Raw genomic sequence first — 47,086 nt, 5'->3', positions numbered from 1 at the left:
TGCCGGATCCCGAAACGACGTGTTGGTTGCGCTCTCCGAACGCCTCGTTCATCTATAGCTAAATGAGACATGATGAGCGATGCGTCAAAGGGTGCCGTCGTCGCACAATTTCGGGCGTTGAGAACGTCTCGAAAAGTTGCCTCATCGCGCTCTGCCTCACGGGGTCGCGCGACAGGAGTTTGTGAGGCATGCTGATCGGGTGAGGCTTCTCGGGTACACGCGCGTGAGCACCGTCAGTCAGGACGCGCGCCTGCAACTCGACGCCCTGGGCGCGACGGGTGTTGAGGCGAGGGACGTCTTCTCAGACGTGACCTCGGGCAGCCGTGCCGCGGTGCAGCGGCCAGGGATGAAGAGACTTCTGGAGTACGCTGAGCCCGGCGACACGGTGGTCGTCTGGCGCATCGACCGACTCGGGCGCTCCCTCATCGACGTGCTGAACACGGTGAACCTGCTGCGCGAGAAGGACGTGAAGGTTCGATCGATTTCGGATGGCATCGACCCCGAGACCTCGTCCGGGCGGATGATGCTGGGCATGCTCGCGACGCTGGCGGAGTACGAGCGTGAACTGATCACCGAGCGAGTCAACGCCGGCATCGCCGCGGCGAAGCAGGCTGGCACGCGCTTCGGCCGGCCACCCGTGGATCCGGGCGTCGTGAAGGAGAAGCTTGCGATCGTGCGAGACGCGCGCGCGAAGGGACGCACCGCCGAAGACGCAGCCCGACTGGTCGGATGGTCCAGAGCGACGCTCTACCGTCATCAGCACGCCACCGGCACCCCGGCAGCGGTCGGCGACTAGATGTGCCATGGACGCGCTGGCCCGGTGGCGGATCCTGCGTCTCCATGTCGAGGATGACATTCCCCTGGCCACGCTGGTCAGGGAGACCGGAATCGGTCTGCGCACCCTTCAACGCTGGAACCATGACTACGCGGTGGCGGGGATCGACGGGCTGAAACCGAGCGCGCGAGCGGACGCGGGGACCCGGCGCACCGACCCAGACCTGGTCGCGTTCGTTGAGCAGCTCGGACTCACCAAACCGCGTCCCGGGATGGCGGCCTTGCACCGGCTCGCCATGGCCGAGGCCGACCGCATCGGGTGCGCCCGTCCAAGCTATTCGACGGTCCGGTCGATCCTGCACCGCCTTGACCCGGCACTCGTGACCCTCGCGCTGGACGGCCCAGCCGCGTACCGGGACCGACACGAGCTAGTGTTCCGCCGCCGAGCCGAGCGACCGAATGCGATCTGGCAGGCCGATCACACCGAACTCGACATCCTCATCGTCGGCGCCGATGGGAAGCCGGAACGCCCCTGGCTAACGGTCGTGATCGACGACTACTCGCGCGCGATCTGCGGGTACACCGTGTTCACAGGGGCGCCCTCGGCGATCAACACGGCGCTCGCATTGCGGCAGGCGATCTGGCGCAAGACCAACCCGGCTTGGGCGATGTGCGGTCTCCCCGACGTGCTCCACGTCGACCACGGCAGCGACTTCACCAGCAGGCATCTGGAGTACACGGCGGTGGCGTTGAAGATCCGGCTGATCTACTCGACAGTCGGCCGGCCGCAAGGTCGCGGGAAGATCGAGCGATTCTTCGGCACCGTGAACACCGAACTTCTCACGACCCTCCCCGGCCACCTCACCCCTCGGGCACGAGCCCCGAAGCCGCAGCTCAGCCTCGCGGACCTCGATCAGGCCATCGGCCGGTTCGTCACCGAGTACAACGAGCGCCCCCACAGCGAGATCGGCGCCAGCCCGAAGGAGGCCTGGATCGGTGACGGCTGGTTGCCGCGGATGCCCGACAGCCTCGACCAGCTCGACGGGCTGCTGCTGACCCTGCCGAAGAACCGCGTCGTCCAACGCGATGGCATCCACTTCCAAGGCCAGCGGTACCTCTCACCCACACTCGCGCCGTTCGTCGGACGCAGCGTGACAATCAGGTACGACCCGCGCGACGTGTCCGAGATCCGCGTCTACGACCACGACACGCACATCTGCATCGCGATCGACGAAGCACACCCCAACCAGCGACTCTCCCTGCGCGACATCGAGACCGCCCGACGCGCCCGCCGTCGGCGGCTGCGTCAACAGATCAACGAACGCATCCCCCAGACAGCCGTCCGTGACGAGCCGCGAACCGAGCCGCGGACACCACGCCAGGTGAGACTACGCACCTACGAAGAGGACGAGCCATGAGCCGCGACTTCATCGTCACGAAAGAACACCGCCGCTTCATCGAATTCGCCAACGCCGTCCGCAAGGAACGCACGATCGGCATCTGCCACGGCGATGCCGGCGTCGGCAAGACGCAATCCGGCCGCCGATACGCCCACTGGGACACCCTGGAACCCTTCATCACCGAGTGGGGACCGCGGAGCGAGACCGACACAGAGCATTACGCCACCGCGAACCGATCCCGGACCCTGTTCTACACGCCACCGGTCCTCCCTAAGCCGGCGCAGCTCGTCCATGAGATCGACCACCTGCAGACCAGGCTGGGCATCTGCATCGATGAGCACCTGCGCGCCACCGGCAAAGTTACGGGGACTCACGGCCGCTACAACATGGGCAAGCGGGTCGAGCTGCTCATCATCGACGAGGCCGAACGCCTCACGCCCACGGCCCTGGAAGTCCTCCGAGACCGGCACGACCGTGAGCACACCGCGATCATCCTGATCGGCATGCCCGGCATCGACCAACGATTCCGGCACTACCCCCAGCTCTACAGCCGCCTCGGGTTCTCCCACCGCTACCGCAACCTCGGCCGCGACGAACTCCTCTTCGTCCTCGAACGTCGCTGGAAGCGACTGGGCCGCACCCTCGACCCCGACGACTTCACCGACGCGCAAGCCATCGCCGCGATCGAACGCATCACTCGCGGCAACTTCCGCCTCCTCGAACGCCTCTTCCCCCAAATCGCACGAGTGCTCAAGATCAACGAACTCGAGACCATCACCGACGACGTCGTCGAAGCCGCCGCCAGCGTCCTCGTCATCGGATAGCCACCGCCAAACAACAACGCAAGAACACCGCCAAAGAGCGTCAACATTCACAAGTTCGGGAAGGGCTGCCATATGTGACCGCAAGGGGATCGCTTTGTGGGACGCCATCGAGCGTGCGCGCTTGCTGACGACTCAGGCAGAATCACGTGCCTCACCGACGATGTCGACCGTCCCATATAGCGTGTTCGTAAGAAATCCCGCTGACGGTTCCCTATATGGGACGACGAGGAGGGTCAGATGATCGTTGGCTACGCACGGGTGTCCACTATCGCCCAGGACGTCGAGACGCAGCGCCTCGCCCTGCTCGAGCTGGGTGTCGCCCCCGACCGGATCTACACCGACGAGGGGTTCACGGGTAAGAACCTCGAACGTTCAGGGCTGCGTGAAGCGATGGCCGCGGTGCGGGAGGGGGATACTCTCGTCGTCCCACGGCTGGACCGGTTCGCGCGGAATGCGGAAGAGACGCTCCGGCAGGTTCGTGAGCTCACCGAACGCGGCGTGATCTTTCAGATGGGGCGCACCACGTACGACCCTCGCGACCCGTGGTCGAAGCTGTTTCTCACTTTCCTCGCTGGCATGGCTGAGGCGGAGGGCGGATGGATCAGTCTCCGGACCCAGGAGGCGATGGCGCGCCCCGCGGTCCGGGCGAAGTTGAAAGGCCGGCAGCCGAGCTTGTCGCCCGAGAAGGATGCGGCGATCGCCAGGCACTTCGCGGACAACGAGATGACTCCGGCAGAGATCGCCACGCTATTCAACACGTCGCGCAGCAGCGTCTACCGCGCGGCCGGCAGGCATCAGAAGCGGATGGAGGCGCGTCGTGGCTGAGGGGGGTTCGACTAGTTGCCCTTGACCTCATCACCAACCGGGCCGCGGCGCTGCACGCCACGGACTACGGCACACCCACCGGCATCGCGAGGTACCCGCCGTCGACGGCGAACTGCGAGCCGCTCGTGAAGGCGGCCGCGTCGGAACCGAGCCACGCGACCATCTCGGCGATGTCGTGCGGCGTGCCGAGTCGGCCGATCGGGTGCTTCGTCAGCAGCGCGTCCTTGAAGCCGGGGTAGGTCTCCTCCGACATGCGCACACCCGCCGAGGTCGAACAGGCGTATTACGCTGATCAGGAATCAGCCAATCCGACACCTGTCGGACAAGGCTCCCGATAGGAACGAAAGTCAGGCCGATTCAGACCGCCCGCCCACCGGGCAGGCATCGACCGCGACAGCAACCGCCTCGTCTGGTGGATCGACCTCGACGACGGCACCCGCACCATCCTGCTCAAGGGAGCGAGCCGCTGATCGGCTGACCGGGGGACCCCTTGGGTGCGAGGAGTTCCCCGGTCGCAACCGACCGCTCGCAACCGTTCAGGAGCAGGATGCAACCCTCGACAGTGTTCACCATCGGTCACTCCACACACCCGATCGAGGAGTTCATAGCGCTGCTCGAAAACAACGGCGTGCAACAACTCATCGATGTGCGGACGGTTCCCGGCTCCCGACATAACCCGCAATTCGGCGCGCAGGCGCTTGAGGAAAACCTGACGGACGCAGGCCTGCACTATGCGCGGATGAAAGAACTCGGCGGTCTCCGCCACACCCCAGTGAATGTGGAGAGCATCAACGGTGCCTGGCGCAACAAAAGCTTCCGAAGCTACGCCGACTACATGCAAACCGAGCCCTTCGCGCGTGGAATAGACCGTCTAATCGATCGAGCAAAAGAGAAGACTGTGGCGATCATGTGCGCGGAAGCGGTCCCGTGGCGCTGCCACCGGTCTCTCATCGCGGATGCGCTGCTCGTTCGCCACATTTCTGTGAAGGACATCATGAGCGCCACCTCCACCAAACCCCACACACTCACGTCGTTCGCGTCGGTGGAGGGGCAGCGGGTCTGGTACCCGCCCACTAACCTGGAAGGGCAACCGTAGGCATAGCGAGCCTCTCGCCGATGTGACCGAGTTGTCATTCCGAGAATGGATGTCGTCCACCATGGGCACACTGCACTACGGCGGGTCGGAAGCGCCGATCGTCAGCACCCCGGCGACGGACAAGGCGGTGGACGCGGAGGGCAAGGCCTGGCAGGTCGGCAACGCGCTCATTCAACGCCCCGGCACGGGCGAGGACATCGCGTACACGGCGCTCTACCTGGCCTCCGACGAGTCCTCTTGGGTGACCGGACAGAACTACAGCGTCGACGGCGGCGCGACCGCCGGGTGGCGGAACGACAGCGAGACGGACCGACTGGCCGCGAAGAACGGTTGACACGCGGGTCGCGGCGCGACCGGTGACGGACGGGAGGCACGGTGCCAGCTGACACCGTGCCTCCCGTCCGTCGTGGCCACCTCGTCTAAATCGCGAGGTACCCGCCGTCGACGGCGAACTGCGAGCCGGTCGCGAAGGCGGCCGCGTCCGAACCGAGCCACGCGACCATCTCGGCGATGTCGTGCGGCGTGCCGAGTCGGCCGATCGGGTGCTTCGTCAGCAGCGCGTCCTTGAAGCCGGGGTAGGTCTCCTCCAGCGCGTCTATCATTGGCGTCTGGATCACCCCGGGCAGCACTGCGTTCACGCGGATGCCTTTGTCGGAGTACTCCACCGCGGCGGCTCGGGTGAGGCCGATGACGCCGTGCTTCGACGCGACGTAGGCGGACTGGTGGGCGATGGCGGCCTGCCCGAGGGACGAGGCGGTGTTGATGATGGATCCGCCGCCCTGCGCTAGCATCTGCGGGATCTCGGCCTTCATGCTGATGAACACTCCGGTGAGGTTGACGGCGATCACCTTGTCGAACTGCTCCACCGTAACGTCGGCGAGGTCGGGGCCGGTGACCTCGATGCCGGCGTTGTTGTGCGCGATGTCGAGTCGGCCGTAGCGGTCCACCGTGGCCTGGACCAGGTGCTGCATCGACGCGAGGTCGGTCACGTCCGCCCGGACGAACGTCACGGCGTCTCCGCCGTCGATGTACTCGAGCGTCCCGTTGCCGGCATTCTCGGACAGGTCGGCGACGACGACCCGTGCGCCGTGGTCGACGAGGACCTTCGCGGTCTCGCGCCCGATCCCTCCGCCACCACCGGTGACGAGTGCGACCTTGCCATCGAGCGAGTTTGACATTGTGTGCTTCTTTCTCTCGGGGAGCGGCGTCGGTCGGCGTCGCTCGTTCAGTGCGGGAGCTGCGACGCGGTGTCGGCTGTGAGCCGGCGGACGTCGCTATCCAAGGTGGGGCGGTCGATGCCGAAGAAGGCGAATGAGATCGTTCCCATGAACGCGAGCCTAGTGTCCGGTAGGCGACGAGAGGGCGGTTCACTACGGCCCGTTCCTGCCCCACGTGGGCAGCGCGACGACCTCTTTCATGAACAGGATCGAGCGCGAGCTCGAGGGATCGGGCCGGTACAGGCACTGGGACGTGACGGTTGAAAGTGTGTTCATTGCAGAGGACGAATCGGACTGCGAGGTTCGCGCGACACGATAACTGGCGCGACACTGACGGTGCCCCCGAGCCGACGGGACTGCTGCACGGATAGGTGACACCTGATCTGTGGTGCTGGTTGGTGCCGCTGGGAGGATGTCATCATGCCCAAGCCCTATCCTCGTGAGTTCCGCGACGATGTCGTGCGCGTGGCTCGCGGTCGTGAAGATGGTGTGACGATCAAGCAGATCGCGACCGACTTCGGGGTCAGAAGGGCCTTTCCGAACAGCAACAATAGGAGCGCGCCGACCTGTGAGGACGATCGAGGGCAGTTGGGTCCGCGACCCTGCTTGGTCCATTGCCGCCGTGCGGGACGTGGACGAGCCGACCGAGAAACTGCCCTGCGCGCCGGCGTCCCCGGTACGCCTGTCATAGATGGGGGACGCGAGCGTGTGGTGTGCGTTGTACCCTCCGGGGGTGGGTAGACGCGGCGACCCGAGAACATCTGAAGGAGTGACGGCATATGAGGCATGTGACTTTGCCGGGCGGAGAAGTCGTTCCTTCGATGGGTCAAGGCACCTGGAAGATGGGCGAGCGTGCTGAGCGACGATCCGACGAGATCGCCGCGTTGATCGCCGGTGTCGAGCTGGGCATGACGCTCGTTGATACTGCCGAGATGTACGGCGACGGCGCGGCGGAAACGCTGATCTGCGAAGCGCTAGGCGACCGGCGCGACCAGTTGTTCCTCGTCAGCAAGGCGTATCCGCAGAACGCCTCGCGCGCACGCCTTTCACGCGCATGCGAGGCGAGCTTGGGACGTCTCGGCACCGACCGGCTCGACCTCTACCTGCTCCACTGGCGGGGATCGGTGCCGCTCGCTGAGACGATAGAAGCGATGGAGGCGCTGAAATCGGCCGGGAAGATTCGGTATTGGGGTGTCAGCAACCTCGATACTGACGACATGGACGAGCTTGTTTCTGCCGGCGGGGATGGCTGCGTGACCGATCAGGTTCTCTACAATCTCGTCCGTCGAGGCCCTGAGTTGGAATTGTTGCCGTGGCTCGTCGCTCATGAAATGCCTGTCATGGCGTATAGTCCCGTCGAGCAGGGACGACTCTCAAACCATCCCTCCCTTGTGAAGATCGCAGCCAAGGTCGGTGCTACCCCTGCGCAGGTCGCACTTTCCTGGACGTTGCGGCACGATGGCCTCATCGCCATCCCGAAGGCGAGTTCGATCGCACATGTGCGGGAGAACCGGGCAGCCGCAGATATCGTCCTCTCCGACGCCGACCTTGCGACACTCGACGCGGCATTTCCTCGGCCACGCGACCGTCGCCCGCTCGAGATGCTCTAGCTCAAATGGCGGTTTTCTCTCAAGGGAACCGAACGTGAGACGGATCGGCTCGAGGCGTTCAACGACGCGGTGCTTGCGATCGCGATCACACTTCCTGTGGTGGAACTGCACGCACCGAGGCCTGAGGATGGCGACCTCGCCGCGGCCTACCTGAAGCTGGCACCGGACTACGCCGCCTACGTCCTCAGCGTGATCCTCATCGGCCTCTATTGGGCCCACAGCCATTTCAGCGGCAAGCTGCTAGAGAAGACCGACCACGGCTACAACCTGCTGACCATCGGCTTCTTGGCTGCGGTCAGTATCACTCCATTTCCCGCGCGCCCGTTGGTCGAACATTTCGGTGGAGATGCGGACAGCACAACCGCCGCCCTCTGGTACCTGGGCATAGCAGCGGCACCGGCGACCTGGTGGTTTCTTCGGTGAGTGCACGCCACCGCCAAAGGTCTACCCGATCAAAGGCTGACCGAGGCTTATCCTCGCCGCCTCACCATCAAATATGGTCTTACCGCCGCTGCCTACTGGGCGGCGTCCGGAGTGGCGTTCTGGAATTGGCGTGGCGGATTGATCGCGGCGGGGATTGTAACGTTGGGCTACGTCATTCCCCCCGCAAAGCCCGTGTACAGACCCGGTATGGAACCGGGACACGATCAGATGGCTCGTTGACTGAAGGAGCGGATGGTACCTCGGAGCTGCTCGTTCCTTGCGAGTGAATAGCGACCTACCGTCGTCCGACGTTTTCGGGCTTGCTTTGCTCGCCGATCGCCAGATCGGCTAGAACACGCGCACCAGGCCGCAATTCGGGCACCGCCAGACCGGGGGAGTCGGCGGGTTCCACGACGGTTGCAGCTGCACCAGGCAGCGCTCACAGGTAGGGGAGAAGCCTGGCCATTCGTCGTCATCCATGACGCCAGGCAACCGGGATGCCGGCGGCGCCGCAGAAACCGTCCACAGGGACGTTCAGCGCCTTCCAGGAGAGGCCGGCGTGACCGCCGAGGCCCATACCCATGCCTTCATCTCCGTCTCGCCCACGCGGAACCTGATCGCGCAGGCATCCGCTGTCCACCGGCAGACCTCCGCGTCGACGAGCGCCGGCGTCGCGCCGAAGCGCACCCACGCCTTCGCCGGCTTCGGCCGCGGGTCGATAGTCACCGGTTCTACGTCTAACCGCAGCTCAGCGCTCGAGAGCGACTGCAGGGGGCCGGCCTCCGCAGCGATCCGCTCCAGTATCCGGGTATCCATCCTGCGATCGACCGCCGACGCGTATCGCTTCGATGTACCCACTGCCGATCCTCCTTGCGGACCGCCAGGTTATCGATTTTAGAACAGATGTTCTATTCCGTGTGCTCGTCCGCCAGGTCGTCCGAGGCGTCAGCCTCGGCTTGAATCTGCTCAACCTCGGCCCGCAGCCGGCTCAGCATCTCCTTGCTGTGATCCGCGAGTGCGGCATCCCAGGCATCGACGGCGCTGGTCGGGTGTCGACTGTGGCTCTTTTGATCCGAGAAACCCCATGCCCTGAGACTGGGGGAGAGGGTTCCGCGCAGCGGGACCCGGGCACTATCCCGGCTCGATCGCTACACGTCAACTCAAGGGCGAGCCCCTTGACATGTCGTTCGGCGGGGGCGTTTGCTGTCTCGCGGAGGGCCGGCGTTGTCGAGGCCCCGTCAAAGAAGCATCGAGCAATACATCTGATGGGAGTGGACATGAAGGCAGTGGTGTACGAGGGGCCCCGTCAGGTCAGCACGAAGGACGTCCCGGACGCGAAGATCGAGCGCCCTACCGATGTCCTGGTCAGGGTGACGACGACGAACATCTGCGGCTCGGATCTGCACATGTACGAGGGGCGGACGTCCTTCGAGGTAGGCCGGACGTTCGGTCACGAGAACATGGGGGAGGTCATCGAAGTCGGCAGCGGCGTGGAGAAGGTCAGGGTCGGAGACCGGGTTGTGCTCCCGTTCAACATCTCGTGCGGCTTCTGTAAGAACTGCGAACGCGGCCTGACCAACTACTGTCTCACCACCCAGCCCGAACCATCCTTGGCCGGAGCGGCCTATGGGTTCGCCGACATGGGTCCCTATGGCGGTGGCCAGGCGGAGCTGCTCCGCGTGCCTTTCGGTGACCACAACGCGCTGCGCCTGGGCGAGGATGCGGAGGAGAAGGAGAACGATTACGTCATGCTCTCTGACATCTTCCCCACCGGCTACCACGCCACCGAGATGGCCGGCGTGATACCCGGCGACAGCGTTGTGATCGCCGGGGCGGGCCCGGTCGGGCTGATGGCTGCCCTGTCCGCGATGATCAAGGGTGCCGCGAAGGTGATGGTGGTCGATCGTCACCCTGACCGGCTCGCGTTGGCCGAGCAGATCGGTGCGATTGCCATCGACGACTCCAAGGTCGACCCCGTGCAGGCTGTGCTGGACGAGACGATGGGGCTCGGAGCTGACCGTGGTTGCGAATGCGTGGGCTACCAGGCCCACGATCCCCAGGGCAACGAGGACACCGCCGCCACGCTGAACATGCTCATCAACGCGGTCCGCTTCACCGGAGGAATCGGCACCGTTGGCGTGTTCATCCCCCAGGACCCGGGGGCCAAGGGCGAATTGGCCAAACAGGGCAAGGCAGCCATCGACTACGGCACACATTGGTTCAAGGGTCAGACCATGGGAAGCGGTCAGGCCCCGGTCAAGCGGTACAACCGCCGACTGCGAGACTTGATCGCGGCCGGCAAGGCGACCCCTTCGTGGATCGTCTCCCACGAAATCTCGCTGGACCAAGCCGCCGATGCCTATAAGAACTTCGACGCCCGGTCCAAGGGTTGGACCAAGGTCCTCATCAAGCCCGGCATGTCAAACGGAAAGAAGGAAAACTGAGATGGCAGCAGATCTCCAGGGCAAGAGGGTCGCGATCCTCGCCGCCGACGGAGTCGAACGCGTTGAGCTCGAGCAACCCCGCGAAGCACTGGAACGGGCCGGCGCTCAGACCGAGGTCCTCTCGATCCACGACGGCGAGATCAAGGCCCGTGAGAACGACCTGGATGAAGCGGGCACGTTCACCGTCGACGGGTTGGTCGCCAATGCCTCGGTGGGCGACTACGACGCCCTGCTGCTTCCCGGCGGCACGGTGAACCCCGACCAGCTCCGGGTCGACAAGGACGCCGTCTCCTTCGTCCGCGACTTCGTGGAGAGTGGCAAGCCCGTGGCGGCGATCTGTCACGGGCCGTGGACGATGATCGAGGCTGGCGTGGTCGGAGGTCGCACCTTGACGTCCTTCCCGAGCATCCGCACAGACCTGCGCAACGCCGGTGCTGACGTCGTCGACCAGGACGTCGTGGTCGACGGGAATCTGATCACCAGCCGCTCACCCGAGGACCTGCCTGCGTTCTGCGACACGATCGTGGCGAAATTTGCGAGCAACTCGACCCAGGAGGAGGTGACGTCATGAGCGTGACAAAGGGACTGCTTGTCAGGCTGGAGGCCCTGCCCGGCAAGGAAGACGAGGTCCAAGAATTTCTCGGCATCGGGCGAGGACTCGTCGAGGAGGAACCGGCCACCATAGCGTGGTTCGCGATTCGTCTCGGCCCCTCTTCCTTCGGCATCTTCGACGTGTTCCCCGATGACGCCGGCCGCGACGCGCACCTGTCCGGCGCAGTAGCGACCGCTCTCGGCGAGCAGACCGGCACACTGTTCAGCGAACCGACGATCGAGAAGCTCGACGTCCTGGGCTCCAAACTCCCCGCCTGACACGACAGCCCGGGAGTATTGGCACAGAAAGGAGGGGTCGCTGCGCGCGGTGACTTCGGGCTTACACAGCCCGCTGACGTCGTGGCAGCGGCCCCTTCTTTTGCGGCCTATCGCTAATCAGCAACAGATCGGGGAACCGCGATGACAGGAACTGACGACGGCGTTGCCACGACGCGTGCACCCGAGGTAGCAGTGATCGGGGGCGGGATCGTCGGTCTGTCGACGGCGTACGCGCTGCGGGAGCAGGGCGTGCCGGTGCGCTTGTACGAGGCTGGTCTGCCCGGGACGGGTCAGTCCGCAGGCGAGTCGCGGATCTTCCGGCATGCCCACGACGACCCGCGACTCGTCGCTTTCGCGCGCGAAAGCCGCGGCGTATGGGATGAGTGGGCCGAACACTTCGATGTCGAGCTGGTCTCATCAGACGGTGTCCTGGCGATCGGAGACAGCGCCCTGGCGCGGCTGCGGGTGCTCGACGAGGTCGGCGGCGTGGAAGCTCACGAGATCGACGCGGCCGAGGTCGCCCGGCGGATGCCGCTGCTCGCTGGGTACTCGGGGCCAGCGGTGCTCGACGAGTCAGGCGGCGCGATCCGCACCCGCGCCGCAATCACGGCACTCACGGGTGCCCTTGCAGATGCGGTCACCACCGGTGAGGTCATCTCCATCGATCCCCGCGCCGATGGAACGGTCGAGGTGCGCAGCGTCACCGACCGGTCTATCTACTCCAAGGTGGTCGTGTGCGCCGGCCGCGAAACCGCCCGCCTGGCACGCAGCGTCGGCCTGTCGCTGCCGGTTCGCCTCGCCGCACACGTCAGGCTGACCTTCGACGTGAAAGCCGCCGCCCCGGCACGAGTCGCGTGCCTGCAGGACAGTAGCGGCGTCTTCGGCGAGGTCGGCGTCTACGCGACGCCGCTACCGGGTAATAGCAGCTATTCGGTTGGACTCAGCGACACCGTCGGCGTCCGCGACGACGGAACTTTCATCGACCCGGCGGCGATTCGATCGCTGGACGAACGCGCACGCGAGTACGTGACACGGGCGCTGCCCGGTCTTCACCCTGAGCCGCGCGACTTCCTTCACTGCTGGGTGACCGACCTCCCGTGGAGTGAGGACGGCGTGGCCGTGTGGGAGGCGGGCTCTGTCTTTTTTGTGGCCGGTCACAATTTGTTCAAGCAGGCACCTGCGCTGGGTCGCGCTCTTGCCCGGGCTGCGACCGGCGGCGGTCTCCGCGCCGAGCTCACGCCCGAAGCGCGCCTCGGCGAGGCCCAGAGCTAGGGCGTGTCTCTCTATCGCGGGGGGATCCGCGCTTCTGGCCGGCAAACTGTTTAGCGAACCCACGATCGAGGAGTTGGACGTCCTGGCCTCTAAGCTCCCCGCCCGAGACTACGATCTCGTCACTCGTCAGGATGGGGTTACGTTGATGGCTGCGTGCGGTGCGGCGGTGAGGTAGCCGGCGGAAGCACCGACGCCTTTGTTCGCGACGTGCTCGGGCGTGTTAGCTGCAACCACGGTCCCGCCAGCGTCGCCCGCACCGGGCCCTAGATCGATCACGTGGTCGGCCACTGCGATGACACGCATATCGAGCTCTGCCGCGACGACGCCAGTATTACCCGCCTTGACGAGCGTCTGCAGATGCGCGACCAGACGATCCGTGTCGGCGCAGTGGAGCCCGGAGGTCGGCTCGTCCAAGACGTACAGCGTGTCTCGGCGCTGCGCCCGCTGCAACTCGGTCGCGAGCTTGACACGCTGCGCTTCACCCCCGGAAAGCGGCTCATCCCAATCGGGGGTGTAGGGGTTGGGGTCTGAAGCCGCCGGTCTCGAGCAGGCTTCGGGCGATGTAGTTGGTCAGGTTGCGGAACCCGAGTGCGGAGCCGCGTAGGTGTTCGAGCCGTCCGTTGAGCCCCTCGGTCGGCCCGTTGCTAGTGCCGGGTCGTTCGAAGTAGGCGAGCACGTCAGCGGCTCGCTTCTCCAGGGTCCGGCCCAGGGTGGTGAGCTCGGTGAGCACCTTAGGGACGCCGGCGCTGAGGTCGGTGATCAGCTTCTCCATGAGCTCGCGGCCACGTTGCCGGTCCTCGTGGCGATAGGCGGCGGTCATGCGCTGGTAAACACCCCAGGTCGCCTCGGCCTCGACGTGAGCGTCACCAACGAACAGCGCGCGTAGCCTGTCGCTCTGCTTGTTGGTGAGCAGGTCCGCGCCGGTGTGTAGCGTGCGCCGCGACTTGTAGAGCGGGTCGTCCCTGAACCCACGGTGCCCGTGGAGCGCGAGTTGGACCCGGCGCCGACACCTGTCGAGGGCGTCACCGGCCAGGCGCACGACGTGGAAGGGATCCATCACCGTGACCGCGTCCGGGATCTCCTCTGCAGCGGCGGTCTTGAACCCGATGGAGCCGTCCATCGTGACCACCTCGACCGCTCACGGAAGGCGTCGTCGCGGTCGGCGAGCCAGGTCTTGAACGCCGCCTTCGACCGGCCCTCGACCATGTCGAGCAGCCTTGCTGGGCCGGCGCCATCGCGGACTGGGGTGAGGTCGATGATCACGGTAACGTACTTGTCGCCAAGCCTGGTATGGCGCCAGACGTGCTCATCGACGCCGATGACGTTCACGCCCTCAAACCGCGTGGGTCGTTGATCAGCAGTCGCTTGCCTTCAGCCAAGACCGCGCCGTTGGGGCGGTGTCCCACGCGACCCCGAGTCCCTCGGCGACACGGGCGACGGTGAGGTGTGCGACCACGATCCCCTCCAGCGCACACCGCAGCCCGGTGCGCGAGAGCTTCGCGCGTGGTTCCGCCGCGGCGCTGGTGTCTTGGCGCCACACGTGTCCGCAGTCGGCACAGCGGTAGCGGCGCACTACAACTTCCAGCACGGTCGGTCGCCAGCCCTGCGGCTCGTGGGCCAACCGCCGGATCACGGTGTCACGAGCAGCGCCTTCGCTGCCGCACCGTCGGCACCACTGATCTGGTTCCATCACGCGGCACGCGGACCGCACGATCCGGTTCAAGTCGTTGTCCGGTCACGCTCAGACCGAGGCCGTCGAGTCGAGCGAAGGCGGTCAGGTCAGGTCAGGGCGGCCGAAGCCGGCCGGCGGGGTAGCGTCGGTCACGTCGAGGTCTTTCGGATGGATGGCGTAGGAACCTCCGTCGTCGGGAGACCTCCACGTCTATCTGCGGACCAACGCGTCCCGGCCGACCTACACCGTCGTCTCAGAAGACCCCCGAAACGTCTTCGACGACGACGGGACCGGCGAGGAGGAGGGCGCGGTGAGCTAAAGGAATGGAGCTTGCTCGGCTTCGGCGCCGCCGCAAGCTCCGGTGAAACGGTCGGTACTGGTCGGTCGTCGTCGGTCACCACCGGATGGCGGTGTCCCCCACGCTCGGCGTTTGCGCAGGTCAGCGGCTCGTTTGCCCAGTGGGCGCATCAAGCGATAGACGCAAAGCCGACGTGATGAGGTCGTCGGTTCGATTCCCACGGGGGGCTCCGGCGAACAGCCCCTGACCTGCGGAAACGCAGGTCAGGGGCTGTTCGGTTCTGGTGGTCGCGCGATGCGCTGGACTCACGGCTCTGCCCGACACCGACGTCGCTCTCCTCTGCGACGGACCCCTCGCGGCCGGCATCCTGTCCGTGTGTCGATAGGCCTCGCACCGCTCGGCAACGCAGCGTGGCGTTGCGTCGCGACCTGGCTACGGCTCGGAGGGGCGCGATCGTCTCGTGCGTTGGCGGACTACGGGAGCTTGGACGCGTGGACGTCGGCCGCCATGATCTCGGTGCTGCGCCGAGGAGGTGCTGGTTGGCCGTCAGGTCCGAGCCGTGACCGTCTACGTCGACGACGCACGCATCCAGCCCCGTGCCGGCCGGGGGCCGGGTTCGGTGCGGGTCGGTCTCAGAAGGCGCTGGCGGCGGCTTCGGCGACGGCCTGGTCTTGGACGCCGGTTCCTCCGCTGACGCCGACGGCGCCGACGACCTGGCCGTCGCGCTCGAGCGGGATGCCACCGGCGAAGATCATCACCCGACCGTCGTTGGAGGCGTTGATGCCGTAAAACTGCTCACCGGGTTGGGCGAGGTCGCCGAGGTCTTTGGTGGCTGTGTCGAACGCTCGGGCCGTGAAAGCTTTGTTGATCGAGATGTCGATGCTGCCCAGCCACGCTCCGTCCATCCGTACGTGAGCGACGAGATTGCCGCCGGCATCGACGACGGCGATGTTACTGGGCTGACCCTGCGTGCTGGATTCAGCTTCTGCTGCCGCGATGACACGTTTGGCGTCGTCCAACGACAATGTAGGAATAGATGGCATCAATTGCTCCTTCGAGTGTGGCGTGCGCTTTGTGGCTCGAGCCGCTCCAGAGCCGCCCGTTGGTTTGCCTGTTGAGTTTGTGACCGACAGCGCTCGTGTTGTGTTCGCGTTGCGGACGTGCGTTGGCGGACTACGGGAGCTTGGACGCGAGGACGTCGGCCGCCATGATCTCGGGTGCTGCGCTGAGGAGGTGCTGATTGTCCGTCAGGGCTGCGACGATGGCGCCGTTGGCGTGGGCGTCGCGAGCGGCCTCGTCGGGGAATGCATCGAAGATCCAGAAGGTGTCGGCGTGGGTCCTGACCGCGAACCAGACAATCGTTCCTACTTCTTCGTTGGCGAGTGCGACAGCGCTGGCGAGCAGATCGGCGAGCGCGTCGTGCTGTCCATCGGCCGCGACGATCTTGGCGACGAAGGCATACGGAAGTGATGCGGGTGTGGACATGAGGGACTCTCCTTGAAATCGGGGTTCTTCGTAGGACGAGTTCAGCGTATGACGAGCGAGGGCCGGTAGGGAATGGCGTATACGGCAGTATTGCTATTGTTTACGTCATGCGTATCGGACTGATCGCGATCGACGGCTGCTTCGGTTCGGCTATCGCGTCGATCATCGACATCGTGCGGGTGGCCGACGGAGCTCGCGGCGATGTCGACCCGCGGATCGACCCGATCGAACTCGCCATCCTCGGACCGAAACGGCGAGTGACCACGACGGCATCGATGACCCTGTCGGTGGACCACCCGCTGTCGGAGTCCGGAGAGTTCGACGTGGTCGTCGTCCCTGCGCTTGGAACCCTCACGGCCGCCGCTACCAACGACGCCCTCCAGAGCCGAGATGCTCGTTCGGTCATCGCCTCGCTCGGGCGCCTCGACGAGGCGACCACCCGGATCGCCGCGGCGTGCACCGGCGTGTTCGCTGTCGCCGAGACCGGACGGATGCATCATCGGCGGGCGACGACCAGCTGGTTCCTGGGGCCGGAGTTCCTGAAGCGCTATCCGACCGTCGCCCTCGATCTCGACACCATGGTCGTGGCCGACGGGAACCTCGTCACCGCCGGCGCCGCCTTCGCCCACATCGACCTCGCGCTCTCACTCGTGCGATCGATCAGCCCCGACCTGGCCCAACATGTCGCCAAGCTTCTCCTCATCGACGAGCGCCCGTCGCAGGCGGCCTTCGTCGCCTACGAACATCTCCGGCACGAGGACCCGATCGTCGTCGAGTTCGAACGCTTCGTGCGCGCCCGCCTGGACGAACCGTTCAACGTCGCCGTCGTCGCGCAGTCGCTCGGCACCAGCCGGCGCACCCTCGAACGACGAGTCCGTGCGGCGCTCAACCTCACTCCGCTCGGCTTCGTCCAACGGCTTCGCATCGAACGAGCTCGGCACCTTTCAGCAACCACGGACCTCACCTCCGCCGAGATCGCGCTACGGGTCGGCTACGCGAACGTCGAGACTCTGCGCTCCCTCCTGCGTAGGGAGCGACGCCGTTCCTGACCTATCGCAATGCCTGTAGCCGGTGTGCTAGTGCTCGACTGGAACCACCTCTCAGCACGTCGCGTCGACGCTCCCGCGTCGCCCGTGGACGACCCACCTCGACACGCCCGCAGCACAGGCCATGTGACGTGTCCCGGCTTCGCGGACGGTCGGGGTTGGGTGGCTGTGATGTCGCTGCGTTCTCGTCGAAAGGATCGGCAGACCCGATCAGAGCCGATTGGGATAAGACGCGAAGGCGGTCAGGTCAGGGCGGCCGAAGCCGATCCTCGGGAAACCTCTGCTTGACCACACTACGAATTTCGGTCCCGCGTCTCAGGACAGCGTGTCGACGGATTCACAGGTACCCGGAGTGAACGCCCGTCACGAGACCAGAGGAGTCCGCTTGGGCCCTTCGCGCGGTGGAGCGAAGCGAACGACGACGCGCCCACAAGCCGGTCCCTCGCCGTGTACGCCTACCGCGATTGACCGCGAGCGATCCGGCTGGCTTCGGGATGCACGTATACCTCGCACGATGAAGATGTACGCATAGGTGCGCTATCTTCAACATCCTCGGACAGCTCGGAACAGAACTGTTGGAATCCTCTAATCCACGACGAGGCACCGGAAACGAACGATTCCGCTACAACTGTCCGAACCGGCGCTCCGCCAGAGCGCGAAGCGGCGTGTCTTGTGCCGGAACCCAGTCCCGGATTCTACGTGCCGCCACTACTCCAGCTGGTCGAGTTTCGCCACGTTCTCCTCATGGGTCACCTCCCGGCGGGACTGTTCGGGCCGTGGCAGACCGTGTGGAACTGGCATCACCGCATGGCCACGGAAGGCACGTGGGTCGCGGTGCTCGCGGCGCTGACCGCCGTCGCGGACGAGGCGGGGCTGGTGGATTGGTCGCTGTCGGTGGATTCCACCGATCGCTCTTGCGCATCAGCACGCGACGAACACGAAGCGCCTGACAGGGGGCCGGATCGAATCACACGAATCGGGACGTCGAGCCGCCTGGCCAGGCGGTCGGCCGCTCCCGCGGCGGCCTGTCGACGACGATCCACTAGCTCGTCGATGGCAACGGCCTCCCGCTGGTCGCGTTGCTGACAGCGGGGCAGGCCGGCGACTCGCCGATGTTCCTGCCGCTGATGGGGCACCGACCTGTCGCTCGTCTCGTCGGCCACCCCCGCACCCGACCCGACGCGGTCCGGGGCGATAAGGCGTACGTATCCCGCGCGATGCCGCGGGCACCTGCGCGCCCGCGGCATCAAGGCCGCGATCCCCGAACCGTCCGACCAGCAAGGCCACCGCAAGCGCTGCCGGTCGCGCGGCGGACGATCCGTCAGGTTCGATGTCGCCGACTACAAGGGCCGTAACGTCATCGAACGCTGCTACCGCCACCTCAAGTAATGGCGTGGACTCGCCACCCGCTACGACAAGCATGCGATCGTCTATCGCGCTGCAGTGATCTCAACGCCGTCATCGCCTGGACCCGGCGTCTGTCAGACACGCCCTAGGTCGTCAGACGATGGCTGCGCGGAGTTCCGCGGCGGCAGCACCGACATCGGGAGCGCCGTAGATCGCGCCTCCCGCCACAGCCACCTGCGCACCAGATTCCTGCACCGAAGCGATCGTCGAGCTATTGATGCCGCCTGCGACTGAGAACGGCACGCCCGAAGCTTTGCCGTCCTCGAGCAGGGTGGCAAAGGTGAAGCCCTCTTCGGCCTGCTCGTCGAGGCCTGCGTGCATTTCGACGAACTCTGCTCCAAGTGCAACGACCTCTTTCGCACGCTGCGCCTTGTCGCTGACGCCGATGAGATCGACGACAACGCCCTTACCGTGCTTCTTCGCCGCCTTCACGGCACCGGCGATCGTGCTGTCACCGGCACTACCGAGGACCGTCACGAGATCGGCACCCGCAGTGAAGGCAATGTCAGCCTCGAGCTCGCCGGCATCCATCGTCTTGAGGTCGGCGAAGACGACCTTGTCGGGGTGGGCCTTCTTGATCGCGGTGATCGCCGAAAGGCCAGCACTCTTGATAAGCGGGGTACCGAGCTCGAGGATGTCGACGTGCGGCGCGGCGGCAGCAGCGAGTTCGAGGGCGGCCTCGGTGGAGAGGGTGTCCATGGCAAACTGCAGTTTCATTTGGATTCCTTTCGTGCAGTGGTTTGAGTCATTCGAGATTTGCGTGGCGAGGCCAGAGCTCATCAGCGGTCAAGCCGGAGCGGCGCCAGAGTGTGTGGAAAAGCGCGTCGCCGAGGACAACGACCAATTGCTCGAAGAGACTGCCCGCATACTGCTCAGATGCCGCTCCAGAGCGATCAAGCTTGTCTGCTGCCGGCACGACTACCGTGACGGCTGCCAGCGTTGCGAGCGGAGAGTCGGGGACTGTTGTAATAGCCGCCACCCGGGCGCCAGCATCGACGGCAGTCTGTGCCGCGCGCACGATGCCGCCCGTCGTTCCGGAACCGCTGGCAGCGAGGAGCAAGTCACCTGGTTCGATCGCAGGAGCGGTGACCTCCCCGACGACGTGGACGGCTAGACCAAGATGCATGAGTCGCATCGCGGTCATTCGCAGCGCGAGCCCCGATCGGCCTGCACCCAGCACGAAGACTCGCGGAGCAGCGCCGACGATATCCGCGAGCTCCGCCAATCCCGCCCGGTCGCGAGCGATCAGTCTGTCTGTGGCGAGTTCGAGTTCGCGGGCGATGCGGCTGAGCGAGTTACCCACACCGGTTTCGAGGACATCCATCGCCCTATCATCACGGCCGTCAGCCACGTTGGCTCCCCCGCAAAGGAGCAGGTCCACCTACCCGTAGGCATGGGCCTACCTGAGTGGATAGGTTGTCACCGTGGACTTTACCGAACTGTCGTCGCCCGCGTCACGTCAGCATGTCGCCGACCACGCCCGAATCGTCGCCGAGCATGCTGACCGGCAGGCGATCACGCTTGAATCTATGCTCGCGCTTCTGCGATCGCCCCGCCTCGATGACCGCGCAGCACGCAACATGGCGATCGAGGCGGCAACGAGCGCCTTAATCGGGCTGCGCGCTGTTACCGATCAGGAACGCAGCAGCATCCTCGAACCCGTCGTCGGTGCGTTCGCCCGACTGCAGAGCGACCTCCTCCCACTCGTCCGGTTCGGCGATCTCGACGTGCAGTTCGTTGAGCCGCCCGCGACCGGTCGGGCACTCCCAGGAGAGGTCGCGCACGCGGCGCGCGCCATCGTCCGCAGCTCGGTGCTCGCACTCGCGGATCGCAGCCAGGCTCGGCGGGTGCGCATCCAGTGGGACTGCGACGGCCTAAATCTCCTGATCAGCATCCGAGATGACGGGGCCGGCGAACTTTCCGCACACGACGACTCGATCCGCCCAATCGTCGAACGCGTCACAGCCCTCGACGGCGCGATTGCGGTCTCCTCAACACCCGGCTGGGGGTCCTCAGTCGACATCCGGCTTCCCCTCGATCCGCCGGCGGAACCCGGGCCACTTCCGGAATTCTCACAACTCTCCATACGCGAACGAGATGTGTTACGGCTTCTCGTATCGGGAGCGCGCAATGCCGAAATCGCGGAAGAGCTCCTCATCTCCGTCAACACGGTGAAGTTCCATGTGTCGAACCTTCTCCGGAAGATCGGCGCGCGCAATCGGGCGCAGCTTATTGCAACGTCGAGATGATTCCCACCAGCGGTCACCCGTGGTCTAACCCGACACCGATCGGAGCGAAAACGACGACACACAGCAAAGCTGCTCACAGGTCAGTACGATCCGGTCATGACTTCGTCTGATTCTTCACCCGCCGCCGACGCGCTGGTTCGGGTCTCGGGTGCTCGGGAGCACAACCTGCGGAATGTGGACCTCTCCGTTCCGCGGGATTCGCTAGTGGTGTTCACGGGTGTGTCGGGTTCCGGGAAGTCATCGTTGGCGTTTGGGACGCTGTACGCGGAGTCGCAGCGACGGTATCTGGAGTCGGTGGCGCCGTACGCTCGCCGTCTGATCGATCAGGCGGGCGTTCCCGATGTGGACTCCATCACCGGGATGCCGCCGGCCGTGGCGTTGCAGCAGCAGCGTGGAGGACGCAGTGCCCGGTCCACGGTGGGAAGCATCACCACGGTGTCCAGTCTCGTGCGGATGCTGTACTCCCGCGCCGGGGACTATCCGGATGGGCAGCCGATGCTCTACGCGGAGGATTTTTCTGCGAACACGGTGCAGGGGGCCTGCCCGGAGTGTCACGGCATTGGTCGTGTCTACGCGGTGCCCGAGGAGCGGATGGTGCCGGATCCGTCGCTCACGATCCGGGAGCGCGCGATCGCGTCCTGGCCGACGGCATGGCACGGACACCAGCTCCGCGACGTGTTAGTGGCCCTCGGCTATGACGTTGACGTGCCATGGAAAGATCTGCCACGAAAAGACCGGGACTGGATCCTTTACACGGATGAGACCCCGTTCGTTCCGGTCCACTCCCGGTTGACGCTTGCTGAGGCTCGCGCCGCGACCAAGGCCGGGGTCGAGCCGAGCTATTCGGGCACCTTCGTCGGAGCCCGCCGGTATGTGTTGGACACATTCGCGAACTCGAAGAGCGCGTCGATGAAGCGCCGCGTCGCGCAGTACCTCGACGCTGCCCTATGCCCGGTTTGTCACGGGAAGCGGCTGAAGCCTGAAGCGCTCTCGGTCACGTTCGAGGGCCTGGACATCGCGGAGTTCTCGCAGTTGCCGCTTCGAGAGCTTGCTGACATGCTCTCCGACGTTGTTGCGGGAGCGCAACAGGCCGAGACCGTTCCGAATGGTGCTGTGCTTCATGCCAATTCCCGTCGCGCAGCCACGGAGCAGCGCATCGCCGCCGGAGGGTCCGCGCACGCCGCCGCATCCGATGTGCGCCGCACCGCAAACCGTTCGCCGGAGAAGCGCGCCGCTGCGTCCAGGCTCGCTTCCGGGCTGATCGAGCGACTCCGCCCACTGACCGATCTTGGCCTCGGGTATCTGTCGTTAAGTCGAACCACCCCGACCCTGTCGGGTGGCGAGTTGCAACGAATCAGGCTCGCCACACAGCTCAGCTCCGACCTGTTCGGCGTCGTCTATGTCCTCGATGAACCATCCGCAGGCCTTCACCCACAAGACGTGACAGCGCTCTTGAAGATCCTCGACGGGCTCAAGAGAAGCGGAAACAGCCTGTTCGTCGTCGAACACTCCGTCGATGTCATGCGGCACGCGGACTGGCTCGTGGACATCGGCCCCGGCGCGGGCGAGCATGGCGGCCGCGTTCTCTACAGCGGTCCTACCGATGGGCTTGCCGACGTCAAGGACTCAGTGACACGCGGCTACCTATTCGGTGGCAGTGGACTGCCCCCGCACACCCCTCGCGACCCGCGCGGGTGGCTCCACTTGAAAGACGTGACTCGTAACAACCTGCACGGCGTCTCCATCGACATTCCCATGGGTGTTTTCACCGCGGTTACCGGAGTCTCGGGTTCCGGCAAGTCGAGCTTGGTTAGCCAGGCCCTCCCGGCTCTCGTCGGTGATCGCCTCGGTCAGAGCATTCCGGTGGAGGACGAACCGACCGGCGACGAGCTGCTCCTTGCCGATACCCCAGAGCGGCTCGACGGTGTCCTCGACGGCTCTCTCGAGGGGGTCCGGCGGGTTGTCAACATCGATCAACGACCCATCGGCCGAACCCCCCGATCGAACGTTGCAACATATACGGGCTTGTTCGACCACGTCCGTAGACGCTTCGCTGAGACGCCCGAGGCTCGCTCGCGTGGGTACAAGCCCGGCCGTTTCTCCTTCAATGTCTCCGGCGGCCGCTGCCCCACCTGTGAGGGCGAAGGGTCCGTGATGGTCGAGCTACTCTTCCTCCCATCCGTGTACACCGAATGCCCCGATTGTCACGGGACCCGGTACAAAGCCTCGACCCTTGAGATCACTTGGCGGGAGCGCACCATCGCTGACGTGCTTGCGATGAGCGTTGAGGAAGCCCACCCGTTCTTTGACGGGGAAGACGACATCACCCGCTCACTAGCTGCACTGTCAGACGTGGGTCTCGGATACTTGCGACTCGGACAACCGGCAACCGAGCTCTCTGGAGGTGAGGCACAACGCGTGAAGCTCGCAAGCGAGCTACAGCGCGCACAACGAGGGGACACCTTGTATGTTCTCGACGAACCAACTTCGGGCCTGCACTGCGCTGACGCTGACCGGCTCGTGACGCATCTGCAAACTCTCGTCGACGCAGGAAACACCGTCGTCGCGGTGGAACTCGACATGCGGGTGGTGGCAGCAGCCGACTACGTCATCGACCTCGGACCCGGCGCCGGCGATGATGGCGGCGCAGTCGTCGCCGCTGGAACTCCTGCACAAGTTGCCGAGAACGGCGTCGGCGCGTCCGCGGAATACCTTGCTGCGGCGATCAAACTGGTCGTTGCGGCTACCTGAGCAGAAGAGCCGACGCTTGACAACCGCACCGCGCCCACCCCGCGGAGGAAAGCTTCAGCCGCTCCGCGGGGTTAGCTGCGCCGGAGGTGCCGCCGTTTAGGCCGACCGCTCCCATGAGTGTTCCTCCAAGCCACGCGGCGAGTCCCAGGTCGTGGATGCTTCGGCCGAGGTGTTGCGAGTCGACATGTCAGCGCCTTCCGGTTAGGAGTTCTGACCACACACCTATTCGTTGGATGGGCACACGAATTGCCAAGCACCCGAATCGGTGCTCGCCCCACCCCCATGTGCTGGATGCCCTCCTCTGGCCATTTACCACAACGGCGTGCGATGCGCATCCGTTCGGGAGACCCTCAACCTCACTGCCAGTCTTACGTCGTAAGCGCCCTATGAGGGCGATACTCATCCCCCTGGGCGTCTTCGCCTCTTCACGAAAGGGTTCTCTCATGGATTTCCCCGCTGTTCTGCAGAACGGATTGGCCGCGGTCATCTCGTTCGTGCCCCTGGCCTTGCTGTTCCTCGTCATCCTCATCGTGGGGCTCATCGTCGCCAAACTCATCTCCAAGGCTCTGGAGAAGCTGCTCGAGAAGGTCGGCTTCGATCGTCTCGTCGAGCGTGGTGGCGTGAAGAAGGCCCTCGCAAAGTCGAAACTCGACGCATCCGACATCGTCGCCAAGATCGTCTACTACGCGCTGGTGCTGTTCGTTTTGCAGTTCGCCTTCGGTGTGTTCGGACCGAACCCCGTCAGTGACCTGCTCGCCGGAATTATCTCGTTCCTGCCGAAGATCATCGTCGCCATCATCATCGTCGTCATCGCCTCGGCGATCGCCGCCGGCGCCAAGGGCCTCATCCAGAACACCCTGAGCGGACTGTCCTACGGCAAAATCCTCGGCAACATCGTCGCCGTGTTCATCCTGTTCCTGGGTGTGACGGCGGCGCTGAACCAGATTGAGGTAGCAACGACCGTCACCACGCCCATCCTCGTCACTGTTCTCGCGATCATCGCCGGTGTCATCATCGTCGGCGCCGGCGGTGGCCTCATCAGGCCGATGCAGCAGCGCTGGGAGGCCCTGCTGACCAAGGCGGAGGAGGAAGCCCCGAAGATTCAGCAGGAGGCTCGCAACGCCCCCTCCGTCGCGGACCAGGCCAAGCAGGCCGGGCAGCAGGTACAAGATGCCGTTAGCTCGCAGCGGCGTTCCGCCCAGCCGCCGCAGCGCCCCGCGCAGCCGCCGCAGATCTGACATTTCCCTCCTGCTGGGCGGGTCGGTCCGGCGTGCCGGGCTGGCCCGCTCAGCATTTTGCGCCTCGGTAACGCGCCCCAATGGACGCTCCACGCGGGGCCGGTCACTGGGAGTAAGCGCGATCCAGGCGCTCCAAAAGCGACTCGAGCGAAACTTCGAATTCTTTGTCTACGCGATCCTCGCTGAGGAGTCCGCACAGTCGGGCCACCTCGGGCGCGTGCTCGAGGTGGCCCGACTGCACATCGCCTTCGGGCGCAGGGGGGTCGTCCTCGTCGAGCGGCTCCTCGGCGGGGCCTATTTCTGCACCGCGGACGGCGGGCTCAAGACGCAATTGGCCGAGCAGGAAGCTGCTGAATGCGCGATACGTGTCGACTGCCTGCCGGGGGTCTCGACCCCCGTCGGCGTTGATCGTCGCGTTCATCGACGAGCAGCGAACCAAGAACCGCGCGGTCGAGTCAGTCTGCCAGGTCCTGCGGGAGCGGGGCGTGCAGGTCGCCGCGCGGACCCATCGGGCCTGGAAACGGGCCGAACCCAGTGCGCGGGCGCGCGCGGACGCGGTGGTCATCGACGCGCTCCTGTCCACAGCGGGCACACGGAAGGGTTATATGGGCGGCGGAAGATGACCGCTCACCTGCGGCGCAGCGGCCTGGTGGTATCCAAGCGGCAGGTGGACCGGCTGATGCGCGATCTCGGGCTGACCAGTCTGGTCCGGGGGCGGCGGGTGCGGACCACGATCCCGGATCGTCATGCCGATCGTGCCCCGGATCTGCTCGATCGGGACTTCACCGCCGAGGCGCCGAACCGCCGCTGGTCCACGGATTTCACTTATGTCACGACGTGGGCGGGGTTCGCTTACGTGTCGTTCATGATCGACTGCTACTCGCGCGATCGTGGGCTGGCACGCCGCAACCGTGAAGACGACCCCGCCGGTAACACTGCGCTGCGAATGGGCTTGTGGCGACGCGACCTTGCCGGTCACCCGGCCGTGGACGGTCTAATACATCACAGCGACGCGGGCTCGCAATCTACGAGAGTGTCGTTCGCGAGACGCTCGCGCCGGAAGGCTTCGCCGCGTCCATCGGATCGATCTGCGACGCGTATGACAACGCCCTAGCCGAGACTGCGAACGGCTACTAAAAGACCGAACTTGTCCGCGGCCCCGCCCGTCTCGTACGGTCGAGGACCTCGAGCTCGCGACCCTCAGATGGGTGCACTGGCACAACACCCAGCGCCTCCACGGCTACCTCGGCGACGTCCCGCCCGCCGAGTTCGAGAACGCGTTCTATGCTGCCCCCAACGACCGCAATCTGCTGGTCGGAATCAAATGGCGCGAGTCTCCAGCAGACCCAGGGCGCTTCAAGTCGCGGCTCTGACTCGGATTGTCAGTTCGCAGCGGGAAGCAAACCCGCGCCGCTGTCCGTGTGGCGGCGACCCTCGCGACGGTGACACAGCGGGGCTCCGAGCGGGCGATGTGAGTTTCGAGGGGGGACCGCCGATTTCGGGATGCTGTTGTCGAAGGGTCGCCACTTTGCCGGCGTCAGCGGTTGCGTGTCGGGGTGGCTGCGGCAGAGGCGAGCCTGCGCAGATTTTCCAGCAGTACGGCCAGAGCGGCGCAGACGGCGATGCTGACGAGGTCGGTGAGGACCGGAGAGCGTGGGGTGAGGATGAACCAGACGGTGTCGAAGCCGGCGTGGAGGATGATCGCTGGCCAGATGCTTCCTGTGGTGTCGATGAACAGCGCCGCGACGATCCCGAACAGGAACGCGAAGGCAACCACGAAACGCCATCCCGCCCGGTGCTGGCGCCCGCATAGGAGCGGCAGAGAACCGGGATCGGTTCACGTCTCGTGTCCATGTACGACCCGGGCTTGGACCCGGTGGATTTTCACGCCGTCGCCGAGGTATGGGTCGAGGGGGGACAACACGTTGTCGACGCGACCACCCTCGCACCCCGATCGACGCTCTTGTGGATCGCTACCGACTGAGACGCCGCGGATTCCGCCTTCCTCACCGTCATCTCGGGCCGCATCGATCTGACAGACATGCAAGTCACAGCCGTTGCCGACAACCTGCCCTCTGACGACCTGACGCAACTCGTCGTCCTGCACTGACGCGCTCCACGACCGGGTTACTCTCGCACCACCGGCCGGCGGCCAAGGGAGTGCATATCGGCGCGCTCTGCCGACAGGCAAGGCCCCTCACCCGTGGCACCCGGTGTTGAACACTGAAGTGTCCGCGCCAAGACAGGTTGCGGTCACTCACAGGATTCACGGGATCACATGCTGAAGCGAAAAGCAGCCACCAACACCAACACGGGTGCTCCGCACCCGGACGCCGCAAAGAAGCCGGACTCCCCCACCCAGCTGACGAAGCGGTCGTGGAAGTATGTGCTGCGAAAAACAGTGCGGGAATTCTCTGCTGACCAATGCACGGACGCCGCCGCCGGTCTGGTCTACTACGCCGTCCTCGCCCTGTTCCCAGCGCTGATCGCGATCTTCTCCGTGCTCGGTGTTGTCGGCCAGGGCGACGCCGCGGCCGCCGCCATTCTCGGCATTATTCAAGACGTCGCCCCCGACGCCGCCTCCACCCTCCGCGAACCGATCGAACAGATCGCCTCCTCCCGAGGCGCGGGTATCGCATTGATCACCGGTATCGCGCTTGCGTTGTGGTCAGCGTCCGGGTACGTAGGCGCGTTCAGCCGTGCCATGAACCGCATCTACGAAATCGACGAGGGCCGACCGTTCTGGAAGCTGCGTCCAATGCAGCTGCTTGTCACCGTCATCGCGGTGGTCGCGCTCGCCCTCGTGGCCCTTGGCCTCGTTCTTTCCGGCGATGTCACCACGGCGATCGGTAACGCTCTCGGTCTCGGTCGGGGCGTGCAGATCGCATGGGACGTCGCCAAGTGGCCAATCATGCTTTTCATCATCGTGTTCCTCGTCGCGGTGCTGTATTACGCCACCCCCAACGCCAAACAGCCGAGGTTCCGGTGGATCAGCCTCGGCGCGGCCATCGCCATCGTGGTCCTTGGCATCGCCACCGCCGGCTTCGGGTTTTACGTGGTCAATTTCTCCAACTACGACCGCACCTACGGCTCGCTCGCCGGGGTCATCATCTTCCTGCTTTGGCTGTGGATCGCTAACCTCGCGCTCCTGTTCGGCGCAGAGTTCGACGCCGAACTGGAACGCGGCCGCCAGCTGCAAGGTGGCATCGTCGCCGAAGAGGACATTCAACTTCCCGCCCGTGACACCCGAAAAAGCAAGAAGCAGGATGAGAAAGAGTCCAGCGACGTGGAGGAGGGCCGCCAAATCCGCCTCGCTGAAGCACCCGATAGCTCCGACGCCCCTTCTCCACGAAAGCCGTCGACACCTGAACCGCAGCCCCGGAGAAAGTGGTGGCAGCGGCGCCGCCGATGATTCCCCGCCGGCTGCAGCTGACACGCTTGGGTACCGGCCAAACGATCTCGCCCTGTGACGCACCTAATCGAGCTCGGACACCGAAAAATTGCGCTCGTATCTGAAGCTCGCGCCTCGTTTCTCATGGAGCTGCTGGACGACGCTCGCTCATGGCCCTCCATCAATACCAGTCTGCTTCGCCAAAACGGCGCCAGAATCGTTGGGTACCTGCGTGCCCTACGCAAAGCGGGCATCCCGGTAGACCCGCTCAACCTCTCTCTAGCGACGGGCACTCAGCCGATCGCGCCTTCTCGGCCGTCCTGTCCCAGTTCTCAAACGACCGGCCGACGGCATTGTTCTCCCCAGACAGCGTCATGACAGTTGCCACTTTCAGGGCTCTGAAGACACTTGGCATCTCCATTCCAGACGAGGTTTCCCTGATGTGGTTCGACAACCTCGAATGGACCAGGCTCGTGAGCCCTGAACTGTCGGTCGTCTCTCAACCGGTATTGGGGATGAAACAAAGTGCGGCAACCGAACTACTGCGCCGCATCGACGGTGATGAAGACGAGTTCCGCACAACCTTCTGTGACACAGAATTCGTGTATCGGGCCTCGACCGCACCGCCTCCTTCGGGGTAACGGCCAGGTCAACCGACGGTACATCCTGTTGGTGCAAAACCGATGGGTTTCGTACCGCCTTCCAGCCCGGTGGGTCTTCACGTCGTGGCGGAGGCTGCCGCGCCGGCGGCGGACGTTAGCGGCTTACTCCGCCTGACAAGGCCATCGCCGAGGGTGTGGGTGCTTGCCTGCTCGGACGGTTCCACCAGCGGTTTATGCGAGATGTGCATTGCTTGTGGTGGGTTGGTTGGTGTGTAGTCCAAAGGGCAGTTTTCGCGGCGTCGAGAGGGGTGAAGTGTCCGATGGGGCGGGAGTCGCTGTCGAAGGCGGTCCACTCGTCGCTGGGGCTTCGGGTGATGTATCCGAACAGTTGGTGGGCACAGGCGCCCATCACGAAGTCATTCTCGATGTGTTTCCACGTCGTGGGTGCGTTGGATCCTCTTGCGCCGAACATAAGCCGCTCCTTTGCGTGCCGGACGGCGAGATCGTGGCATCCCGCAGGGGAAGCGGAACGGGGATTGCGCCGCATCTCTCTGACCACTAGGTGCAGGCGCGGGTGCGCATCAGGCCCCGAGCTCAACATCCCAGCCTGATCAGCGAGCTAACGCAGGTAGCCGGACAGATGCTGCGGCTCGGCGCTGGCGCAGATCAATCGAATCGAGTGGCCGGCTGCATCCACAGCGTTGTGCGGGAGTGAGCGCCTACTCGGTGGCAGCCGTCTCCGGTTCTGCCTTCGGCTCCATATCGGGCTCGAAGTGGCCCAGCGACTTCTCTTGCAAGAACGCGCACAGCTCGGCCGCAACCTGAAGCTCGTGAGTGAGGGCGTTGAGTTCGAAGCTGGTCAGATCCAGAGCCTCGGTGGAAGGTTCAATCAGTACGTGCCACGCGAGGTCTTCATCGTTTTCGCGCGGTTCGATCCAGACGGTGTTGGGGGCGTTCTCCAGGGGCATGACGACAAGCCCGGTGTCCTGGCCCCCGTGGCCTTCTTGGATTGCAACGCGGACATCCTCGCCGGCGCCGCGGGCGGCGATGAATTCTGCCACCCAATGCTCGAGGGTGTTCTTGCTGTGGAATGGCATGGCGAGTCCTTGAGGTCGGCGAGGGAAGGAAAACGGCCCACCCCAGAGGGGCGGGCCGTTATGAGTATGCGGTGTCGTTACGCCGCGGCGGCGAGCTGCACGCGGTGAGCATCTTCCTGCTGCTGCCAGGTGGCGGCATTCAGCATCAGCCCGGACGACATCGCAGCCTGGTCAGCGAGCTGGCGGAGGTAGCCGCCGGACAGGCGTTGCGGCTCGGCGCTGGCATACTCAAAGCGCATGGAGATTGCAGGCTGCACCCACAGCGTCGTCCGCGTGTGCGCGGCCTCTGTGTCCGTCCACGTGATGGTGAAGGACTCGTTGCGGCGGAGTTTGGTGGACAGAACGACCTGCAGGTACTGCAGCAGGCGATCGTCGATCTCGATGGCCTGGGGGTCCGAGCTGTAGAAGAGCTTTCCCATGATGACTCCTTGCGGTGAGGGGTGCGGGGGTGAATCAGAAAAAGAGGGGGGCGACGACGCCCACGGCGGTCGCAGAAACCACAACGGCCGCAGCGGTCACGCCGATGTACCACCGTTGGGCCGCGACAGCGGTGCGAGAGGGAACGAACGTCTGCCGACGCAGACGTGAAGGTTGTCCCCAAGCGAACGCGTTGCTAGTCATGGCGGCCTTCCTTCCATTAGGTCTTGGGCTGTCAACCCCGGTGATGATCAACGTAGCAGATTGTAAACACAGTTAGGTAATCCAGTTGAGTGTCACTGCTGCTGACGACTACCAGGCGTAATCATCACCGGCGGAAGGTTAGATGGTTAGGTATAGTGCTTCGAGACATACGCAACGTAGGGAACGGGTCCATGACGGTAGAAACAGGCGACACATCGCCGCTCTCGGCGGCGCTGACGTTCTACTCCCAGGAACGTGATGCCGCGGCGGCGCGTGCTCGAAAGCAGCTCGGCGTCAACGAGCTCGAGGCCAACGCCATGTCTTACCTCGCAAAGAACCCCGGAGCGCGACCCTCAGAGCTGGCCAGCTATCTGCGTGTCACGTCTGCCGGCATCACCACGATGGTCGAACGGCTCGTGCGCCGCGAAATTCTGCGCCGCGAAGCTGACCAGGTGGACCGCCGCGTCAACCACATCCACCTGGCGGTCGACATCGAGAAGGAGCCGTGGTCACAACTGGCGCTGTTCGATGCCACGTGCCGCCAGCTCATCGCGCACCTGGACCCCAAGGTCGAGGCCGATTTCGCCGACTTCCTTCGCCACGCCACGCTGGCCGCGCGTGAAGAGGCTGCACGTGTCGACCGGGCCGTCGCCTAGTTAGCTCTGCGCCTCGGCCGCAAGTTGAGCCATATGCTCAACGGACTTGCGCTGGAGAAACGCGCACAAGTCTGCGGCGTGGGAGATCTCACGGCACAGATCGTAAACGGAGTCTGGGGATAGCTCCGTCACCTCAGGCTGTGCCTCGAAAGTGACGCGCCAGTCAGGTACGCCCACAGCAATCGGTGCCAGGTACACGGACGTTGTTGCGTTTGCCAAAGGAAAGATGACCAGGCCGCTGTCGACGCCATCGACGGGATCCTGATCGGCAACGAACGCGACAGCGCCTCCGCCAGTCCCGCTTGCGGCAAACTCATCGAGCCACGCGCTCAGCGTGTCTTTACTGCGAAACGGCACCCTGCTGCCTCTTCAATCTCCCTGGCGGATCGTTCTTCCGCCAGCCGATCGTACGACATCGTGGACGCCGCCCATCAATGTACAATCGCAACAGCTGCTAGCTCGAAGATTCCTCCACGAGCTGACATGCGCGCTGTTGCAGGTAGTCACAGAGGTGCGCCGCCAACAACAACTCTTCAGCGAGATCACGAAGGCCGTGACCGTCCAGCTCGGTGAGTACTGGCTGCGCACGCTACCCATAGGCCGCCAGCGCAGCGGACGCTAACCGTGCCAGCAGTGCAAAACCGATCGGTTTCGCTCCAATACGGTTGTCGAAGGACATGTAGTCGCGCCTGCCGGGGCTGGCCTTCACCGAGCTGCGGCGTGTGCTTGCTGAGCGGGGGCGGGTTCGGTCCAGTGGTCGAGGTCGATTATGAGGCCGCTGGTGCTGTTTGCTTGGGCGGCGAGTTGCTGGAGGTATGCGCCTACGAGGGGTGTTGCTTCGGGTGTGGTGTAGGTGAAGCGGAGGGGGATGTTGGGGTTCATCCAGATTGTGATGCGAGGTTCGGGGTTGGCACGTTGGGTCAGGGTGAGGGTGAAGTTCTCGCCGCGGCGGAGCTTGGTCGCGGCGATGACTTGGATGTAGTGCAGGAGGCGATCGTCGATGATGGCGTCGCTGTTGCTGTAGTAAAGGTTTCCCATGGGCCCTATCAGTCGGATGGTGGGCGCGCGCAGGGAGTGACGGGCCTGTCGCACGAGACGGCGGTGCCGCTCACATATGAAGAGCACGACAGGGCCTGCTCCGTCACAAAAATGTTCGGACCCCGGGCGGAGGGTGTTCCTCAGATGGTGATGCTCGCGATTTGCACCGTGATGCGTGCGGATTTGTCGGGGTGTGCGGATCGCAGATGATCAGCGATGTCGCGGGCAATAGTGGGGGCGGGGCTGCTTTGGGTGGCGACTCGGGCCGATATGGTCGTGCGCTCGTTCGTGGTGCGTAGATTCACGATGGGCTCTGGGGCTGGTGAGGTGCCGAGGGTGGCAGCGATCGCTCGTGCGATTCGTGTTGGTGTGGGCGCTGAGGGGTACACGGCGGTAACTCCCGGAACGCTGAGGACGAGGGTGGTCAGGTCCTCCGGCTGCGGAGAGGGGGTGGGTTGTTCGCTACTCATCTGGCGTCGTCTCCTGCAGCCGCGTCGTGGATGTTTTCGACAGTGATGTTGAGGGCGTCGATGTGCAGCTCGGTGTGTTCGTGAAGGACCTTCATTACCTGTTCGCGGAGCTGGGTGAGCAGTGGTGGCATCGGCGTGTGTGTGGCGATGCTGACGGTGATGTTGACATGTACGGGGGCGTGTGGTGTGTCGGCTTCACCGGTGATTCGACATGCTCCGACCAGGATGCCGGGGATGGTGTCGCTGACGTCACGGATGAGGGCACGTACGGCTCCTTCGGTGATGCTGAGGCTCACCAAGGGGTCGGGGTGGTGCAGGGGGAGGTCGCGTCCGGCCCGAAGCTCGGCGCCGATGTTGTTGATGATGTCGTTCAGCCAGGACGGGGGAGGAGCAGGCACGGTATCGGCGTCGTGTGCGATCAGATCGCGGGAGAGGTGGGAGACACGCTCGAGAGCGCGCAGCGCGTTGACGCACTCCGGGCACTCCTCGATGGCGGGGTCGTAGGGGGTGCGGTCGTGGGCGAGGTAGGTGCTGAGCTCGTCGAGGGTTTTGCCGCAGTCCAGGACGGTGCGGTCGGAGTTGGTGTCGGTCATCGCCATCCCTCCATTCGGACTGTGATGTTCACTCGTGCTCGTGCGAGTTTGCCGCGTGCTTGGCCGGTGGTGACCCCCATTGCATCGGCAATGTCTTGGTAGCTCAGTCCCGCCACTTCGCGAAGGAGCCAGCATTGCCGCTGATCCTCGGGCAAGGCGTCCAACGCTTTGGAGAGTTCGCGCAGTTGCGCGTTGCGTATTGTCGTCTCCTCCGGGTCGTGTCCGGTGGCTGCATGGTCGGCCGGGAAGACTGTTTCCGGGGGGCGTTTTTTGAGGTGGGCGAATGCGCGTCTCGTGGCGATACGCATCATCCATGGCTTGGCTTGGCTCGGGTCACGCAGGGTGGGCAGTTTCTTCCAGGCGACGACGTAGGTGTCTTGGAGGATGTCGTCGGCGTCGGTGTAGCTGCTGACGATGCGAGCGATGTAGGCGCGCATGATGGGTGCGTGTCGGGTGATGAGGGTGCGAAAAGCGGCCACGTCCCCGTCGACTGCTCGCTGGACAAGCAAGTCGTCGGCTGCGGCGGCCAATCCTTGATTGGACGGAGAACCGCTGGTCGTGGTTGGGGGCATGGACTCCGCTTACCTTTTTTGTGACGATCGCACCGTGTCCGCGCTCATGTGTGTGACGGTGCCGCTGCACATGCAGCGAGTGAATTTATACCGTAAGTCGACCGGCTAAGTGCTGCTTGCCCGTCCAAGCCCTCGATCCACTCGTGGAAGGACCACCAGCTGTGACCACCTCCGACAACGACGCTGCTGCGGCGGCGAAAGACCGCTTCGAAGACGCCACCGACGCGCTGCAACACGCCTCCACGAACGGCAGCGACGGCACCGCTCGTTCCGGCAGTCACGTCGCTGACCATGTCTCCGTCGAGATCGACGAGGCGAAACAGCAGGCCGAATCCGCCATCGACACGACCCTGCAGTCTGCAGTGAACGCCGTGGAGGGAGCGCGCGCCACCTACCAGCGGGACCCGAAGAAGGCACTCATCACGGCCGGCGCCGTCGCGATCGGACTCGTGGCCCTCGTCACACTGCTACGCCGCCTCTAACAACTCCAGACCACCTATCGACCTCAGTCACACCCATAACGAAGGAGCAACCCATGTCCACTCCCACCAACGACGACGCGCAGCTGTCCGCCGACGAAGACTCCTACGAAGGCGCAGACGTCGAAGTCTCAACCGAGACCGACACCACCTCCAAGCCCGGCGGGCTCGGTGAAGACGGAACCATTCCGAGCGACCCTAACGGTGTCGCCGCCGGGCACACCGGCACCGCCTCCAACTTCAACCCGGAAGAGGATGAGGACGCGCACTGACTGTACGCTGCGCTGACAGCTCGACGAGCACGGAGAAGTTCGATGTCCCCGGTGTGGGGCCCGTGCTCGTCGAGCTGTGCGCGCATCACTTCACCCTTACGAACGAACGGATGATGCTGCTCGGCACCGTGACCCGCCTCACGGGCCGAGCCGTCGACGTCGTCGACTACGAACGTGTCGCGCAACACCTGCACGACATGGGGGTCATTTGAGGCTGCGCCAACGGGAGCGTCTGAGGGTGTGTTATCGGCGTAGCTGCCACCACTTTCGCCGGGGGTGTGGGCGTGGCGTTGACGGCTTTGGTGGGGAGGGCGCGTCAGGACCGTCGGCTGCTTCTTCGAGCCGGATTTGGCGGCCTTCTTTGACGTCGCTGCGCTCTTTCTCGGCCTGTTTTTTGCTCTTTCGGGTGTCGCGGGCGGGCAGCTGAATGTCTTCTTCGGCGGCGATGCCGCCTTGCAACTGGCGGCCGCGTTCGAGTTCGGCGTCGAACTCGGCGCCGAACAGGAGGGCGAGGTTCGCGATCCACAGCCAGAGCAGGAAGATGATGACCCCGGCGAGCGAGCCGTAGGTGCGGTCGTAGTTGGAGAAGTTGGCGACGTAGATCCCGAAGCCGGCGGTCGCTATAGCGAGGGCAGCGATGGCGATGATGGCGCCGAGGCTGATCCAGCGGAACTTCGGCTGTTTGGCGTTGGGGGTGGCGTAGTACAGCACCGCGACGAGGAACACGATGACGAAGAGCATGACCGGCCATTTCGCGATGTCCCATGCGATTTGCACGCCCTGACCGAGGCCAAGGGCGTTGCCGATAGCGGTAGTGACATCACCCGAGATGACGAGACCGAGCGCGACGAGGACAAGCGCTACCACGGCAATGACGGTGACCAGCAGCTGCATCGGGCGCAGCTTCCAGAAGGGGCGTCCTTCGTCGATTTCGTAGATGCGGTTCATTGCACGGCTGAAAGCGCCCACGTATCCGGATGCTGACCAGAGGGCGAGGGCGATACCGGTGACGAGTGCGATACCGGCGCCTCGAGATGACGCGATCTGCTCGATCGGTTCGCGGAGCGTGTCAGCGGCGTTGGGGGCGACGTCTTGGATGATGCCGATGATGGCGTTGGCGGCGGCGTCGCCTTGGCCAACGACACCCAGTACGGAGAAGATCGCAATCAGCGCCGGAAATTGTGCGAGGACGGCGTAGTACACCAGGCCCGCGGCGGCGTCTGTGCACTGGTCAGCGGAGAATTCCCGCACTGTCTTTCGCAGCACGTACTTCCATGACCGCTTCGTCAGCTCGGTGGGAGAGTCTGGCTTCTCGTCAGCGTCCGGGTGCGGCGCATCCGCGCTGGTCTTATTGCCTGGTTTTTGCTTCAGCATGTCCGTCCCGAGGGTTCAGAGCACACCGCGCGTGTGCGGGCGCATTTCAGTGTCCGACATCAGGTGCCCCCACTGCAGGGGCTTGCCTGCCCACAGGCACCGCGTCCCGTGGGCTCAAGAGTCCTCGAGGTCGGTTCGCGAACGCGCAGCGTCTACGAGCTGATTTGCCTCGCGTCGCGAGTAGCCAGTACGGAGAATCTGGCGGAAATGACGCCGTTGATGCCGGGGTGTAGGGGTCGGCCATAAGCGATAGGGAGGTGTTCCGCCGTGCGGGCGGCCCGAGTTTGGCGGGCTCCCTTTGCCCGAGCATCGGCCTAGCCTCCCTTATTTCCTTGGCGCTTCCATCACGTAGCCGGCGCCGCGAACGGTGCGAATGAGCGGCTCCTGGCCGGCGTTGGTCTTCCTGCGCAGGTGATGGATGTAGAGCTCGACGACGTTGGAGCTTCCGCCGAATTCGTAGTTCCAGACGCGGTCGAGGATCTGCGCCTTCGACACCACGCGGCGTTGGTTGCGCATGAGGAAGCGCAGCAGCTCGAACTCCGTCGCCGTCAGCTGGATCTCGCGGTCGCCGCGCACGACTTCGTGGCTGTCCTCGTTCAGCGAGAGGTCGCCGACGCGCAGGATGGGCTCGGAGTCGCGGGTGAGGGCGGTGCCCGCGCGTCGCATGAGCCCGCGGAGGCGTGCGACGACCTCCTCGAGGCTGAAGGGCTTGGTGACGTAGTCGTCGCCGCCGGCGGTGAGGCCGGCGACACGGTCGGCCACGGAGTCCTTCGCGGTGAGGAAGAGCACGGGGACGTCGTTGCCCGAGTGCCGCAGTCGCTGCAGGACCGCCATGCCGTCGAGGTCGGGCATCATGACGTCGAGCACGAGGGCGTCAGGTTCGAAGTCGCGGGCGGCCTGCAGGGCGTTGAAGCCGGAGCCGGCGGTGCGCACTTCCCAGCCCTCCATGCGCAGTGCCATCGACAGCAGGTCGGTGAGCATCTGCTCGTCGTCGGTGACGAGCACGCGCGTCATTTCGCAACCACGACGGTGCCGGGGCTTTCTGCCAGATACGTCACAGACGAAGCATATGAGTGTCGGGCGGTCGTAATGCTGGCTTCAAGCGGCGCGAGGTCTGCACTGCTACCGCTTTGCGCCCCGGATTATTCGAAGCGGAACCGATCGGTTACGTGCCGTCGTGACGGTCAGATGATGTCGTAAGGCGACTCCTCATCGTCGAACACCTGCCCAGAATGGTTGCGCCACCCGTCGCCGCCGCCGTCGGCGAGGCCGCTATCAAGGCGCACTGTGGAGGAAGCGATGGTGATCGAACTTGCCGCCGCCGACACGAAGATGCTGAGACGTTCGCCCCCGTCCAGCGTGACCGTGATGAAGCCACCGCCGGCGCGCGTGGCGCCGAGAACCTGAGCCTCGATATCCCCGACGCTCTCCAACGGCGCGAGAGCATGGGTGGCACCATTCACGGTCAGCTGAACCCGTTCGATGCTCTGAGTCATGCGGTACAACGTAGATGTCGCTAGGTCTCACCGGCATCGGGGTTGCACCATCGGAAAGCGCGTTGCACACTGCGACTGTTGTCACGCCTCTACCGGGTGATTCCGTCGGTCGGCGTCGCGCGCGAGTTGGTCCGGAGTGCGCCCGGCCGGCTCATCAAGCACGTGAAGTCCCTGTGGCGAGTTGGCGGCGTCGGTCAGCATCCGCAGCCAGGACGGGTTGAGCTGCGGTGTGTGGCCACCCTCGTATCTAAACGCCAGCTTGACTCCGGGGTACAGGTAGACGCTTGTCCGGCCACCGCCGAGGCTGATGTCGATCTTCCATGTGAAGGTGAACCGCTCCCCGCGGCGGATCTTCGCCACGATGACCGCCTGCAGGTGAGCGAGCTCCCGGTCATCGAAGTCGGCACTGACACTCGAGTCGTACGTGAATCTCCCCATCGGAAACCTCCAACATCGGGACCCCCGGCGCGACCATCATGGCGAGAGGTCCCACACGCCGGAGGAACGACGTCCGTGTCAGCGTCTCAGACGACACGTTCACCCCTGGACCCTTGCGAAAACCTTCCCGGGCTGTTGTGCAAATGTGAGCAACATCGCGGGTGCGATAATTCGGAGCGGCCGGGCGATTTCGCGATGGCCCAGCCTCGAACGAGATGAAGGACACGCTCGCCCCGTGGGACGACTGATCTACACGCAAGACTCCAGCTACGACATCGACGACCGTATCCTCGCGCACCTCCGCGTCGTCATGATGAACAAGCTCCGCCGCCGTGAAGGCTTCATGCTCCAGATGCCCACCACCGGCGGCGGCCGCTCCTCCATCTGGATCAGCCCCACACGGGCCCTGCTCATGCAGTTCTACGGCGGCCGCGCACCGCAGCTCGACCGTGAGTTGATCGACAAGATGATGCACGACGCGAGTAGCGCCGACGGGCTCACCCTCTCGAACCGTCTGTAACGGCATCGCCACAGGTGATGTGGCGGGTGAATCTCGGACCGATCCGTTCTGTCTCCCCGGCGTCCGCGTTAGCGTGACGCCGTGACGAAGCCCCACCGCATCAGCCATCCTGCGGCAGCCCGCCTCGCCGGCGTCCCCCTCGAAAGCCTCGACGCATGGGCAGCCGTCGACCGGCAAGGACGCTACGACACCGCCGAGTTCAAACTCTGGACCGAAATACACGTGGCCGTCCGCTCAATCGATGGGCGCTAAGCCGGCGCCATCCCCGCGTCGAAATAGGAGACGGGTCCGAATGCACCCTCTCGATGATCTGTTGCGCCTTGTAGGTTTCCTCATTGGTGCGATTCCGATCGGTTTCGCACCACGTGCGAGCCCATCGACGAGGCGCCGTGTGAACTGCGGCGATAAATGTCGCCCTTATCGCGCCGCAGGTGGGCCAGCCACACGAAGGGAAGGGCGGTACCTCAATCGCCGAGGCATTGGGATTATGAGCGTCATCGTGGTTCCCTCGTTGGTCGATGACGACACTCGCGCCAACCCGCCGTAGCGGCTCACCGTGTCCTGTACGAGCGACAATCCAATTCCAAACCCGGTTCTTGATGAGCCACCGCCATCAACGGCATCCGCGGACCGAGCGAATCTGTCGAAGACACGACTCGGTTCGATGCCTCGGATACCGGGACCCTGATCGGTCACACTGATATGAACCCGACGGCCCACCTGGCTCGCCCTTACGGTGACGACTGTTCCCACCGGGGAGTGTTTGATCGCATTGTCGAGAAGGGCGATGAGGCTTCGCCGCAGGCTTGTGTGAGGGATCGAGGCAGACAAGTCGGGTGCGATGTGGGCGCCCATCAAGCGCACGCGTCGTTCGCGCGCGAGGATGGACATGGCCGATATCGCTGATGCGACGCATGTTGCCACGGGGGTTGGTTCTGCCTCTGATTCTGTGGGGACTTCGGCCGCGTGCAGGAGGTCAGAGACGACTCCGATGACGGATAGGGTGTCGTGGCGGAGTTGTGTCACGAGTTCCTGGTGGGGATCTGATGCGCGCGAGCTGCGTTGCAGCAATTGGATACGTGCATCCAATACAGCCAGCGGCGTTCGAAGTTCATGTGAAGCGTCGGCAACGAATTGCCTCTGTCGTCTGAGGGCATCCACCAAAGGCCGGACTGCCCGGCGCGTGACGAGCCATCCCAAGAGGCCGGCGAGGGCGATCGCGATGAGACCGATGCTGACTCCACCCACGATGATGTCGAGACCCTGAATATCCACGACTGTTTCTTTCTGCTGCGGGTTGAGCAGGTCGGGCAGGGGGATCTGGGTGAAGACAACGGCGAATGCTGCGATTAGGACGGCAACGACGAGTGCGGAAACTGCCAGAGAGATGGTGAGGGCGACCCGTCGCGCGGCGGAGCGGATGAGCTGCGCGTCTGGGTCTTGCGCGGGGCGTCGTCTGATCATCACACCAGGCCCAGCCGGTAGCCGCGGCCGTGGATTGTTTGGACGATGCTTGGCTCGGTCTTCTTCCGCAGATAATGCACGTACGTGTCGACGGTCCCCGGAGTGTCGTCGGAAGAGAACACGGCTCGAAGGATTGCAGCGCGAGTGAAGGTTTGCTGCGGGTTTGTTGCTAATATTCGCAGGAGCGCACTTTCCCGTTCCGTAAGGATGGTGCGGCCGTCGTACGGCGAGTAGACCGCGCGTGAGTCCGGATAGAACTCCCATTCGCCGATGCGAACGAACGGGCCTTCTCCGTTGGTGACGCGCCTGATGGCGCGGAGCCGGGCGAACAATTCGTCGAACTCGAACGGCTTAACCAGGTAGTCAGCGGCTCCGGCGTCCAGTCCTCTGACTTTGTCCTGTACGGTTCCCATGGCCGTGAGGATGAGCATCGGCACCTGTGACCCTGCTCTGCGGAGGGACTCAACGAGGGTGAGCCCGTCGACAGTGGGCAGCCGGCGATCGACCACCATCGCATCGAATGACTGTTCCATGGCGATATCGAATGCTTCGCCGCCATCTGCACAGAGCGTCACGTCGTACACCTCGTCAAGGACCTGCGCCATCAAAGGGCCGAGTTGGGGATCATCTTCGATCAGCAGAAGGCGGGGTCGTGTCGGCGCTGCCGCTACCGTGTCGGCCATTCTGTCTCTCCCTCGTCAGCGCACTCAATCGCGTCGCACTCTGGCTCTCCGCGAGCGTGGGACGTCAACCCAAGTACGGTCATCGGCTCGGTCGAGCCTGCCTCGTGCGCTCTAAGAAATCACACAGAAGCGCCGCGTGTGGGGCAGTTCTGAGCCTTTGCGGTTTCTTAGAGGCCGCCAGGGACCATCTCTTCAGGACTCACCGAGAGTCGCAGAAAGGAACGACATGAGCACTGTCAAACGCAAGGGGCTGGGCGCCGGACTCGGCGTCGCAACGCTCGTCCTGTTCAGCGCAGGAGGGGTCGCCGCCATGGCCCTGCCCGCATCGGCCGCCACCACATCGGTGGTCTCGCCCGCACCCGCATCCTCCAATCCCGCCGTCGAGGACGGTACGAACGACGGCGAGACCGCCGACGATCAGGGTGTCGAGGACGGCACGAACGACGGCGAGACCGCCGACGATCAGGGTGTCGAGGACGGCACGAACGACGGCGAGACCGCCGACGACGTCGCCGCCACCCCGGCGAACTGATCACCTGATCACGTGTGGGTGGCCACCAGCCGCCCACACGTGATCTGTGTCCGCTCGCCTCTTCCTGCTCGCACGAGCGAGCGCAACTTCTGAGTCGATTCTTAGAACGCGGTCCCTAGCGTCCCGCGTATGACGACCTCATCCGCGACTGAAGCCGCACCCGTCCGGGTCATGCTGAGCAAGGTGCCCGAGATCACTTTGTGGTTCTGGATCATCAAGATCCTCTGCACCACGGTCGGAGAAAGCTTCGCCGACTGGATCAACACCACCCTCGGGGTGGGACTAGAAGCAACTTCCGTGATCTTCACGGTGGTTCTCGCCGCAGTCCTCTCCTGGCAGCTGGCGTTGCGGCGCTACGTGCCCTTTGTCTACTGGCTGACCGTAGTGGTCGTGAGCGTCACCGGCACCCTCTACACGGATATCCTTACCGACGACCTGGCGGTCCCTCTCGGTGTCAGCACCTTGGTTTTTGCCATCGTCCTGGCTGCGGTGTTCGGCGCATGGTGGGCCAGTCAGCGCACCCTATCCATCCACAGCATCACCACCACCCGCCGCGAACTCTTCTACTGGCTCGCCATTCTCGTGACGTTTGCTCTCGGAACCGCCGCGGGAGACGGGATCCTCGAGCTAACCGGTTGGAGCCCAGGAGTATCCGTCCTTCTCCCCGCCGGCCTTCTCGTCGCAGTCATCGCTGGCTGGCGCATGGGAGGCAACCCGGTCCTCGCCTTCTGGCTGGCATACATCCTCACCCGCCCGCTTGGCGCGAATCTGGGCGACTGGATGAGCTTCCCTGTCAGCGACGGAGGCCTGGGAATCGGTGTCGGGCCCACGAGCATCTTCTTCCTCGGCGCCATCCTCGCCACCGTGGTGTACCTCACCATCACCCGAACGGATGCCACGGAGAACGCCCAGACCCGCCGGCCACAGACAACACCTCGCCGCCGTCGCGGCACGCTCATCTACTTCTCCGCGGTCGCTGCCATCGCCGCCGCCGTCCTCGTCTGGGCGCACGCACAGCCTCACAGTACGGCTGCGGCCAGCGAGGAGGGCCCCAACACAGCCGTCACCCTCGCGCCCGGAGAGTCAGCCACCCTCAACTTCCCCAACGGTAACGTCGCAAACTACCGCTCCATCGTCGAAGACACCCTGGGTCTCGTCCTGGCCGGCGATACCGCAGGTGCGCGAACCCGCATCACCGACCTAGAGACGGCATGGGATGAGGATCAGCCCACCCTTCAACCGCTGGACGGTACCGGGTGGACCATCCTCGACGGCCAAATTGACGCCGTTCTCAAATCCGTGCGCGCCTCCACCCCGGACCCCACAGCCGAGACAAGCGCCCTCAGCACCCTTCTCAACACCCTTTCCTCATGATGATCTCTCCTGTGAATGCCGCCCTCCACATCCCGACAGCGAGCTTCCTCCCCGACGCGACAGCCATCCTCCACGCCTTCGGACCCTGGGTTCTCGTCGGCATAGCGCTCATCATCTTCATCGAATCGGGCGTCGTGTTCCCCTTCCTGCCCGGTGACTCTCTTCTGGTCACCGCAGCAGTCCTCGCCGGCCCCCTCGGCATCCAACCCTGGCAAGTTCTCCTCGTCGGAATACCTGCAGCGATCCTGGGGGATCAGACGGGCTACTGGCTCGGCAGACGCTTCGGGCGACGCATGTTCAAAGACGGCGCCCGCGTTCTGCGTCCGGAACGCCTCCACGACGCAGAAAACTTCTTCCACAAATACGGCGGCGCATCCCTCGTCCTCGGACGCTTCGTCCCCATTGTGCGCACCTACATCCCCGTCGCCGCCGGAACCGCTCACATGCCCTACCGGCGATTCCTCCTCTGGAACACCACCGGGGCAACCCTCTGGGTGGTCGGCATGACAGCCATCGGTCTCGCTCTCGGCGGCATCCCGTTCGTCGTCAACAACATCGACGTACTCATGATCGTCGTCGTCCTCGTATCCGTCCTACCCGTCATCATCGCCGTCATCCGCAGATGGAACGCCAACCGCCGCAATCGGCCCACACCAGACGGTGCCGGAACAAATGAGGCCAACACATGAGGGTTCAAACGCACCCCGCTGGGAGCGCCCTTCTCACGCCCACGCGACGCGGTCGCCGCGTCATATGGCTCGCTGGTGGCGCGGGGGTGCTACTCACCGCTCTGGGCTTCATCCTTCGGGGGGCGCCCATCGACGCACCCGCCGTCGAAGCCCTAAACCGCGCTCACACCGGCGCATGGGGGCAAACGGCCGACGCCATCTACTTCACGCTCGAGCCCGTCCCCGCCGCATTCCTCACACTCCTCATCCTCATCACGATCGCGGTCGTTCTTCGATCCGTGCGCACAGCGATCGTCTTCGGCGGGATCGTTGCGTTGACGTGGCTCCCCACCGCCGCCATCAAGGTTGTCGTGGATAGACCTCGACCGGACGTCCCCACCGTTGTTCACCCATTCACGCCCGCGCAGGTGGACGGATCTTTCCCCAGCGGACACACCGCTTTCATCGCAGCCCTCACCATCGCCTTCTGGTTTCTTCTGCGCGGTACCCGTGGGGCGTCGATCGCTCTCATCATCGGCACGCTGTCCACCGTCATCGTTGGTCTCGCCGTCGTCAGCGACGGGCTCCACTACCCAACTGATGTCTTGGCCTCCATCATGTGGGCAATCGCGATGGCACCCACCGCCCGATGGGTCATGGTCGACGTCATCGCTCCTCGCTTGGAGCGATATCGAAAGCGCAGCTGATCGACGGATCTTCTGTCTTGCTGACCTCGCGGTTGATCGCGCGGCGCGGTCTTACTGACGACCGTTCATGAGACGGTCCTCCCGCAGCCGAGCGATGTGGAGTTCAGGTCTTGGTGGCGGCGGATTTTGATTGCTCGGTGTCGTCTAGTCGCCGATGACGAGGATGCTTGCGGCGGCTTCGACGACGTCGTCGGTGATGGCTTCGAGTTGATTGATCTTGAGTATCCGGGCGATCTGGGGGAAGAGGCGCTCGAGAAGCCGGAAGTTGCCACGCGTGATTCGTTCGATGGCGGCGATGGCCTGGGCGTCGGTGAAGTCTTCAGGGTCGAGGGTGCGTCCGATTCGTTTCCAGTGTCTGTCGAGGACGAAGAGCAGTTCGTCGCGTCCCAGCGCTCGATAGTGGTGGGAGAACCCGAGCCGGCTGTACAGCTGCGGGTAGTGCCTGAAGCGTTGGTCGATGCCGGGCATGCCGACCAGGATGATGGCGAGGTGGGTGCGGTCGTGCTGGTCCCGGAGCAGTTCAAGGGCCATCGGGGTGAGCCGTTCGGCTTCGTCGATGATGAGCAGCTCGACGAAGGAATTCTTGTGTGAGCGCTGGCCGGTGACGTTACCGATCGTGCGTTGGTGTTCCTCCACGCAGATGTCCACCTTGATCTGCCAATGACCGATCTCGCGGACGAGTTCCTTTGGTCGAGGCAGAACTTCTGGCGTGTAGAAGACAGTGCGGGACCGGTTGGCCAGAGCGTAAAACGCATCGTCCGCATCGCTGCGCGGTCCCCACTCATCGATGTACGGCTCGAGAGTGTCCCAGTTGGCGTATCTACGGGCGGATTGGGTCTTTCCCACGCCAGCGTCGCCGTGGCAGATGCCGATGGTTCGCTCTTTCCGGACGGCATTCGCGAACTCGATGAAGCGTCGGTGCTCCTTGGTCACGATGAATGCCTGGCCCATCACTCGTCCTCTTCATAGGTGCGCAGCCTGTTCCGCCGCGCCGGCTGAGGTGCGCGGCGGAGTTCAGGTCGGGCGGCGGTAGTCGGGATGCGCTCGTTGATGATCTTGCGCAGTTCGCGTCGGCGTGCTCGTCGGGCGGTTTCGACGTCGCGGAGACTCAGTCTGAGGTTCGGGTGGGCTTCGTCGATGGCGACGCAGATGAAGGTGTCGTGGTCGTAGACGCGGATCTCGGAGATGTCGCGCGGGTCGTACCGGATCGTGATCGGGTGTCCCACGAACGGGGCGAGGGTGGGAGCGAGGTAGCGCTGGCCTTGGAAGTGGATCCCGTCTCTTTGCACGATCCGGTTCTTCGGCACAGTAAGGAGGAGTGTGTCGAGGTACTCGAGACTGTCGGGCATCCGCGGAAGCCAGCCGTCGGCGACCCATGCGTCCCTCGGCGAAACTCCAAGCTCGGAGTGCGGTCGGTCGTTGTAGACGGTGATGAACGCCCCAATCGCTTGATCCAACGCGGGTAGATCCATCGACGGTGTAGGGGTGCGGCTGCCTGGTCCGAGGTGGCCGGGGAGTGTGGCGAGGAGTTCGGTGTTGATCGTGCCGAAGAATCGTTCGATCTTGCCTCGACCCTGAGGGCGGCCAACGATCGAGTGAATGATGCGGATGTGCAACGCGATCGCGGTGCGCTCAAGATGGTGGCTGGTGAAGTCAGAGCCGTGGTCGACGTGCAGGATGTCGGGGAGACCGCACATGGCCCATGCCGGGTCGGTCTTTCGCCAGATCGCTTGACGGAGCGCGAGTGCCGTGTTCAGCGCCGAGGGTGCCCCGGTGAAGACGGTGTATCCGCAGATCGCACGAGAGTAGTCGTCCATTACCGTCGTCAGCCATGGTCGATCCGGCTTCCCGTCGGAGCCGACGATGAGGATGTCTAGCTCGGTGTGATCGGACTGCCAGGTTTGGTTCGGCCGGTCAGCACGACGGCGAAGGACAAGTTCGTGCCGGTCGCGGTACGACGCCGGCCCCTCCAGCGCCAGCGTCACAAGCGCAGGATCAAGCCCGCGCACGACTTCTCGCACCGTCGCGTAACTGGGGACCGGCCTACCTTCCCGGGTCGCTTCCGCAACGGTCAGCCGATGAAGCGTCGCGAGGCTCGGCCGTGGTCTGGTCAGCGCGAGCCGTTCGATGAACGCGACGGTCTCGGGAGCTGTGCGCCGGGTTCCTGCGTCGATGCGGGGCTGCAGGTCCAGTCCGGAGATCCCGCCGTCCAGGTAGCGGCGGTGCCAGCGTTGCAGTGTGCGGGCGCTGATTCCGGTGTCGCGGGCGAGGGCCGCGAGTGGAACCTGGTCTTCGACATGAAGTCGAAGCACCCGCCACCGCTCCTCGGCGTCCACGCCTCACCTACATCGCGGCGCTTCCGCGCGCAGCGTCCGCTTGCTGGTGACGGTAGAGAGTGGCGCGGCTCCACCCGACCAGGCGGGCAGCGTCCTCAGCGGTGCGTCCCTTCGCCCGCGCCTCCCTTGCCAGCTGAAGTTTGTCCGCAATCACCGCGGGGTCGGACACGGGGCGGCCGAACCGTGTCCCGTTTTGTCGGGCGGCCGCTATCCCGGCGGTGACTCGCTCGACGATCAGTTCGCGCTCGTACTCCGCGAGGGTGGCCAGCATGTTCAACATCAACCGCCCGGTCGATGTCGCAGGGTCGATCCCGTCCGAGATGGATCGGACGTGCACGCCCCGCCCGCGCAACAGGTTCACCGTGTTCAGCACGTCGATCAGAGAACGGCCGAGACGGTCAACCCGCCAGACGACCACCGTGTCGCCCTCGGCAGCATGCTCGAGAAGCTTCTTCATCCCGGGGCGTTCGATCGCCGCCCGACTTCCCGACGTGACGTCCGCGAACACGTCGCGCTTTTGCACGCCGGCTAAGACGAGCGCGTCGAGCTGCAGCTGCGCATCCTGACTGGACGTGCTCACTCGCGTGTATCCCAAAAGCCTCATACCGCCAGTGTGCCTCAATAAACCCAGCAACGCAGCGGGGTAAGACAGATCACGGCAAGACAACTTTCCGAGACGACTCGCGCCGCGGAATCACGCTGACGCCGACCGGGGCGAAAGGTGGGGGCCGATGTCTTGAAAAGCTGTAGATGAACGAGGCGTTCGGAGAGCGCAACCAACACGTCGTTTCGGGATCCGGCA

At 64.5% G+C, this 47,086-nt stretch carries 51 protein-coding genes and 6 pseudogenes; 31 read left to right on the top strand and 26 right to left on the bottom strand.

Features of this window, described 5'->3' with window-relative positions; genetic code table 11:
- Nucleotides 1-199 precede the first annotated feature (199 nt).
- From QM517_RS18050 to QM517_RS18035, 4 genes are all read left to right on the top strand, one after another.
- Nucleotides 200-796: a recombinase family protein gene (locus QM517_RS18050; RefSeq protein WP_070434801.1), complete on the top strand. Its 597-nt coding sequence runs from the start codon at nucleotides 200-202 to the stop codon at nucleotides 794-796.
- Between the two features lie 7 nt (nucleotides 797-803).
- On the top strand, nucleotides 804-2,192 hold the full coding sequence (locus tag QM517_RS18045) for a Mu transposase C-terminal domain-containing protein (protein WP_070434715.1): 1,389 nt from the start codon (nucleotides 804-806) through the stop codon (nucleotides 2,190-2,192).
- Entirely contained in the window at nucleotides 2,189-2,998 is an 810-nt protein-coding gene (locus tag QM517_RS18040) for an AAA family ATPase (RefSeq protein WP_070434716.1), read from the top strand. The genes QM517_RS18045 and QM517_RS18040 overlap by 4 nt, the downstream gene beginning before the upstream one ends.
- 237 nt (nucleotides 2,999-3,235) lie before the next feature.
- On the top strand, nucleotides 3,236-3,823 hold the full coding sequence (locus tag QM517_RS18035; protein ID WP_128219093.1) for a recombinase family protein: 588 nt from the start codon (nucleotides 3,236-3,238) through the stop codon (nucleotides 3,821-3,823).
- Between the two features lie 64 nt (nucleotides 3,824-3,887).
- Here the strand turns inward: QM517_RS18035 and QM517_RS18030 are convergent, their stop codons facing one another.
- Nucleotides 3,888-4,076 carry an SDR family oxidoreductase gene (locus QM517_RS18030; RefSeq protein ID WP_258222898.1) on the bottom strand — a complete coding sequence of 63 codons (189 nt, stop codon included), beginning with the start codon at nucleotides 4,074-4,076 and terminating at the stop codon, nucleotides 3,888-3,890.
- 309 nt (nucleotides 4,077-4,385) lie between these two features.
- Between QM517_RS18030 and QM517_RS18025 the strand changes: the two genes are divergently transcribed.
- Together QM517_RS18025 and QM517_RS18020 are read left to right on the top strand one after the other, a co-directional pair.
- A complete protein-coding gene (locus QM517_RS18025) occupies nucleotides 4,386-4,919 on the top strand; it encodes a DUF488 domain-containing protein (protein WP_308208924.1) in 534 nt (177 codons plus the stop codon).
- A gap of 61 nt (nucleotides 4,920-4,980) precedes the next feature.
- The gene (locus tag QM517_RS18020; RefSeq protein WP_264632333.1) at nucleotides 4,981-5,253 is read left to right on the top strand and encodes an SDR family oxidoreductase; all 273 of its coding nucleotides are present in this window, start codon (nucleotides 4,981-4,983) and stop codon (nucleotides 5,251-5,253) included.
- Between the two features lie 85 nt (nucleotides 5,254-5,338).
- Here the strand turns inward: QM517_RS18020 and QM517_RS18015 are convergent, their stop codons facing one another.
- Nucleotides 5,339-6,097 (bottom strand): glucose 1-dehydrogenase, encoded by a 759-nt coding sequence (locus QM517_RS18015; RefSeq protein ID WP_108320583.1) that lies wholly within the window; start codon nucleotides 6,095-6,097, stop codon nucleotides 5,339-5,341.
- 860 nt (nucleotides 6,098-6,957) lie between these two features.
- Between QM517_RS18015 and QM517_RS18010 the strand changes: the two genes are divergently transcribed.
- Nucleotides 6,958-7,746 carry an aldo/keto reductase gene (locus tag QM517_RS18010; RefSeq protein WP_240663921.1) on the top strand — a complete coding sequence of 263 codons (789 nt, stop codon included), beginning with the start codon at nucleotides 6,958-6,960 and terminating at the stop codon, nucleotides 7,744-7,746.
- Between the two features lie 57 nt (nucleotides 7,747-7,803).
- Nucleotides 7,804-8,169 (top strand): annotated as a pseudogene (locus tag QM517_RS18005) (TMEM175 family protein); the annotation flags it as partial.
- Nucleotides 8,170-8,703: 534 nt separating this feature from the next.
- On the opposite strand, the gene QM517_RS18000 reads toward QM517_RS18005, so the two are convergent.
- Complete coding sequence (locus QM517_RS18000; RefSeq protein WP_108320579.1) at nucleotides 8,704-9,027, bottom strand: hypothetical protein; 324 nt, start codon at nucleotides 9,025-9,027, stop codon at nucleotides 8,704-8,706.
- Nucleotides 9,028-9,446: 419 nt separating this feature from the next.
- Between QM517_RS18000 and QM517_RS17995 the strand changes: the two genes are divergently transcribed.
- The 4 genes from QM517_RS17995 (at nucleotide 9,447) to QM517_RS17980 (ending at nucleotide 12,755) form a co-directional block, all read left to right on the top strand.
- Nucleotides 9,447-10,613, top strand: coding sequence for a glutathione-independent formaldehyde dehydrogenase (locus tag QM517_RS17995; protein WP_108320588.1), 1,167 nt, complete (start codon nucleotides 9,447-9,449; stop codon nucleotides 10,611-10,613).
- 1 nt (nucleotide 10,614) lies between these two features.
- The gene (locus tag QM517_RS17990; protein ID WP_108320578.1) at nucleotides 10,615-11,184 is read left to right on the top strand and encodes a type 1 glutamine amidotransferase domain-containing protein; all 570 of its coding nucleotides are present in this window, start codon (nucleotides 10,615-10,617) and stop codon (nucleotides 11,182-11,184) included.
- Nucleotides 11,181-11,483 (top strand): putative quinol monooxygenase, encoded by a 303-nt coding sequence (locus tag QM517_RS17985; RefSeq protein ID WP_108320577.1) that lies wholly within the window; start codon nucleotides 11,181-11,183, stop codon nucleotides 11,481-11,483. The genes QM517_RS17990 and QM517_RS17985 overlap by 4 nt, the downstream gene beginning before the upstream one ends.
- 141 nt (nucleotides 11,484-11,624) lie before the next feature.
- Nucleotides 11,625-12,755, top strand: a complete 1,131-nt coding sequence (locus QM517_RS17980) for an NAD(P)/FAD-dependent oxidoreductase (RefSeq protein WP_205797265.1) — start codon at nucleotides 11,625-11,627, stop codon at nucleotides 12,753-12,755.
- Nucleotides 12,756-12,881: 126 nt separating this feature from the next.
- On the opposite strand, the pseudogene QM517_RS17975 reads toward QM517_RS17980, so the two are convergent.
- From QM517_RS17975 to QM517_RS17960, 4 genes and pseudogenes are all read right to left on the bottom strand, one after another.
- Nucleotides 12,882-13,247 (bottom strand): annotated as a pseudogene (locus tag QM517_RS17975) (excinuclease ABC subunit A); the annotation flags it as partial.
- Between the two features lie 4 nt (nucleotides 13,248-13,251).
- Nucleotides 13,252-14,580: pseudogene (locus QM517_RS17970) on the bottom strand (ISL3 family transposase).
- Between the two features lie 777 nt (nucleotides 14,581-15,357).
- A complete protein-coding gene (locus QM517_RS17965; RefSeq protein ID WP_063250650.1) occupies nucleotides 15,358-15,768 on the bottom strand; it encodes a GlcG/HbpS family heme-binding protein in 411 nt (136 codons plus the stop codon).
- 130 nt (nucleotides 15,769-15,898) lie between these two features.
- Nucleotides 15,899-16,210: a putative quinol monooxygenase gene (locus QM517_RS17960; RefSeq protein WP_108320575.1), complete on the bottom strand. Its 312-nt coding sequence runs from the start codon at nucleotides 16,208-16,210 to the stop codon at nucleotides 15,899-15,901.
- Nucleotides 16,211-16,317: 107 nt separating this feature from the next.
- On the opposite strand from QM517_RS17960, the gene QM517_RS17955 reads away from it, so the two are divergent.
- Together QM517_RS17955 and QM517_RS18520 are read left to right on the top strand one after the other, a co-directional pair.
- Nucleotides 16,318-17,259: a GlxA family transcriptional regulator gene (locus QM517_RS17955; RefSeq protein WP_108320574.1), complete on the top strand. Its 942-nt coding sequence runs from the start codon at nucleotides 16,318-16,320 to the stop codon at nucleotides 17,257-17,259.
- Nucleotides 17,260-18,021: 762 nt separating this feature from the next.
- Nucleotides 18,022-18,752 (top strand): annotated as a pseudogene (locus QM517_RS18520) (IS5 family transposase); the annotation flags it as partial.
- 4 nt (nucleotides 18,753-18,756) lie between these two features.
- Here QM517_RS18520 and hxlA read toward each other — a convergent pair.
- Both hxlA and hxlB read right to left on the bottom strand, forming a co-directional pair.
- A complete protein-coding gene (gene hxlA, locus QM517_RS17950; protein ID WP_108320573.1) occupies nucleotides 18,757-19,380 on the bottom strand; it encodes a 3-hexulose-6-phosphate synthase in 624 nt (207 codons plus the stop codon).
- 28 nt (nucleotides 19,381-19,408) lie between these two features.
- Nucleotides 19,409-19,987 (bottom strand): 6-phospho-3-hexuloisomerase, encoded by a 579-nt coding sequence (gene hxlB / locus QM517_RS17945; protein ID WP_108320572.1) that lies wholly within the window; start codon nucleotides 19,985-19,987, stop codon nucleotides 19,409-19,411.
- 100 nt (nucleotides 19,988-20,087) lie between these two features.
- Here hxlB and QM517_RS17940 point away from each other — a divergent pair, with 100 nt between their 5' ends.
- From QM517_RS17940 to QM517_RS17930, 3 genes are all read left to right on the top strand, one after another.
- Nucleotides 20,088-20,912 carry a helix-turn-helix transcriptional regulator gene (locus QM517_RS17940; protein WP_270354012.1) on the top strand — a complete coding sequence of 275 codons (825 nt, stop codon included), beginning with the start codon at nucleotides 20,088-20,090 and terminating at the stop codon, nucleotides 20,910-20,912.
- A 96-nt stretch (nucleotides 20,913-21,008) separates the two neighbouring features.
- Nucleotides 21,009-23,663, top strand: coding sequence for an excinuclease ABC subunit UvrA (locus QM517_RS17935; RefSeq protein ID WP_108320571.1), 2,655 nt, complete (start codon nucleotides 21,009-21,011; stop codon nucleotides 23,661-23,663).
- Between the two features lie 443 nt (nucleotides 23,664-24,106).
- Entirely contained in the window at nucleotides 24,107-24,901 is a 795-nt protein-coding gene (locus QM517_RS17930) for a mechanosensitive ion channel family protein (protein WP_108320570.1), read from the top strand.
- Nucleotides 24,902-25,004: 103 nt separating this feature from the next.
- On the opposite strand, the gene QM517_RS17925 is transcribed toward QM517_RS17930, so the two are convergent.
- A complete protein-coding gene (locus QM517_RS17925; RefSeq protein ID WP_270354060.1) occupies nucleotides 25,005-25,466 on the bottom strand; it encodes a hypothetical protein in 462 nt (153 codons plus the stop codon).
- Here QM517_RS17925 and QM517_RS18825 point away from each other — a divergent pair.
- Both QM517_RS18825 and QM517_RS18820 read left to right on the top strand, forming a co-directional pair.
- Nucleotides 25,362-25,610, top strand: a pseudogene (locus QM517_RS18825) (IS3 family transposase); the annotation flags it as partial. The gene QM517_RS17925 and the pseudogene QM517_RS18825 sit on opposite strands and share 105 nt — an antisense overlap.
- Before the next feature lie 12 nt (nucleotides 25,611-25,622).
- Nucleotides 25,623-26,274: pseudogene (locus tag QM517_RS18820) on the top strand (DDE-type integrase/transposase/recombinase).
- Nucleotides 26,275-26,438: 164 nt separating this feature from the next.
- Here QM517_RS18820 and QM517_RS17910 read toward each other — a convergent pair.
- On the bottom strand, nucleotides 26,439-26,678 hold the full coding sequence (locus tag QM517_RS17910; protein WP_164878291.1) for a CPBP family glutamic-type intramembrane protease: 240 nt from the start codon (nucleotides 26,676-26,678) through the stop codon (nucleotides 26,439-26,441).
- Between the two features lie 501 nt (nucleotides 26,679-27,179).
- On the opposite strand from QM517_RS17910, the gene QM517_RS17905 reads away from it, so the two are divergent.
- A complete protein-coding gene (locus QM517_RS17905; RefSeq protein ID WP_108319499.1) occupies nucleotides 27,180-28,313 on the top strand; it encodes a YihY/virulence factor BrkB family protein in 1,134 nt (377 codons plus the stop codon).
- A gap of 149 nt (nucleotides 28,314-28,462) precedes the next feature.
- Complete coding sequence (locus tag QM517_RS17900) at nucleotides 28,463-28,933, top strand: substrate-binding domain-containing protein (protein WP_108319501.1); 471 nt, start codon at nucleotides 28,463-28,465, stop codon at nucleotides 28,931-28,933.
- A 680-nt stretch (nucleotides 28,934-29,613) separates the two neighbouring features.
- On the opposite strand, the gene QM517_RS17895 is transcribed toward QM517_RS17900, so the two are convergent.
- Together QM517_RS17895 and QM517_RS17890 are read right to left on the bottom strand one after the other, a co-directional pair.
- Nucleotides 29,614-29,991, bottom strand: a complete 378-nt coding sequence (locus QM517_RS17895; RefSeq protein ID WP_128218973.1) for a hypothetical protein — start codon at nucleotides 29,989-29,991, stop codon at nucleotides 29,614-29,616.
- A 77-nt stretch (nucleotides 29,992-30,068) separates the two neighbouring features.
- Entirely contained in the window at nucleotides 30,069-30,410 is a 342-nt protein-coding gene (locus tag QM517_RS17890) for a DUF7882 family protein (protein ID WP_108319505.1), read from the bottom strand.
- A 393-nt stretch (nucleotides 30,411-30,803) separates the two neighbouring features.
- On the opposite strand from QM517_RS17890, the gene QM517_RS17885 reads away from it, so the two are divergent.
- Nucleotides 30,804-31,268, top strand: a complete 465-nt coding sequence (locus tag QM517_RS17885) for a MarR family winged helix-turn-helix transcriptional regulator (protein WP_108319507.1) — start codon at nucleotides 30,804-30,806, stop codon at nucleotides 31,266-31,268.
- Here the strand turns inward: QM517_RS17885 and QM517_RS17880 are convergent, their stop codons facing one another.
- From QM517_RS17880 to QM517_RS17865, 4 genes are all read right to left on the bottom strand, one after another.
- Nucleotides 31,269-31,625, bottom strand: coding sequence for a hypothetical protein (locus tag QM517_RS17880; protein ID WP_108319509.1), 357 nt, complete (start codon nucleotides 31,623-31,625; stop codon nucleotides 31,269-31,271).
- 348 nt (nucleotides 31,626-31,973) lie between these two features.
- Nucleotides 31,974-32,306 (bottom strand): DUF7882 family protein, encoded by a 333-nt coding sequence (locus QM517_RS17875; protein ID WP_108319511.1) that lies wholly within the window; start codon nucleotides 32,304-32,306, stop codon nucleotides 31,974-31,976.
- Between the two features lie 466 nt (nucleotides 32,307-32,772).
- Nucleotides 32,773-33,369, bottom strand: coding sequence for an Asp23/Gls24 family protein (locus tag QM517_RS17870; RefSeq protein WP_108319513.1), 597 nt, complete (start codon nucleotides 33,367-33,369; stop codon nucleotides 32,773-32,775).
- Nucleotides 33,366-33,899, bottom strand: a complete 534-nt coding sequence (locus tag QM517_RS17865) for an RNA polymerase sigma factor (protein WP_237488854.1) — start codon at nucleotides 33,897-33,899, stop codon at nucleotides 33,366-33,368. Before QM517_RS17865 ends, QM517_RS17870 begins: the two co-directional genes overlap by 4 nt.
- Nucleotides 33,900-34,102: 203 nt before the next feature.
- Between QM517_RS17865 and QM517_RS17860 the strand changes: the two genes are divergently transcribed.
- The 3 genes from QM517_RS17860 (at nucleotide 34,103) to QM517_RS17850 (ending at nucleotide 34,904) form a co-directional block, all read left to right on the top strand.
- Nucleotides 34,103-34,423, top strand: coding sequence for a hypothetical protein (locus QM517_RS17860; protein WP_108320231.1), 321 nt, complete (start codon nucleotides 34,103-34,105; stop codon nucleotides 34,421-34,423).
- Nucleotides 34,424-34,476: 53 nt separating this feature from the next.
- Nucleotides 34,477-34,692 carry a hypothetical protein gene (locus QM517_RS17855; protein WP_237488855.1) on the top strand — a complete coding sequence of 72 codons (216 nt, stop codon included), beginning with the start codon at nucleotides 34,477-34,479 and terminating at the stop codon, nucleotides 34,690-34,692.
- Between the two features lie 62 nt (nucleotides 34,693-34,754).
- Nucleotides 34,755-34,904 carry a hypothetical protein gene (locus tag QM517_RS17850; protein ID WP_181373606.1) on the top strand — a complete coding sequence of 50 codons (150 nt, stop codon included), beginning with the start codon at nucleotides 34,755-34,757 and terminating at the stop codon, nucleotides 34,902-34,904.
- 31 nt (nucleotides 34,905-34,935) lie between these two features.
- Here the strand turns inward: QM517_RS17850 and QM517_RS17845 are convergent, their stop codons facing one another.
- The 4 genes from QM517_RS17845 to QM517_RS17830 form a co-directional block, all read right to left on the bottom strand.
- Nucleotides 34,936-36,066, bottom strand: a complete 1,131-nt coding sequence (locus tag QM517_RS17845; protein ID WP_283289488.1) for a YihY/virulence factor BrkB family protein — start codon at nucleotides 36,064-36,066, stop codon at nucleotides 34,936-34,938.
- A gap of 324 nt (nucleotides 36,067-36,390) precedes the next feature.
- Nucleotides 36,391-37,080 carry a response regulator transcription factor gene (locus tag QM517_RS17840; RefSeq protein WP_283289486.1) on the bottom strand — a complete coding sequence of 230 codons (690 nt, stop codon included), beginning with the start codon at nucleotides 37,078-37,080 and terminating at the stop codon, nucleotides 36,391-36,393.
- 170 nt (nucleotides 37,081-37,250) lie between these two features.
- On the bottom strand, nucleotides 37,251-37,562 hold the full coding sequence (locus tag QM517_RS17835; protein WP_108320227.1) for a hypothetical protein: 312 nt from the start codon (nucleotides 37,560-37,562) through the stop codon (nucleotides 37,251-37,253).
- Nucleotides 37,563-37,643: 81 nt separating this feature from the next.
- Complete coding sequence (locus tag QM517_RS17830; RefSeq protein WP_108320225.1) at nucleotides 37,644-38,000, bottom strand: DUF7882 family protein; 357 nt, start codon at nucleotides 37,998-38,000, stop codon at nucleotides 37,644-37,646.
- Between the two features lie 235 nt (nucleotides 38,001-38,235).
- Between QM517_RS17830 and QM517_RS17825 the strand changes: the two genes are divergently transcribed.
- Nucleotides 38,236-38,520, top strand: a complete 285-nt coding sequence (locus QM517_RS17825; protein WP_237488856.1) for a DUF7882 family protein — start codon at nucleotides 38,236-38,238, stop codon at nucleotides 38,518-38,520.
- Between the two features lie 81 nt (nucleotides 38,521-38,601).
- Nucleotides 38,602-38,772 (top strand): hypothetical protein, encoded by a 171-nt coding sequence (locus QM517_RS17820; RefSeq protein ID WP_160897575.1) that lies wholly within the window; start codon nucleotides 38,602-38,604, stop codon nucleotides 38,770-38,772.
- 165 nt (nucleotides 38,773-38,937) lie between these two features.
- On the opposite strand, the gene QM517_RS18515 is transcribed toward QM517_RS17820, so the two are convergent.
- On the bottom strand, nucleotides 38,938-39,984 hold the full coding sequence (locus QM517_RS18515; RefSeq protein ID WP_303655771.1) for a sensor histidine kinase: 1,047 nt from the start codon (nucleotides 39,982-39,984) through the stop codon (nucleotides 38,938-38,940).
- Nucleotides 39,984-40,667: a response regulator transcription factor gene (locus QM517_RS17815; RefSeq protein WP_283289481.1), complete on the bottom strand. Its 684-nt coding sequence runs from the start codon at nucleotides 40,665-40,667 to the stop codon at nucleotides 39,984-39,986. The genes QM517_RS18515 and QM517_RS17815 overlap by 1 nt, the downstream gene beginning before the upstream one ends.
- 226 nt (nucleotides 40,668-40,893) lie before the next feature.
- Between QM517_RS17815 and QM517_RS17810 the strand changes: the two genes are divergently transcribed.
- The 4 genes from QM517_RS17810 (at nucleotide 40,894) to QM517_RS17795 (ending at nucleotide 43,948) form a co-directional block, all read left to right on the top strand.
- Entirely contained in the window at nucleotides 40,894-41,199 is a 306-nt protein-coding gene (locus QM517_RS17810; protein WP_283289479.1) for a hypothetical protein, read from the top strand.
- A 129-nt stretch (nucleotides 41,200-41,328) separates the two neighbouring features.
- Nucleotides 41,329-42,573, top strand: coding sequence for a COG4705 family protein (locus QM517_RS17805; protein WP_283289477.1), 1,245 nt, complete (start codon nucleotides 41,329-41,331; stop codon nucleotides 42,571-42,573).
- Nucleotides 42,570-43,262 carry a DedA family protein gene (locus QM517_RS17800; RefSeq protein ID WP_283289475.1) on the top strand — a complete coding sequence of 231 codons (693 nt, stop codon included), beginning with the start codon at nucleotides 42,570-42,572 and terminating at the stop codon, nucleotides 43,260-43,262. Before QM517_RS17805 ends, QM517_RS17800 begins: the two co-directional genes overlap by 4 nt.
- An 86-nt stretch (nucleotides 43,263-43,348) precedes the next feature.
- Nucleotides 43,349-43,948 carry a phosphatase PAP2 family protein gene (locus tag QM517_RS17795; RefSeq protein ID WP_283289473.1) on the top strand — a complete coding sequence of 200 codons (600 nt, stop codon included), beginning with the start codon at nucleotides 43,349-43,351 and terminating at the stop codon, nucleotides 43,946-43,948.
- A 144-nt stretch (nucleotides 43,949-44,092) separates the two neighbouring features.
- On the opposite strand, the gene QM517_RS17790 is transcribed toward QM517_RS17795, so the two are convergent.
- The 3 genes from QM517_RS17790 to QM517_RS17780 are packed head-to-tail and all read right to left on the bottom strand — an operon-like array spanning nucleotide 44,093 to nucleotide 46,888.
- Nucleotides 44,093-44,899 carry an AAA family ATPase gene (locus QM517_RS17790; RefSeq protein WP_138173519.1) on the bottom strand — a complete coding sequence of 269 codons (807 nt, stop codon included), beginning with the start codon at nucleotides 44,897-44,899 and terminating at the stop codon, nucleotides 44,093-44,095.
- The gene (locus QM517_RS17785) at nucleotides 44,899-46,284 is read right to left on the bottom strand and encodes a Mu transposase C-terminal domain-containing protein (RefSeq protein ID WP_128217844.1); all 1,386 of its coding nucleotides are present in this window, start codon (nucleotides 46,282-46,284) and stop codon (nucleotides 44,899-44,901) included. Before QM517_RS17785 ends, QM517_RS17790 begins: the two co-directional genes overlap by 1 nt.
- 7 nt (nucleotides 46,285-46,291) lie before the next feature.
- Nucleotides 46,292-46,888 (bottom strand): recombinase family protein, encoded by a 597-nt coding sequence (locus QM517_RS17780; protein WP_128217851.1) that lies wholly within the window; start codon nucleotides 46,886-46,888, stop codon nucleotides 46,292-46,294.
- Between the last annotated feature and the right edge of the window lie 198 nt (nucleotides 46,889-47,086).

Source organism: Microbacterium sp. IEGM 1404 (assembly GCF_030056775.1).
Taxonomy (GTDB): Bacteria; Actinomycetota; Actinomycetes; order Actinomycetales; family Microbacteriaceae; genus Microbacterium.
This window is presented reverse-complemented; position numbering and strand designations above follow the sequence as displayed.

Excerpts from the sequence above, each read along its gene's own strand:
- QM517_RS18045 (WP_070434715.1), top strand. The coding sequence starts at position 804 with ATGGACGCGCTGGCCCGGTGGCGGATCCTGCGTCTCCATGTCGAGGAT.
- QM517_RS18040 (WP_070434716.1), top strand. The coding sequence starts at position 2,189 with ATGAGCCGCGACTTCATCGTCACGAAAGAACACCGCCGCTTCATCGAA.
- QM517_RS18035 (WP_128219093.1), top strand. The coding sequence starts at position 3,236 with ATGATCGTTGGCTACGCACGGGTGTCCACTATCGCCCAGGACGTCGAG.
- QM517_RS18030 (WP_258222898.1), bottom strand. The coding sequence starts at position 4,076 with ATGTCGGAGGAGACCTACCCCGGCTTCAAGGACGCGCTGCTGACGAAG.
- QM517_RS18020 (WP_264632333.1), top strand. The coding sequence starts at position 4,981 with ATGGGCACACTGCACTACGGCGGGTCGGAAGCGCCGATCGTCAGCACC.
- QM517_RS18015 (WP_108320583.1), bottom strand. The coding sequence starts at position 6,097 with ATGTCAAACTCGCTCGATGGCAAGGTCGCACTCGTCACCGGTGGTGGC.
- QM517_RS18010 (WP_240663921.1), top strand. The coding sequence starts at position 6,958 with ATGGGTCAAGGCACCTGGAAGATGGGCGAGCGTGCTGAGCGACGATCC.
- QM517_RS17995 (WP_108320588.1), top strand. The coding sequence starts at position 9,447 with ATGAAGGCAGTGGTGTACGAGGGGCCCCGTCAGGTCAGCACGAAGGAC.
- QM517_RS17990 (WP_108320578.1), top strand. The coding sequence starts at position 10,615 with ATGGCAGCAGATCTCCAGGGCAAGAGGGTCGCGATCCTCGCCGCCGAC.
- QM517_RS17985 (WP_108320577.1), top strand. The coding sequence starts at position 11,181 with ATGAGCGTGACAAAGGGACTGCTTGTCAGGCTGGAGGCCCTGCCCGGC.
- QM517_RS17980 (WP_205797265.1), top strand. The coding sequence starts at position 11,625 with ATGACAGGAACTGACGACGGCGTTGCCACGACGCGTGCACCCGAGGTA.
- QM517_RS17965 (WP_063250650.1), bottom strand. The coding sequence starts at position 15,768 with ATGCCATCTATTCCTACATTGTCGTTGGACGACGCCAAACGTGTCATC.
- QM517_RS17960 (WP_108320575.1), bottom strand. The coding sequence starts at position 16,210 with ATGTCCACACCCGCATCACTTCCGTATGCCTTCGTCGCCAAGATCGTC.
- QM517_RS17955 (WP_108320574.1), top strand. The coding sequence starts at position 16,318 with ATGCGTATCGGACTGATCGCGATCGACGGCTGCTTCGGTTCGGCTATC.
- hxlA (WP_108320573.1), bottom strand. The coding sequence starts at position 19,380 with ATGAAACTGCAGTTTGCCATGGACACCCTCTCCACCGAGGCCGCCCTC.
- hxlB (WP_108320572.1), bottom strand. The coding sequence starts at position 19,987 with ATGGATGTCCTCGAAACCGGTGTGGGTAACTCGCTCAGCCGCATCGCC.
- QM517_RS17935 (WP_108320571.1), top strand. The coding sequence starts at position 21,009 with ATGACTTCGTCTGATTCTTCACCCGCCGCCGACGCGCTGGTTCGGGTC.
- QM517_RS17930 (WP_108320570.1), top strand. The coding sequence starts at position 24,107 with ATGGATTTCCCCGCTGTTCTGCAGAACGGATTGGCCGCGGTCATCTCG.
- QM517_RS17925 (WP_270354060.1), bottom strand. The coding sequence starts at position 25,466 with ATGACCACCGCGTCCGCGCGCGCCCGCGCACTGGGTTCGGCCCGTTTC.
- QM517_RS17905 (WP_108319499.1), top strand. The coding sequence starts at position 27,180 with ATGCTGAAGCGAAAAGCAGCCACCAACACCAACACGGGTGCTCCGCAC.
- QM517_RS17900 (WP_108319501.1), top strand. The coding sequence starts at position 28,463 with ATGGCCCTCCATCAATACCAGTCTGCTTCGCCAAAACGGCGCCAGAAT.
- QM517_RS17895 (WP_128218973.1), bottom strand. The coding sequence starts at position 29,991 with ATGCCATTCCACAGCAAGAACACCCTCGAGCATTGGGTGGCAGAATTC.
- QM517_RS17890 (WP_108319505.1), bottom strand. The coding sequence starts at position 30,410 with ATGGGAAAGCTCTTCTACAGCTCGGACCCCCAGGCCATCGAGATCGAC.
- QM517_RS17885 (WP_108319507.1), top strand. The coding sequence starts at position 30,804 with ATGACGGTAGAAACAGGCGACACATCGCCGCTCTCGGCGGCGCTGACG.
- QM517_RS17875 (WP_108319511.1), bottom strand. The coding sequence starts at position 32,306 with ATGGGAAACCTTTACTACAGCAACAGCGACGCCATCATCGACGATCGC.
- QM517_RS17870 (WP_108319513.1), bottom strand. The coding sequence starts at position 33,369 with ATGACCGACACCAACTCCGACCGCACCGTCCTGGACTGCGGCAAAACC.
- QM517_RS17855 (WP_237488855.1), top strand. The coding sequence starts at position 34,477 with ATGTCCACTCCCACCAACGACGACGCGCAGCTGTCCGCCGACGAAGAC.
- QM517_RS17845 (WP_283289488.1), bottom strand. The coding sequence starts at position 36,066 with ATGCTGAAGCAAAAACCAGGCAATAAGACCAGCGCGGATGCGCCGCAC.
- QM517_RS17840 (WP_283289486.1), bottom strand. The coding sequence starts at position 37,080 with ATGACGCGCGTGCTCGTCACCGACGACGAGCAGATGCTCACCGACCTG.
- QM517_RS17835 (WP_108320227.1), bottom strand. The coding sequence starts at position 37,562 with ATGACTCAGAGCATCGAACGGGTTCAGCTGACCGTGAATGGTGCCACC.
- QM517_RS17830 (WP_108320225.1), bottom strand. The coding sequence starts at position 38,000 with ATGGGGAGATTCACGTACGACTCGAGTGTCAGTGCCGACTTCGATGAC.
- QM517_RS18515 (WP_303655771.1), bottom strand. The coding sequence starts at position 39,984 with ATGATCAGACGACGCCCCGCGCAAGACCCAGACGCGCAGCTCATCCGC.
- QM517_RS17815 (WP_283289481.1), bottom strand. The coding sequence starts at position 40,667 with ATGGCCGACACGGTAGCGGCAGCGCCGACACGACCCCGCCTTCTGCTG.
- QM517_RS17810 (WP_283289479.1), top strand. The coding sequence starts at position 40,894 with ATGAGCACTGTCAAACGCAAGGGGCTGGGCGCCGGACTCGGCGTCGCA.
- QM517_RS17805 (WP_283289477.1), top strand. The coding sequence starts at position 41,329 with ATGACGACCTCATCCGCGACTGAAGCCGCACCCGTCCGGGTCATGCTG.
- QM517_RS17800 (WP_283289475.1), top strand. The coding sequence starts at position 42,570 with ATGATGATCTCTCCTGTGAATGCCGCCCTCCACATCCCGACAGCGAGC.
- QM517_RS17790 (WP_138173519.1), bottom strand. The coding sequence starts at position 44,899 with ATGGGCCAGGCATTCATCGTGACCAAGGAGCACCGACGCTTCATCGAG.
- QM517_RS17780 (WP_128217851.1), bottom strand. The coding sequence starts at position 46,888 with ATGAGGCTTTTGGGATACACGCGAGTGAGCACGTCCAGTCAGGATGCG.